Below are 49866 nucleotides of genomic sequence, written 5' to 3'. Positions count from 1 at the left end.
ACACGTCGGCCCCGGCGGGCGCGGCGGCGGACGCCTGGGCCTGGGGCCGGGGGGCGGGCTGCCGCGGCGGGGCCGCCGGGGCGCCGCCGCCCCCGAAGCCTCCACCGCCGACGCCGCCCGAGCCCCCGAAGCCACCGGCACCGCCGGAACCCCCGGCCGAACCGCCGAAGCCACCACCGCCGGGGCCGCCGGGACCGCCCTGTTGGCCGGCGCCGCCCGTCGGGTCGACGATCGCCTCGATACGCCACTGCACGCCGATCGCGTCACTGAGCGCTTGACGCAGTACGTCCTCACTGCCGCCGCTGACGAAGCTGTCGCGCGCGCCGGCGTTGGAGAAACCGAGCTGGAGGGTGGTGCCGTCGAAGCCGGTGACCGTCGCGTTCTGACTGAGGAGGATCCAGGTGAAGCGGCGGCGGTTCTTGACCGCTTCCAGGATGTCCGGCCACATCTGGCGCACCTGCATGGCGCCCTGCGCCATGCCCGGCGCGGAGGGCGCGCCGCCGGGGGCACCGGGGGCGGGCGCGGAGGGGCCGGAGGGGCTGGAAGGGCCGGAAGGGCCCGGTGAAGAGGCTGGGGGGCCCGCGGGTGCCGCGGGACCGCCGGAGGCCCCGCCGCCCTGCCCCGGCGCGGCGGCCGAGGGCCAGCTGCCGGGCTGCCGTCCCGCGCCCGGGACGGAACCGGGAACCGTGGCGGTCGGCCATGCCCCGGGCCGCGGCGCGGACGCGGCGGGAGCCCCGCCTCCCGTATCGCCACTCTCCGTACGCCCACTGGCGGCAGCCGGACCACCGGCGGCAGCCGGACCACCGGCCGCGGCCGGACCACCTGCGGCGGCGGGCCAGGCGCCAGGGCGCTGACCTCCGCCATGGGCCGCCGCGGGCTGACCGCCCCCGAGCTGCTGTCCCCCGCCCCCAGCTTCGGCCCCAGCCGGTCCACCAGCAGGCACACCATCAGCAGCAGCGCCACCGGCAGCCGAATTACCCATCCCGGCCGCACCGACACCCGCGCCGGGCGCCGCCTCGGCAGGTGCCGCGCCCTGGCCGACCCCGCCACGGCCCGTCATGGCCGCCCGCGCGGCCGCCGGGCCGGATGGACCGACGGCCGGGGCGTGGGCGTCGGGCCCCGGTACGTATCCCATGGCAGGCCCCTGGCCCTCGGGTCCGCCGATACCGCCGGCCAGACCACCGCCGGCCCCGGCCCCGCCGCCGGGGAACCCGCCACCGCCGCCGAGGCCGCCCGCCAGGGCGCCCCGCTCCAGCCTTTCCAGCCGCGACTGCATCGAGCGCTCGTCCCCGAACGCCGCGGGCAGCAGTACCCGCGCGCAGATCAGCTCGAGCTGCAGCCGCGGTGAGGTGGCGCCGCGCATCTCGGTCAGGCCCTCGTTGACCAGATCGGCGGCGCGGCTCAGCTCGGCGGCGCCGAAGACGGACGCCTGGGCCTGCATCCGCTCGATGACATCGGCGGGGGCGTCGATCAGCCCCTTCTCCGCCGCGTCCGGCACGGCGGCGAGAATCACCAGGTCACGCAGGCGCTCCAGCAGATCGGCGACAAAGCGCCGCGGGTCGTTGCCCCCCTCGATCACGCGGTTGACGACCTCGAACGCGGCCGCGCCGTCACTCGCGGCGAAGGCGTCCACGATCGCGTCGAGCAGCGAGCCGTCCGTATAGCCGAGGAGCGATGTCGCCATGGCGTACGTCACACCGTCCTCGCCGGCGCCCGCGAGCAGCTGGTCCATGACCGACATCGAGTCACGCACCGACCCCGCCCCGGCCCGCACCACCAGCGGCAGCACCCCGTCCTCCACCGGGATGGCCTCGCGCTCGCAGACCTCCGCCAGATAGTCGCGCAGCGTCCCGGGAGGCACCAGCCGGAAGGGGTAGTGGTGCGTACGCGACCGGATGGTGCCGATGACCTTCTCCGGCTCCGTGGTCGCGAAGATGAACTTCAGATGCTCCGGAGGCTCCTCGACCACCTTCAGCAGGGCATTGAACCCCGCCGAGGTGACCATGTGCGCCTCGTCGATGATGTAGATCTTGTACCGGCTCGACGCGGGCCCGAAGAACGCCTTCTCCCGCAGCTCACGCGCGTCGTCCACACCACCGTGGGAGGCGGCGTCGATCTCGATCACATCGATCGAACCCGGACCGTTCCGCGCGAGGTCGCGGCAGGACTGGCACTCCCCGCACGGCGCCGGGGTCGGCCCCTTCTCGCAGTTCAGACAGCGGGCCAGGATGCGCGCGCTCGTCGTCTTGCCACAGCCGCGCGGACCGCTGAAGAGGTACGCGTGATTGACCCGGTTGTTGCGCAGCGCCTGCTGCAGCGGGCCTGTGACATGCTCCTGCCCGATGACCTCGGCGAAGGTCTCGGGGCGGTAGCGGCGGTACAGCGCGAGGGACGACACGCTTACGACGATATCGGGGCCCACCGACATCCGAGCCCGCCCCGCACCCCCGCGCCCCTCTCCCAACGCAAGGGCCCCCCACGTACCCGCCAGAGCTCACTTACCCTTGCTGCCTTCCGGCCCTGGGGGAGTTCGGTGAGATAGCGCCACGTGAGGGGCTGGCCCCCACCCTAGCGGATGGACCGCCCCGGGTACGAGTTCGCGTGCACGGCTCCTGGTCTTGTATTGTTTCCGGCGGAGGATTCGCCTAGAGGCCTAGGGCGCACGCTTGGAAAGCGTGTTGGGGGCAACCCCTCACGAGTTCGAATCTCGTATCCTCCGCACCCGCCTGAACAGGCGAAACGAAGAGCCGAGCCGCATCGTGGCCCGGCTCTTCGTGGTTACGGGACCTGGCGATAGACGTCGCGGCGATTGCCGACGGCCAGGACCCACACCATCAGCTGACCGTCCTCAACGGTGTAGACGACGCGATAGTCGCCGATCCTGAGGCGCCAGCGGGCACTGTGCCCCTGGAGGGCCTTGATGTCGAACAATGCCGTGTCCCCCGCGCCCATCGCCTTCTGCAGTTCGGTGAGGCGGTGCAGGATGCGCAGGGCGTCCGGGCGCGGGATCTTGAGCATGTCCCGCTGAGCGTGCGGCGTGAAGCGCGTGACATACCCCATGAGGTCAGTCCTGATGAGCGCGCAGCAAGGCAGCCATCTCTTCGAGTGAGACCGCCCCCTCCGTGCCCTCGGACTCGGCTTCGTCGGCCAGTCGGTTGAGCCACGCCTCTTCGACGCTCTCCGCGATCTCACGCAGGCGCTGGTACTCCTGGATATCGATCACGACGGCTTCCCGCTTGCCGCGCCGAGTGATGATCGTCGGGGTCTCCTCCCGACGAGCGCGATCGATGACGTCGGCGAGGTGGCTGCGCACCTCGGCCATGGATTCAACCACCGGATCACTCATGTCACGAATGTAGCAGATGTACATGAAGCTGCTGCCACCGCCCCCACGAGGGACGAGCTGCTCCAGCGGTCCCCCCTCCGCACTCTCCGGCGCACCCTGCCGGGCGTCACCAGACCCGCTCGCCGTCCAGGCGTTGAAATGGACAGACGGCCGCTACTCGTCCGAGCGGCTGCCCCGGGGCGCAGCCGGTGATCCAGTGGCGGATTCTCTGCCCGTGGCGGCCCGGCTCCGTTCCCCGGCGCTGGGTGCCGCGAGGGCCAGAGCGCGGTGGGTGCGCCGGAGCATGGTGCGGGCCATGAAGGGGTGCACGCGCTTGACCACGGCCCAGTAGAGGCGCGCGCGCAGGCTGCCGGCCTTCACGACCGTGCTCAGGGTGACGTCATGCTCATCGACGAGGATCGAGGCGCGGGCGGTCAGACCTGCCGTGTTCACGTCGAGGAGCAGCTCGCCGCCGGCGCGGGCGAGGACCGGGAAGGCGTCGCGCAGGACGGGCGTCCATGCGTCCGGGTCACGCGGCATGCCGGGCAGGAGTTCCATCCGGTACGCGTCCTCGTAGTCGGGGCGGTCGAGGGAGGTGCGGACCAGCTGGGCCGCCGCCGGTATGGCGATGGCTCGGGGGCGGGCCCAGTCGAGCCGGTGGAGCAGTCGCACCCACGGGGACCAGCGCACGGGGCGGGCGACGCCGCCGGCCGCCGCGCGCTCGATGTTGTCGAAGATCTCCTCGACCATCGTGTCGTGTATGTGCCGTATGGCGCAGGCCCACTGGAGCCGGAGGAGGCCTCGCACTTCGCACTCGAGGACATGGCGTACGCGACAGCGTTCGGCGCCGAGCGGTGCGACCGTCAGCTCGTGGTAGCCGTCGAGGCCGCCGCCCGGCGGGGTGTCGAAGCGGACGCGACGCCCGGGTTCGTACGCCGTGACGCGATAGCGGATCGGGCCGTGCCCGCCGTCCGCGCCCACGGCGAGCGGGCCGTCGAGGCGCATCCGCGGCCAGGCCGGGGTCGGGAAGATCGGGTCGTCCGCGGCGGAGAGCCGGTCGAGCAGAGCGCCGACAGCCGCCGCGGGGGCCTCGATCACGCGCTCATGGACATTGCGTACCGCAGTCATCGGGCACCCCTCCATACGCTACCGTACGGTTTACCATACGGTAGCGTATGGTCATGGCGCAACGGCAGCAACGTCAGGACAAGAAAGCCCGGTTGACCGCCCAGGACTGGGCGGACGCCGCCCTCACCGCGATCGGCGAGGGCGGTCTCGCGGCCGTCGCCGTGGAACCCCTCGCGGCCCGGCTCGGCACCACCAAGGGCAGCTTCTACTGGCACTTCGCCAACCGCGACGCGCTCATCGAGGCCGCTCTCGACCGCTGGGCGCAGATCAACACCGAGGGCGCCATCAGCGACGTCGAGGCGGAGCCGGACCCCAGGAAGCGGATCCAGCTGCTCTTCACCAAAGCCATCACGTCGGCCACGGCCGACCCGCTCGAGGTCACGCTGCTCGCCACCGCGAACCACCCCCAAGTGGCGGCGGCCCTGCGCCGGGTGACCGAACGCAGGCTGGCCTACCTCACCCAGCTCTTCGCCGACCTCGGCTTCCCCGAACCGGAGGCCCGCCGCCGCGGGCTGCTCGCGTACACCGTCTATCTGGGCCACGCCCAGCTCGGCCATGCGATGTCCTCGGTGCTGCCTCCGGAGGAGGGCGGAGAGTTCGGCGCATATCTCGGCGAGGCGCTTGATGTGCTGCTGACCCGTGGCGGAGCGTCCCGTGGCGGGGCGTGAGGGACACAGCGCCTCCGCAAGCTCGGCCGTCGCGGGATCGTGGCCAGGTGCGGCCGCGCTCAGTCGGAGGGCGGGATGGGGGACCGCAGGCCGAGCCACTGCTCGGCGTCCCATGCCTGGAACCGCTCGATCTCGGTGAAGCCCAGCTTTGCCGCGAGGCGCATCGAGCGGACGTTGGCGGTCTGGGTGGTGAGCACCACCGGCTCGCCGGGGAGGACGCCGTCGAACCAGGCGAGTGCCGCCGCGCACGCCTCGGCGGCGTACCCGTATCCCCACGCTCGCGGCAGGAACAGGTAGCCGAGATCGACCTTCCCCGCGGCGGCCGGGCGACGGTGCTCCGTCGCTCTCCTGAGCAGGACCTGGCCGATCATCGCCCCGTCGAGATCGACGACGAAACTCCCGGGCCACCGCGCGGGCACCCCGGGCATCTCGCGCTCGAGCTCGTCACGGGGGCGGGGGCCGCCGAGGTAGGTGTGCACCTCGGGCGACGCCAGCAGCTGGATGAACGTCGCACGGTCCCGGGCCTCGGGCTCACGGAGCACGAGCCTCTCGATCCTGATCGGGGCGGGCGGCCAGGCGATGGGTCCGAGCTCGGTCATATCGGCCAGCCAATCAACAGGCTCACAAGCGATCAAGTCCCGCGAGAGGACCACTCCCCCGCTTCTGTCCTCCGGGCGGATCGGTTCCGGTGACCAGACCGCGACCACGGACGGGACCGCCGTGCCACCGGAGCCGGGGCGCCGTACGCTGGGCCGGGTGACACGGGTGATCGTGGCAGCCGGAGGAGGGGGCGACGCGGTCGCCGCCGCGATGGTCGATTCCGCCCTGTACGGCGGGCAGGAACCGGTGGTGATCTTCACCTACGCGTGGGACCGTCTTCTGATCGACCCGGTGCCGGGCCCGCGAGGCCCCGGCAACTTCACCGGGCTCCGGCAGCTCACGCCCGCCGTATGGGCCGTCCCCGCCGAGGCGGAACCGATCGCGCCCGCGGGATCCTCGCTTCCGCGCCTCGCCGCGGAGCTGCCCCACACCTTCGCCCTCATCGATCCCCACCACGGCGCCGAGGGGATCACCCGCCAGCTCGAAGAGCTGATCAGCCACCTGGCGCCCTCCTCGGTCGATCTCCTGGACGTCGGAGGCGACATCCTCGCCCGAGGCGACGAGCCGACCCTGAAAAGCCCGCTGGCCGACGCGCTCACCCTCGCCGCGAGCTGCCAGGTCGGCCACCCCGTCCGCCTCCTGCTCGCGGGCCCCGGCCTGGACGGCGAACTCCCGGCCGCCGATCTCCGCCCCCACCTGGGCGCCCTGATCCACACCCTCACCCCCCGGGACGTCGAGGCGATCAGCCCGGTCCTGGACTGGCACCCCTCCGAGGCGACCGCCATGCTCGCGGCCACCGCCCGGGGGGAACGCGGCACCTGCGAAATCCGGGACGCGGGGCTCTCCGTGCCGCTCAGCGACGAGAGCCCGACCATCCACCAGGTCGATCTCCACGAGGCCTTGGACCGCAGCCGGCTGGCCCGCGCGATCCTGGCCACCACCAGCCTGGACGAGGCGGAGCGGCACACCCGCGAGATCTGCGGCTCCTCGGAAATCGACTACGAGCGCGACAAGGCCACACGGCTCACCGACCAGCCGTCGGCCGAGCTGGACCCCGAGGCCGTCCTGTCGCGACTCGACCGGTTCGAGGCCGACGCCCGCGACCGCGGAGTCACCCACACCACCTTCCGCCGCATCACCGAAGCCCTCGGAGTCCCCGGCACCCGACGCCGCGAGCTGCGCGCCCTGTTGATCAGCAGCCGCCCCCAGCAGTTCGCGGCGCCCCTGTGGCGTATCGCCCAGGGACCCGACGCGGGGGCCTGATACTGCGCTGGGGATCGGAACTGTGAGGAGGACGCGGTGGACAGGCGGACGGCTGGGGCCGAGGCAGACCGGCGGGGTGCGGACAGCGGCGGCGTCCGGTTCCGGGCGGATGATGTGCTGAGGCTGGAGTGTCCGTTCACCGAGACCACGGTTACCGGTGTCTCCCGCTCCCACGTCTCCGTGCGGTGGCCGTGGTCGGAGGTGGACCCGCAGGCGGAGCACATCAGGTGGAACGGCGAGAGGGCGCTTCCGACGCCTGAGGCCGGCGAGTGGGAGATCTTCCGGACCGAGCCGGCCGAGGCCGTATTGAAGTCGGGCGACATGTGCCGGGTGGGAATCCCCCCGACCGTGGTGCACGTCCTGGCAGTCCATCACTTCGATCCGCCCCTGGTGACCGGGATGCTGCCGCGTCCCGCGTCCTCCCTGGAGATTTTGCCGCAGGGCGAAACCTATGATCCCGAACTCGAGGACCAGGGCTACGCGCTCGACCCGGTAGGCGATGAACCGATCCGTATGGAACTGCTCTTCCGCCCCTACGCCTTTCTCGAACCAGGCGATGAGGTCGCCGACCGGGACGGGCACGTCTGGCGGTTCGACGCGGCCTGGGACTGGCACCCGTCGGACGAGGCGCGGGCCGGCGCCCCGGCCTGGCCGCTGGCTCTGCTCTCCCGCGAGGGCGAGCCCACACCGGAGGAGGTCGCCGCGGTCGCCCGGGCGACCGCGGCCGGCAGCCACGCCGGGGAACTGGAGCGGTGGACCGAACTCACTCTGGCGAGGCCGGCCACCCATGAGTTCGGTGAGTCACGGCTTTCTCTACGAGCGGCTGCGTGGGGAGCCCGCCCGAGCTGCGGGAGCGGATCGCGGCGACCACGGTGACGCCGGTGGCCTCTACGGCTGAAGGCGGCGGTCGGCATACGGTTCGGTGTCCTCCCCTCAGGGGGCGCTGCTGGGGATCACGCAGTTCTTCGGCTGTGGCCGGCCGGTGGGCCAGCCGAGGCCGACGAACTTGAGCTTGCCGTCGCCCTCCCGGCCCGGGTCAAGCTCGACGATCGCGGTCGGTTTGTCGTACGCGTTTCCGCCGCTGGTCAGGCATATCAGGCCGCTGGTGCCCGGTACGCGGTGGCGGGACTGGAGCAGGGACCACTGCTGGCCGACCTCCTTGCGGTCGGGCACCTCCTCGGCGTCGTCCTTCGGTACCTGGTGGAGTGCCTTGCCGATGGTGACGAGGCCGTCGTAGACGAGCATGGTCCGGGAGTCCTCCAGGTCGGGCGCGGAGCCGAGCCGTATCCCCTCGTCGTGTGTGGTCCGGATGCGCTTCTTGAGGGTGTCCAGGGCCGCCTCGGGCTCGGTGAGGTACTGGGGGAGCTCCGCCTTGGCGGGTTCGCGGTCGTGGGTCCTTTCCCACTCCCTGGTCCAGGCCGCCAGCTCGGTGCTCCAGGCGTCCGGGTGGGCGGGGGCGGCGTACTGCACCGTCACCTTCGCCTTGCCGTCCTCGCCGCGCAGCTGGTCCCAGTCCTTCCGCGTCATGGACTGGCGCAGCGAGGCGGCGTCGGAGCCGCTGACGATGGTGTAGTGCCGGTCCTTGCAGCCCACCTGGGCGAGCTTGAGGGCGAAGATCCGCAGGTGCAGCGTGCGTCCGGCGAAGTAGACGGTGTCGGCCTCGGAGTCGCAGATGTTGTTGGCCGTCAGGGTGAACTCATTACCGGTCGAGCCCGGCTCGTCGATCGCCGGGGACTCGAAGGACATGGCGGCGGGACCGGGCGGGCCCGTCTCCTCGATGCCGTTGAAGGCCCTCGCCAGCGACTGGTTGTAGCTGTCCGGGCGCCTGTCGTAGACCAGCACCGTCTTGAGGTCCTCCCGGCCCTGTTCGCGCCTGAAGTCGGCCAGTGCCTTGGCCGCGTCGCCGTTGGAGGGGATGATCCGGGCCAGGCCGGGGAAGCGCAGCTTCGCCATTCCGTCCGCCCGGTCCTCGTTGGCGATGTCGTCCCCGCTGGCCCGGGAGGCGAGCACCGGGATCCCGTGTTCCGTCAGACGCCGGACGGCTTTCTCCGTGGTGTCGAGGGTGAGGTTGAAGCCGGTGACGGCGCGCAGCTGGTGCTCGGAGGAGTCGGCCATCCGCAGCAGGGTGTCCACGACCTTGTCCTGGTGTTCGTAGTCCCGCCCGGGGTTGGCCAGCACCAGCCGGATCTTGGGCGGTTCCCCCTCGCCCTCATTGGCCTGCCGCTGGCCCAGGTACGCGCCCTGGAGGTCGCTGCGCATCTGCCGTCGCAGGGCCGGCCTGGCGGACTGGAGCGGCAGCATCATCGCGACCGTCACGTGCGGCTGGTCGTCGATTCTCTTGTTCTCGCTCGCGATGGCCTTGGCGACGTCCTGGATCTCGTGTGTGCCGAAGTCGTAGCCGGCGCCGTCGACGCCGACGCACTCGCCGTCGATCCGCTCGATCGCCTCGATTCCCTCGGTGCAGGTGTCCGTCTTCTGGATCACGGCGCAGGCGTACATGCCGCCCGCCACGGCCGCCGCCACGGCCAGTAACGCGTAGAGGATCTTCTTCCATCTGGGCATCCCCGTTACCTCCTCCGCCCGAGCTGTCCGGTACAGGCGCACCGCAGCAACGGCTGCTCGTTCTCCGCCAGGGCGCTCCACTCCGTGGCCGTCTTGCCGAGCTGTACCGCGCCGTCGAACTCCATGATCGAGAGCAGGCCGAGCAGCCTGGCCAGCGTGCGGGCCGTCTCCGTGCCGGTGGGCCTGGTCCGCTCCTCGCACAGCCACACCGCGTGCAGCAGCTGGTCGACGGTGCGGCGCAGCGCCGGTCCGTCCGCCGCTACCAGGCCCTGGGCGCGCTCCCGCCGGGCGTCCGCTCCGCCCGGATACGGCGCCTGGGCGATCTCCAGCAGCTCGGCGCACCACTCGCGGGGGCGGCCGGGGAGCGTGGCGGCCAGGTGGCTGACCACGTCGTCGGCGCCGCCGGACACCAGGTGGTGGTTCATCCGGTGTGCCGTGACCGAACGGAACGCCCCGCCGCTCGGCGCGCCCCTCGGGTCCGCCTCGGCGCGTTCCGCGTAGTGGTCCCGCAGCAGGTGGTGGTCGGCGTGCCAGGCGGCGCCGCCGGGGCGCAGCCCGTACAGCCGGTGGACCAGGAGCTGGCGCAGCCCGAAGTCCCCGATGAAGTGCCGCTCGCAGCCGGGCCATCCGGTGTCGGTGAGCAGCTGCGAGACCTGATGCGCGGTCAGGGCGTGGACGCGTCCCGACTGGTGGTGGCGGAGCAGGACGTCCGCGCACTCCTCGTCGTGGGCCACCGACAGGTGGGTGAGCAGATCGAGCCACTGGTCGCGGTGCTCGGTGGGCAGGCGCACCGGGAGCTGGTCCAGCACCAGTTCACGCAGCAGCACGTCCGCCACCGGGTGCTCCGAGGCGCCGTCGCCGGGGAGGCGTAAGGGGGCGTCCAGTAAGTCCCGGTCGTTGGCGTCCGCCGGCATCCGGAAGGCGGCGGCAGCGGCGGCCAGCCGGATCACGGTGTGCGGCCGTCCACCGCTCAGCCGTGCCACGGCGGCGTCGATGCGGCGGCGGTTCGCGGCGCCCTCCGGCTCCGCGCGCTGCTGCCTGCGCTCGGTCTCCCGGCGGAGCTGGTCGCCGGTGAGCAGGGGCATGCGCAGCAGGAGCACGCCGTCGGCCAGCGGTGCGCGGTCCGCTCCCGTGTCGGTGGGCCGGGTCCACGCGGGTGGGCCGCCGTCGGCGGGCCGGAACTCCGCGGGGGGTACCACCTCGTGGGGCGGCAGGCCGCCGTGCAGGAAGGCGCCGCCGTCGGCCCGGCGTGCCGTGCCCACGATCACCACGCGGTCGCGCTGCCCGCCCCGGCGGTCGCTGAGCACGGCGCGCAGCAGCCGCTCCCCCAGCGGTGACTCGGCCCGGTCCAGCAGCAGCCCCGGGCGGCCGACGCGGCGCAGCCAGCCGACCGCCGACGCGTACGCCGCCTCGAGGTCCTCGCGCAGCGCCCGGAAGAGGAAGCTCTCCGCCAGCTCCCGCGACTCGCCGCCGGCCTGGAAGTCGGCGGCGAGGTTGCGCAGTCCGTCGCCGGGCTGGCCGGCCGCGCCGGGATACACGCCGTAGATCCGCTCCAGCTCTTCCCTGCCCCGGGGTGCCAGCCGCTCGAAGAGCGCGTCCAGCAGAGCGTTGTGCAGCGCCGCCGAGTACGGGTCGATCGCCTGGCCGGACAGGGTCGTGAGCAGGTTCCGTACGGTTCCGCTGAGCACGCCCCGCCAGAAGTCGCCCGCGCCCAGTCCGCGCAGCCGCTGCTTCTGGGGCAGCTCCTCGTACCGTTCGACCTCCGTCGCGACCGCCGCCGGGGTGCCGTCCGCGACGCCGGTCGCGATCACCGCGAGGCCGGTGAAGAGGCGCGGAAAGGCGAACGAGCCGCCCGTCCCCTGCCAGCCGCACAGCCGCCGGGCGGCCTCGGCCAGGGCCTCGGTCGCGGCCGAGCGGGCGCCCGGCTCCGGCTCCGCCCGGTCCGCGTACACCGGCGAGCCGCAGTCCAGATAGACCACCGGCACCTTGGTGGCGAAACGGTCCCGCACCGCGCGCAGCAGCCGCCCCTTGCCCATGCCCGGGCCGCCGGTGAGCAGCACGACGGGCAGGTCGGGCCCGTACAGCGGCTCCTGGCCGCCGCCCGACGGCGACCGCCCCAGCAGGCGCGCGAAGAAGCCCTCGTCACTGAGCAGTTTCTCGAACCCCAGGTCCTCACACACGGACCCCCCCATGGAGTGCTCGCCCGCCCCGGGAGCGGGAGACCTTGACCGATGTGCTGTAAAGGAACTAGTGGAACACGGAATCTTCGGTTCGGACAGCGATGACCAAAGTGGATCATTCAGGCATGGTGCGACGCTCGTTTCCCGCGCGTTTCACCTGTGCCTGTGCCGGAACGTGACCACCACTGTCACGAACAGGATCGCGAGCACGATGGCGTACCAGGTGATCACTTCCGAAAAGCGGTCGACGGCCAGGCCCGCCGCTGCGGCCGCCACGCCGAGGACCTCCCCATGTGCGGTGTTCATCGAGATCGCCTTCTTCTGGAAAGCGGACTGATCGGTCTGAGTGCTCTCAGCACCGGGAACGGCGTGATCCGTCGCTCTCCCTGATTTCATTGAACACCCGGACGCCGGGCCTCGTCAGGGACGACCGCGCGGCTCCGCATACCCCCGCGTGCGTCATGGGCCGCCGCCACCCGGCGGGGCTCTCACAGGCCGATAGGCTGGGGCGATTCCTGAACGGAGGGCGGCCGAGGGTCATGGGCAGAGGCGAGGAGGGGCGCGCGGACGGGCCCGGGCGGCCGACGTCGCGGGATGTCGCCCGGCTCGCCGGGGTGTCGCACACCGCGGTGTCCTTCGTGTTCAACGACCGCGCCGAAGGAAACCTCTCCCCCGCCACCCAGGAGCGCATCCGCCAGGCCGCCGCCCGGCTCGGCTACCGCCCCGACCCCGTCGCGCGCGGTCTGCGGCGCCGCCGGACCGCGGTGATCGGGCTGGTCACGGACGAGATCGCCTCCTCGCCGTTCGCGGGGCGGCTGCTGCGCGGGGCCATGGAGACCGCCTGGGAGAGCGGCCATCTCGTGCTCACCATCGACTCCGGCGGCGACCGGGCCAAGGAGGACGCCGCGGTCGCCGAACTCCTGGACCGGCGGGTGGACGGGATCATCTACGCGGCCATGTCGCTGCGCCGGGTCCGGGTGCCCGAGGGGCTGCACCGCACCCGCTCCGTCCTCGCCAACTGCCTGCCGGAGGACGACTCCCTGCCGGCCGTCATCCCCGCCGAGCGCGCGGGGGGCCGTACGGCGGCGCGGCTGCTGCTGGACGAGGGCCACACCAGGGTGGCCATGGTCGGCGGCCAGGACGACATCGCGTCGGTCGAGCGGCTGCGCGGCTTCCGGGACGCCCTGCGGGTCAAGGGGGTCCTCGTGCCCAAGGAGTGGGTCCCGCGGACCGGAGGCGAGATCTCCGGCGGGTACGAGGGCGCGCTGCGGCTGTTCGACGGGGTCCCCGCGGACCGGCGCCCCACCGGTGTCTTCTGCTACAACGACCGGGTCGCGGCGGGCGTGCTGCACGCCGCGGCCCGGCTGGGGATCGCCGTCCCCGGTGAGCTGTCGGTGGTCGGCTACGACGACCAGGAGCACATGGCCGCGTACCTCGATCCGCCGCTCACCACGGTCGCGCTGCCGCACCGGGCGATGGGCGAGGCCGCCGCCCGGCTGCTGCTGGACGCCATCGACACCGGGCGGACGCCGCCCGCCACCGTGCGGCGGCTCGCCGGCCCGGTGATCAGCCGTGCGTCGGTGGGACCTGCTCCCACCCGGTGACGGCGGCGGGGGACCCCGTCACGACGAGTTCGGGTACGTCGTCCGGGCGTCGGTAGACGCGCTCGGTGACGGTGGCCCGGTCGTCGACGAACAGCTCGACCAGCGATCCGTCCACGAGCACGCGCACCTCCCGCCCCGGGGCCCGCACCACGATCGGCTCCGCCTCCTCGGCCCCGGTCGGCCCCCAGCCCCCGGTCCGCGGCCAGCCGCCGCGGTCGAGGGTCACGGTGCCCGCGTCCGGGTCCAGCCGCACCGTCAGCTCCGCGCCCGACGCGGAGCGCAGCAGACTCACGGTCGTCAGGCCCCGGGCGGTGACGGTCAGGTCGTACGCCTCCGGGAGCGGGCACCGGAGCGGGACCGGGCCCGGGAGCGGGACCGGGCCCGGTCCCGTGTCCCGGTCCGGTGTCGTGACGAACGGCTCGGCCGCGCGCAGCAGGTCGAGCTCCGGGGCCGGTACGACGCGCAGCGCGCCGTCCGCGTGGACGTCCACGACCCTCGGCGCGGTGAGGACTCCGGCCCACCCCGCGCGCTCGATCTCGCGCTGTGCGCGGGCCTCCCAGGACCAGCCCCACATCAGGGCCCGGTCGGCCTCCTGGCGCACGGCGGGGGCGTAGAAGTCCCGCCCGTGGTCGAGCCGGCCGCCGGTGCGGGGCTCGAAGCGGGGATCGCCCCCGTCGCCCGGCCGCAGCCGTCCGGTCAGATACGCGGTGGCGCGCGGGTCGCCGTCCCACAGCGACACCACCAGCACCCAGTCCCCGCCCGCCGTCGCGTACAGCTGCGGGCACTCCCAGCCGGTCGCCTTGTCGCCGAGCGCCGCCGTCGCCACGGGGTCCGCGCCGTCCACGAGCACACCGGCGAACCGCCAGTCGGTCAGGTCCTCGCAGTCGTAGAGCAGCACCGACGGGGTCCCGTCGGCGTGGCCCGCGCCGACCAGCGCCCACCGCCGCCCGGCGCACCGGAACACGAACGGGTCGCGGAACATGACCACGTCCAGGCCGGGGGGCGGGCCGGTCACCACGGGGGTGGGCAGCGGTTTCCAGTCGGTGAGGGCGTCGTCGTCCGGGTCGGCCGCGCGCGCCAGGCAGATCGTGCCGAGCCCGGTGTGGTGGCGGTCGACGCCGGTGTACACGGCCGTGGGCACGCCGCCGTCGTCGACCACGCACCCGGACCAGCAGCCCGCCTCGTCGGGGCCGCCGGGCGTGGGGGTGAGCGCGATGGGGTGGTGCTCCCAGTGGACCAGGTCGGGGCTGGAGGCGTGGCCCCAGTGGACGTTCGCGTGGCGGGGGGCTTCGGGGTTGTGCTGGTAGAAGAGGTGGTGGCGGCCCCGCCAGCGGAAGGGCCCGTTGGGGTCGTTGATCCAGTTGGCGGGCGGGCGGACCCGGAAGCGCGGGGCGGCCGGGTCCGGAGACGAAGCGGCCGGGTCCGGGGGCGAAGCGGCGGGGTCCGGGGGCGAAGCGGCGGGGCTCAACGGTTGACTCCTGCGGAGGTGATGCCCTCGCGCAGAGGGCGCTGGCCGACGACGAACACGGCGACGGCGGGGATCATGGAGAGCACGACACCGGCGAGCACCACCGAGATGGAGCCGGTGCCGAGGTTGCCCTGGAGCGAGACCAGGCCCAGCGGCAGGGTGTAGTTCTGGCCGGAGGTCTCGAGGATGAGCGGCCGGAAGAACTCGTTCCAGTGGTAGTTGAAGGCCAGCACGCCGACGATCGCGAGGCCGGGCGCGGCCAGCGGGGCGTACACCGACCGGAAGATCCGCCAGGGGCCGCAGCCGTCGAGCATCGCGGCCTCGCCCAGGTCCTTGGGCATGCCCAGGAAGTACTGCCGCATCAGGAAGGTGCCGAAGGCGGTCGGGAAGGCCGGAATGATCAGGCCGAGCAGCGTGTCCGTCAGGCCCATGGACTTCAGCACCAGGAACACCGGCACGATGGTGACCTGGAGCGGCACCATCATGGTGGCGAGCACCAGGCCGAACAGCGGCTTCTTGAAGCGGAATTCGAGGCGCGCGAAGGCGTACCCCGCGAGCCCCGCGGTGATCATCTGGCCGACCGCGATCAGGGCGGTCACCAGCGTCGAGTTGAGGGCGACCAGCCACACGTCGATCTGGTCGAAGACGCCGCGGTACGACTCCGTCGTCGGGTGGGTGGGGATGATCTTCGGCGGCAGGTCGAAGGACTCGGCCGGGGTGCGCAGCGAGGTGGACACGGTCCAGATGACCGGGCCCAGGGTGAGCAGCGCGCACACCGCCAGCCCGGCGATCCGCGCCCAGGGCGCGAGCGAGTGCCGCGCACGGCTCAGCTTGGGGGCCGCTCGGTTCCCCGCGGGTCCCGTGGTGGCCCGGTCGGTCGTTCGGCTGGTGGCGGCCCGGCTCGTGGCCCGGCTCGTGGTGGCTTGGCTCATGGGACTCACCCGGCTCACTGGTAGTGGACGAAGCGCCGGCTGAGCCGGAACTGGAGGGCGGTGACCGCCATGATCAGGACGAACAGCAGCACGCCCACCGCGGACGCCGGGCCGAAGCGCAGCTGCTCGAACGCGGTCTCGTAGATGACCATCACGACGGTGCGGGTGGAGTCGCCGGGCCCGCCGTTGGTGAGGACGTACGGCTGCTCGAAGACCTGCAGCGCGTTGATGATGCCGACCACGGACGCGACGAGCAGGGTGGGCGACAGCAGCGGCAGGGTGACGCTGAGGTGCTTGCGCAGGCCGGTGGCGCCGTCGAGCGAGGCGGCCTCGTGGATCTCCTTGGGGATGTTGTTCAGGCCGCCGACGAACAGCAGGAACGAGAACCCGAACTGCTGCCAGACGTAGACCAGGATCACCGCGGCCATCGCCCCGTTCTCCGAGGTCAGCCACGGCACCGGGGCGACCCCGACCAGGCCGAGAAGCCAGTTCACGACCCCGAAGTCCTGGTTGAAGAGGTACTTCATCACCACAGAGATCGACGCGGCGGACAGCACCAGCGGGAAGAAGAACGCCGACCGGAACACCGAGCGCAGCCACAGGGGCATCCGCCCGTTCACCGCCAGGGCCAGGGCCAGCGCGATGAGCAGTTGCAGCGCGACCGCGAGCACCATGAACAGGAGGGTGTTGCGGAAGGAGACCAGCACGGTGGAGTCGCTGAACACCTCGCGGTAGTTGGCGGTCCCGGCGAAGCTCGGGTCGTCGATCACGTTCCAGTGGAAGAGGCTGAGGACCACCGAGCCGATGATCGGGACGACCGTGAAGACGACGATGCCGACGATCGTGGGCGCCAGGAAGAGCGTGGCCAGCAGCCGGGTCCCGCGGTCGCGGGCGGCGGGGCGCGGGGCGGCGGCGGGCGGTGCGGCCCGCCGCGGCCGCCGGGCCGGGGCCTGCTGAGTGTTCGTCGTCATACGTCACGCTCCATGGCCTTCTCCAGGTCGCCCTGCATCCGGCGCAGCGCGGGGGCCACCGCGCGCCGGGAGGCAAGGGCGGTGCCGGTGTGCTTGAGCAGCACCTGCTCGACCTCGGCGACCTGCGGTGGCGCGGGGATCGGGCCGGTGTCGGGGAACTTGTCGAGGGTGTCGTAGAAGACCTGCCAGTGGCGCGGGCCGGTCTCCCGGTAGCGGGCGGCGTCGAGCATCGAGCGGCGGGCCGGGGTGGTCTGGTTGGTCGTGAACAGCCGGGTCAGGGTGTCCCGGCGGGCGGCGTACTTGATGAACTCCCAGGCCTCCTCCTGCCGCTTCGAGGTGCGCAGCAGCGCGTAGCCGGCGGCGCCGAACTGCATGCGCTGGGTGCGCCAACGCGGGAAGTACTGCACGTCGTAGTCGGGCGCCTTCATGCCCGCCAGGTGCAGGCCGCCCGCCCAGAAGCCGCCCGCGGGGGTGACGCCGACCCGGCCGGTGGAGAACACGCCGACCAGGTTCTGGCCGTTGCCGCCCTCGGGGCGGGTGCACAGGCCCTCCTGGATGAGGGAGGCGAGGTAGTCGTACGCCTCCTCCACGCGGGCGCCGGTGGCCTGCGGGGTGGTCCACCGGTAGCCGCCGCCGCGCCCGCGCCGGGCGGCGGGCGGGTAGAAGGAGTCCCACAGCCAGGCTCCGCCCGGCGCCTTGGACTCGGCGAGCAGATTGGTGTCGTTGGCGAACAGCCAGGGCACCACGCCGCCCCACAGCCGGTTGGTCCAGAAGTACGGCGTGAAGCGGGAGCCGCTGGACTTCTTCATGTCCCGCAGCAGCGCGGTGAAGTCGTCGCGGGTCCAGTCGGGCGCCGGGAACGCCGCGCCCGACCGCTTCAGCACCTGCTTGTTGAGGTACATGTCGGCCGCGTTGAACTCGACCGGAAGCTGGTAGAGGCTCCCCTCGTACATCATCGACTCGACCAGCGAGGGATGGACGTCGGCGAAGTATTCGCGCAGCTCTTCGGCGTCCCGCTTGACCCAGTGGTCCAGCGCGACCCCGAGGCGCCGCGCGAACAGCTGGACGCCCTCGGTGGCGACGTAGACGAGGTCGGGGGCGGTGCCCGCCGCGATCTGGGTGAGGATCTTCGCGAAGAAGTCGGACCAGTCGACGGCCTGGACGGCGTTGATCCGGAGCTTGATGTCGGGGTGCAGCTTCCGGAAGCCCTCGGTGAGCGTGCGCACGGCGGCCGGCCCGTAGGCGGGCCCGAGGGTGGCGACGACGAGGGAGCCGTCGTCGCGGCCGGGGATGTCGGCGCCGGTGAGGCGGTCCCAGTTGGCGGCGACACCGCCGAGGGCGGCGGCCGCAGCGCCGTACGCGCCGTAGCGCATGAGGCTGCGGCGTGAGGTGAGCGGGTCGGTCATCGAGGGGCCTAACTCGTGTTAGTCGCGGGTGACCCCCCGATGATGAGAACCCCGTCACGGACTGTCAAGAGATGCGGCAGGGGTTGACCTTTAACGAGTTAGGTCTACAGTTCCGGTCCACCGAGCCGCAGTCCTGACGACGACGTTGGGGAAGGAGCCGCACCATGCGTCACATATCGGGCAGGTCGGGCAGCAGTGGGATGTCCAGGAGGTCGCTCGTCGCCGCCACGGCGGCGGGCGCGGCCGGCGCGTTGCTGCCGGGGGTGGTGAGACCGGCGGCGGCCACGCCGAGGGCCGCAACCGGGCAGTCCACAGGGTCCTCAGGGGCCTCAGGGGCCTCAGCGTCCTCAGGGGCGAGTTATCGCGCCGAGTACCACTTCACGGTCCCCGACCAGTGGAAGAACGACCCGCAGCGGCCGATCTGGATCGACGGCGAGTACCACTACTACTACCTGTACAACCCGGACTACACGACGGGCGGCACCACCGCGGGCACCGCCTGGCGCCTGGCCACCAGCACCGACCTGGTGTCCTTCACGGACCGCGGGATCGCCGTGCCCAAGGACACCACCCCCAACGGGGACGTGTGGTCCGGTTCGGCGGTGGTGGACACGGAGAACACGGCGGGCTTTGGCGCGGGCGCGGTGATCGTCCTGGTCACCATGTCACCCGACGACAACGCCAACACCCAGGCCCAGTACCTGTACTACTCCACCGACGGCGGCCGCACCTTCACCCCGCACGGCACCGACCCGGTGCTGCCCAACCCCGGAGTGCGCGACTTCCGCGACCCCAAGGTGATCCGCGACGAGGAGCGGGGCCGCTGGGTGATGGCGCTCGCCGAGAACAACAAGGTGGGCTTCTACCACTCCCCCGACCTGAAGTCCTGGACCTACGCCGGCGGGTTCATCAAGGACGGCATCGGCGTCCTGGAGTGCCCCGACCTGTTCCGGATCACGGGCGAGGACGGGGTCCGGAGGTGGGTGCTGGGCGTGAGCGCCAACGGCAAGGCATCCGGACTGCCCAACACCTACGCGTACTGGACCGGCGCCTTCGACGGCGCCACCTTCACCCCCGACGCGCCCGACCCGCAGTGGCTCGACCACGGCTGGGACTGGTACGCGGCCGTCACCTTCGACAAGCGCGACAGGCACGGCACGCTCGACCCGCGCACGCGCTACGCGATCGGCTGGCTGAACAACTGGGACTACGCCAACACCACGCCCACCCTCGACCACGACGGCTTCAACGGCACCGACTCCGTCGTCCGCGAGATCACCCTCAAGCGCGCCCCCGACGGCACCCGCTACCTCGCCTCCCGGCCCGTCCGCGCCCTGGACGCCCATGTCTCCCGTACGGTGCGCCTGGGCGACCTGCGGGTCGACGGCCACCGGGTGCTGGGCTACACCGGCACCGCGTACGAGCTGACCACCGAGATCACCTGGGACCGGCTCACCGGCGCGGGGCTTCAGCTGCGCCGCTCGTCCGACGGGGCGCACCACGTCGACGCCGGGATCTACGGCGACTACGCCTTCGTCAACCGGCGCGGCGTCGCGAATCCCGACACCTCCGGCCGCTGGCAGGAGAGCAGGAGCCCCTTCGACCCGGCCGCGCGGACGGTCCGGCTGCGGATCCTCGTCGACCGGACCTCCGTGGAGATGTTCGTCGACGACGGCCGGTACACCCACTCCACCGAGGTCTTCCCGGACCCCGCCGACACCGGGATCGCCCTGTTCACGCTCGACGGGAGCGCGGTGTTCAGGAACACCGTGATCCGCGAGTTCGCCCTCTGAGAGCCTGCCCGGCCCGCCCTCCTTCCGGGCCCGCCGCCCGGCCGACTCGGCTATCGGGCGGTGCGGCGGCCACGCTTTCGAGTGGCGGGCTCGTGGGCGGTCTGCGCCTGACCGGCCGTGGCGGTGAACGATCGGACGACCAGGCGACTCTCCAGTCGCAACCGAGTCTCCGACCGTTTCACGAAGGCAGGCCACGGTGATCAACAGGCGGGACGTACTGCGGACAGGCACCCTGAGCGCCCTCGGCGCCGGGGCGGTGGCGATGAAAGCGTCGCCCGACGCCGCCGCGGCGACCGGGACGGCGGAGCCGGTCAGCCCCCGGGACTGGAAGCGGCTGGCGGAGCCGGTCAGCCCCCAGGACTGGAAGCGGCTGGCGGCGTCGCTCTCCCCCGGCGCCACCCTCTACCGGCCCGGGAACTCCGGCTACCCTCCGCTGGCGCTCCCGTTCAACCACCGGTACGCCGGGATCCGGCCCGCCGGCATCGTCGCCTGCGCCACCACGAGGGACGTACGCGAAGCGATCCGCTGGGCCCGCGCGGTCGGGCTGCCCGTCGTGCCCCGCTCCAGTCTTGGCCACAACTACGCCGGCTACTCCACCACCACCGGCCTACTACTCAACATGAGCCGGATGAAGAAGATCACCACCGTGCCGCTGCGGAGCGCCGCCCGCTCCCGGACATACGGACCGATCAAGGTCGTCCACGGCGCGGGCACCGTCACCGTCGGGGCCGGGGTCACCAACGGCGACCTGCACCCGCTGCTCGAGGACCAGGGCATCTTCGTGCCGACCGGCCGCTGCCCCTCGGTCGGGGTGGCCGGGCTGGTGCTGGGTGGCGGTATCGGCTTCAGCGACAAGATGTTCGGCCTGACCTGCGACCGGCTGGTCGCCACGACCGTCGTGCTCGCCGACGGGCGCGTGGTCGAGGCCGGCGAGGACTCGGAGCCCGATCTGTTCTGGGCCTGCCGGGGCGGCGCGGGCAACAACTTCGGCGTGCACACCTCGTTCACGTTCCAGTACGAGCGGTTCCAGGGCGATGTGGGGTTCTACCGGCTCAGCTGGAACCTGGACTCCGTCCTGCCGGTGATGGCGACCGCACAGCGGATCGCCCAGGAGACCGAGGACGACAAGCGGTTCCACCTCCGCGTCGGCATCGGCACCCATGGGCGAACCCGGGACCAGATCCGCGCGAACGCGGGCGTCAACGCGATCGGCCAGTACTACGGCCCCCTCGACGAACTGCGGGCCGTCCTCGCCCCCCTGCTCGCCATCGGCACCCCGGAGGAACGGGCCCGCAACTGCTCAGCCGTCCGCGAGGTCACCCCGGCCGAGGCGAGCACCCTGCTGAGCGCCACCACTCCGGTGGAGAAATTCGCCGCCAAGTCGGCGGTCCTGAACTCCCGGACACTCCTCACCGAGCGGCAGGTGGGCGCCGCGGCCGAGCGGCTGCTCGACTGGCCGGGCAGCGGCAACCCGGAGGGCGCCGGGCTGGCGATGTTCGCGCTCGGCGGGGAGATCAACCGCGTACCGCGGCGGGCGACCGCGTTCGTGCACCGCGACGACCTGTTCATCCTCGCCGCCGAGACCTCCTGGGCGGACTACGACTCCCCCGAGGTCGCCGCCGCGAACCTGCACTGGCTCCACGACTTCTACGACGCCCTCTTCCCCGCGGCGCCTCCCGAGCACTCCTACCAGAATTTCCCCGACCCCAAGCTGAAGGACTGGCGCGAGGCCTACTACGGCGTCAACTACCCCCGGCTGGTCCGGGTGAAGCGGACGTACGACCCGACCGACTTCTTCCGCTACCCCCAGGGGATCGGCTCCTGACCGCACCGCGACAGCTGACGCTCCCGCAGGATGAGCGGCAAGGAACCCCGCCCGTGTGCCCCGGGTATCGCACACGGACGGGGACGGTTCACTCAGCCGGGGGTGCCAGGGGCTTGCTTGCCGCCCTGGTCGCCGCCCTGCGGTGCGGGGTCGCGGGGCGCCTCCGGGGGCATGGGCCCGCCGTCGTGCTTCCCGCCGTCGTCGTCCTGGGCGACGGCTGTCAGGTCCCGGGGGTGCCGGAACGGGACTCCGCGCCAGCCTTCGGCGTCGGGCGTGCGTGTCTCGTACGTCTCGACCGCTGCGGCGCTCATCTACCGACCTCCTCTTTCCTCTGCGATTGAGCACCCGTCCCGGCATTCACCGGTCCAGGGTTTCCGTCGCCGGGCGGGAGTCCCACACTCCGTGTGGTGCTGATGACGCTAGAAACCCGATGATCAGGGAGGCATGCGATGCCGTCGAGCGTGCCCAGCTTCGCTGAGCTGCTTGGCCGGACCGAGCGGTCGGCCGTCCATTTGGAGCTGCGAGACTCCTACGCTCCTACGGAACGGTTCGAGGCATGGCGGCGCGGTGAACGGATCAACTGGGATGATCGCGAGTCCTGGTGGCATCCCTACGATCAGTTGATCGCGGATACCGTTGCCCGGGGTGTGACCATCCGCAGGGCCCGAATCGTCTCCGAGCCCGTCTCGGAGTACATCCGGTGGGAGCACTACGTCACCCACGCCAACGTCACGGCAGGTGAGGAGGTACGGTGGCTGCCTCGACGATTGACCACGAACATCCCTCTGCCGGGGAACGACTTCTGGTTGTTCGATGACGCGCTGCTCAGGGTGCATCACTTCTCGGGTGACGGTGTGGTGGTGGAGGACGAAATCACGACAGACGCGGAGACCGTGAAGCTGTGCCGCACCGCCTTCGAGGCAGTTTGGAGACAAGCGATTCCGCACCACCTCTATGAGATCTGACGAAAGCCGGCTCCATGCCCCCACACCCGTCTTCGAGCGTTCAGAAGGCTCGCGAAGATCTCGCCGGCCGCCTGCGCGAAATCCGAAGGGACGCGGGGATCACCGGGTTCCTCCAAACCCCCGGGTACGCCACCGCACTGCTGTCGTCCATCGCGGACTTCCGAGGGACCCGGACGATGTGAGTGATGCCGTGGCGGCACGCATGCGGCGGAACGCGGTGCTGAGAAATGGCGCGCGCCGGTTCTCCTTCGTATTGGAGGAGTCAGTACTGCGTTACCGGATATGCGGCGCCGACACCATGGCGGCCCAACTCGGCCACCTCCTCGGGATGATGGATCTCCAGAACGTCGCTGTGGGCGTCATCCCGTTCTCGGCAGAACGAACCGCCTGGCCCATGCCGAACACGAGGCATTGCTCAAGAGGGCGAGAACTCGTACTGCAACTCATAAAGGTGCCCGGCCTTGGCCATCACCGTGGCCTCAATGGGCCGTTCACCATCGCTGTACACGACCCGCAACGTCCGCAGGACGGGCAGATTCCCCGGCAGGCCGAGCACGGTGTACTGCTCCTGCGTCGGAACGCGAGCAGATACCTTGTCCACGCTGAGCCGTGGCGGATAGCCCAGCTCCGCCAGCAACGCCGGGGTACCGCCCTTGATCTTGCGGCGGTCCATCATTGCCGTCCCGCGAGCGAGTTCCAGCGGATAGTAGGACTTCACCAATTCCACCGGCTCGTCATCCAGCGACAACACCTGAGCCCGCAGCAGCACCGTCCCGCCCTCCGGAAGCCGCAGCGCCTCCGCCACATCGGCGGGCGGTCTCACCTCGGCGACCTCCAGAAGGCGGCTGCTCCCCCGCGCCTGATGTCCGGTGGCCGCCTCGCTGATCCACCGATACGGCTCACCCGGCGCGGCCGGCGCCATGTAGGCGGCGGGCCGCATGGTGCGCTGCCGGTGCTCCCGTACGGTGACGGCCGCCCCGGCGCGGCCGAGCGCGAGACCTTCGTCCTTCAGCAGTTGCAGTGCCTTCTGCACGGTCGCGTTCGACGCGCTGAACCGCTCCTTGAGCTGCGCGGTCGAGGGAAGCCTGGCGCCCGGCCGAAGCTCGCCCGACATGATCTCGTCCCGTAGATCCGCGGCGATTCGCTCATGCAGCGACCGCCGGTCGATCGCGTCCTCATCGGCCTTGGGCACGGTCATCCCATCCTGAGTTCGTATCGAAGTCGCTGGCGGTGGGCGGGCATGGTGATGAGATCGGCCTGAATCGGCCGATCGTCCCCGTCGAAGACGACCCGCTCAAGGCACATCACCGGCTCCAGCTCGCCGGTCCGCAGCAGCTCACGCTCCCGCCCATCGGGCATCCGCGCCGTCACATCCTCCCGCACCCGCTGCCCCACGTACCCGAGTTCCGCGAGCAGAGCGACTGCTCCCCCGCGGATCTTCGCCGTGTCCGCGAGCCCCGTACCAGCCGCGATGCGGGCCGGATAGTAGGAGTCGGTCAGCTCACAAGGCTGCTCGTCCAGATACATGATCCGCCGCCGCACGACTACTGAGGTCCCCGCCTCAACTCCCAACAGCCCCGCCACGACCGCAGGAGCGGACACCTCTCCGGCCTGGACGACGCGCTGAGTACCCCGCCGCCCGTGCGCCGCGGCTTCCTCACGCCACGTATCGCCGCGGCCTCCCTCGGTCGGCCGCAGGTAAGGCATCGACGTACTGATCCACGCTTCGCCGGCCAACGAACCTCTCCTCATGTCTTGATCGACCTTCGCCAACCTTGCCGCTTTACACAGTAAGCGACCCCTTGGCCGACACTCGGGCTCCTTGCTGCTTTTCGCGAATAGCAATAAGCTCAGCTTTAAGCCTACAGCGAGCCCAGAGGTGGTGTCTCACCGTGCCCCTGACACATCCGCAGTTCTTCACACGCCACAAGCCAGCTGCCCCCGGGAGCCGGAAGTTGATGAGCATGGTCCATGCCATCGCGTGGATCTGCGAAGCGCTGCTACGACTGGTGTTACCGCCGTCCGGCCGTCACCGCGCGACCCATTCGGCCGTCGGCCGCCCCGCCATGCGGCGCCAGCCGCATGGCGCCCAGGGGGCCGCCATGGTCCGGTCGTGCGTCGTGGCCCATGAACAGCAGCGGGAGCAGCGCGCGGAGCGCCGGTTGCGGCGTCGGCGTCGGCGGACGTTGTGGCTGGCCGTGCACGGCATCGACATCGGCCCGCGCGTCATCCACGGCGTGAGGGTGGTGGCGTAGATGAGCAACCCGACGACGCCCCCGCCGCAGCAAGGACTGGACGGCGGACAGCACGGACCGGGCGGGCAGCAGCACGGGCAGCAGGGCGACGAGGACCGCCCGACCCTTGAGGAACTACGGCAGCAATCGGTAGCCCTGAGCGAACAGATCGCCCAGCACCTGGGGCGGAGGCCGAAGTGAACCACGCACCAGCCACCAGTTTCGAGACGCCCAGCCCTCGGGCGGCGGACACGCGATGCCGCGCCAGGCGGAAGCGGTGAACGGGGCGGACTGGACCCGCATCCTGCCCAGCCTCGCGGTCGGCATGGTGGTCTACGACCGGCGCTACGAGATGCCCGGAACCATCGCCGACTTCGACGGGCCGATGGTCTGCCTCACCCGCCCCACCGGGCTTGCATGGCGGTCGCACTGCGCCTCCGTACGCCCCGCCACCGCGTACGAGCGGCGACAGCTACGCGCCATCGCCCGGCTGCACGCCCAGCGCCGGCGAGGCATGGCCTCTGCCGGGTTGGTCACCAGCCCTGACCGCCGTTTGCGGTGAGTATGGGACAACGACACGCCGCGGCGTCGGCGTGTCGTTGTCCCATAGTCACCGCAAAGTCACGACACAGAGCACTTCGCCGGAGTGATTCCCCATGGCAGACGGCCCCTGGCACGCCGAATGGACGTTCATGAGCGCATCCGGCGTCACCACAGGAAGAGCCGACCGCACACGGTATTTCGACATCCGCACCGCCGTCTTCAAGGCTGCCGGCACGTCGCTACGTGACCCGGCGCGCAGGGAAACCGCCAAGAGAGGCGAGCCCTGGAAACTCCTCGTGGGAGCCCTGTACTCCGAGGCCATGCTCTCAGCCGACGAAACCGGTACCTGGCACTACACAAGCCCGGACGGCTGGGCGGACGTCATTGTCCGTTTCATGCCATAGCTTCCGCCGTCGCGACATGCAGCCGGCGGTTCGAGGTCGCGTCAGCCCGGGGGCTGTGGTCGGTTCCTCCGGCGCGCCCGGGGTGGGCCGGGCGGGTCGGCGCGGGGGGTTACGCCGAGGCCCTTGAGGCGTTCGAAGTCGGCGGTGTCGATCTTCTCCAGGACCTCGAGCTGGCGCTCCAGCGCCTCGGACTGGCGGCCGATGTCGTCGTGGCGGCGCAGGGCGTTGGCGGTGGTGACGTGGTAGCGGGCGAGGGCGACCTTCAGGCTGCGGCTCTCCAGGACCATCCGGTAGATGGTCTCCTCCGCCAGGGCGTCCTGTACGGATCTGACCGGGCGGGTGAAGAAGAGGGTGACGATCTGGCCCGCGCCGAGGGCGCCGAGGACGGCGGGGCTCTGCCAGCCGACGCGGCCGGGGGCGAGGACGTCGAGGAGGGAGAGCAGGAGGGCGGTCAGCAGCAGGCAGGTGCCGAGGCCCAGCAGGAACTTGGCGGCGAAGCCGACGGTGCGCTGGGCCTGTCTGAGCCGTTCGGAGGACTGGATGCGGTAGTCGCGCAGCCGGGCGTCCTCGTAGGAGAGGATGCCCTGCTTGTCCTGGATGTACGAGGAGTAGCCGGCGAACTCCGCGTCGCCGCCCCGGGACAGCGGCCGGTCGTCGTCCGGGCGGGAGCCGAGGAAGCGGGCCAGCTCCGCGAGGCCGGTCATCACCTCGACGCGCAGCACGCGCTGGCAGAAGTCCAGGGCCGTCAGGTGGCGTTCGAGGGTGCGGCTGGCGGTGAGGGCGTCGGAGACGACGAGTTGCCGGACGTCGTAGCGGGAGCGGATGCCGGTCAGCATGAGTTGGATCTTGATGTCGGTGAGGACGCCGATCACGACCACGTGGGTCGTCTCGTGCCTGCCGTCGGCCAGGAGGCCGTCCAGCAGCGCGGTGAGCCCGGACGGCACGCGGTCGCCGGGGCGGGGGCCGGGGGTGTCCTGGAAGTCGTAGAGGGTGTTGGACCGCACATGGTGGACGCGCAGCCGGCCGCCCCAGTCGGCCTCGCCGCCCCCGGGGGGCGGCGGGGCCGGGGCCAGCAGGTCGGTGAGGCCGTCGAGGTACGCCGCTCCCCAGGTGTCGGCCTCGCAGTGCGCGCCGTACTGCCGGCGTTCGAGGTCGTACGCCTCCCCGGGGACGTGCCAGTCGCGGACGTTGATCAGGTGGAGCACGCCGTCCCCGTGCCCGCGTGTGCGGGAGCCGACGGTGGCGTCGAGGAAGCGGGCGAGCGGTGAGCGGCGCAGCTCCGCCTCGGGCAGCACCCTGCGGTGGCCGTCCGTGCGGAGGGCCTCTCCTCCCTCGCAGTCCAGCAGCAGCTTGGAGACGGCGCTCTCCGGCAGCGACAACTGGCAGTCCAGGTTGAGGAAGAAGTCGTTCTGAAGGCACTGCGTGATCAGGATGTACTGCTCCTCGCCCGCCGGCTCCATCGCCACCCCCGTCGTCGGTCCTGTGTGTGCTCACGGCCTGCCGGACGCCGTCAGTGCGGCAGCAGCGGCCACTTCTGGGACAGCCGCATGGCGGCCTCGGTCACCGCGGGGTCCGAGGACTGCGCCATCAGGCCGTCCAGGTAGTTGTGAGCGGCGGCCTCGTACAGCTCGTCGACGGCGTAGAGGCGGGCCTCGTGAGCCGCGCGGCGGGCGGCGGCGCGGGTCTCCAGGGTGGCCTGGGCCTGCCTGGCGCGCTCGGCGCCCGCCACGTCCTCCTCGATCTCCCGCTCCAGCTCGCGCAGCCGCTCGGCGGTGGTCCGGTACGCCGCGAGGTACGGATGCTCCTCGCCCAGGCCGAGCAGGAAGGCGATGCCGCCGGAGAGCAGCAGCAGCGCGACGAACATCAACGACACGCTGTGCGGGTCCAGGTTGAGCGACTCGAGGAGGCTCGGCTGGTGGCTGAGGTCGTCCCGCGCCTCCTGGGGCACGTCGGCCGGCAGCTCCAGCGGAGGCTCGTCCTGGAACGCCACCTTGGCCCGCAGATCGCCCAGCGCCCAGGCGCCGTACCCCCAGACGGTGATCAGCGCGAGGGCGGGCACGGCGGCGAGCCGGACCGCGCCGGTGCCGGAGCAGTGCCGCAGGATCCGGCCGCCGATGTGCGGGGCGAGGATCATCGCCACGGCGACGGCCACGGTGAGGCTGACGGAGAGCAGATTGGCGAAGGCGCCGACGCCGTGCAGATTCTCGAACACGGTGTAGTAGACGGGCAGTTCCACGACCATCAGCAGCACCAGCACGCCGGTCTTGAGACGGCGCGACACGCCGGGCCGCGCCGCCGCGCCCTCCCAGGCCGCCCTGGTGGACAGGGCCCGGTCGGCCGCCTGGGCGTCGGGCGCCGACAGGTCGTGCTCGGCCACGGACTGCCAGTCGGCGTGGTGCCTCGCGGACTCCGGCTCGCCGTCGCGGTACGCCTGCGCCGGGCCGCGACGGCGGGCGGCCGCGCCGTTCACTCCTTGCGCGCTGGTCAAGCCCTGCGCGCCGGTCGGGTCGGCGGTGCCGTCGGTGCCATGGGTGCCGTCGGTCCAGTCCGGGGGCATCCGGTCGCGCAGCCACCGCCGCTCGAAGCCGCCCCGGATGGTGTCGCGGAAGTTCTGCCACCGGTCGGCCCGCCGCGCCAGCCGGTCCAGCTGCGCGACGGTGGCCCGCTGCTGCTGCTCCAGGTCGGCGCGGCGCCGGTCCGCCCGCCTCAGCCGCTCCTCGGCGGCCGTGACGGCCGCCCGCGCGCGGCCGGCCTCCAGGGCGCCGGCCTCCTCCGCCCGCGCCGCCTCCTCGGTGAGCCGATGCCTGACGCGGTTGCGCAGGCTGGCCAGTTCGGCGAAGTACGGGATCCGGTCGGGGCTGCCCAGCACCCAGGGGTCGAAGACCCGCCGGGTGCCGGCCGCCGCGCCGCGCTTGCGGGCCCGGTCGGTGAGCCAGTCGCTGTCGCCGCCGCGGATGACGCCCGGCTCGACGGGATCCGGCTGCGGCAGGGCCCCGTCGGGGAACCGCCGCGCGGCCCGCCCCCGGCGCCCCCGGTCGGCGTCGGGCCCGCGGCGGCGCAGCCTCAGCCGCCGCGGGGCCTCGCCGTCGCTACCGGTAATCGGTGTGGACATGGGCCTTCATCCTCCGTTCCAGGACCTCCGTCCAGAAGGCGTTGAACTGCTCGTACCGGGAGGTGTCGGTGTGGTACTTCATGCCGTAGCCCACCGGGTAGATGTCGGCGCCGGACAGCTCAGGCTTGCCGTGGGACTTCAGGAAGCCGTCGGCGGTCTTCTGGCGGCTCGCGTCGGTGGACAGGTCCTGCCGCCCCAGCCGGAAGTCGGGATCGCCCTGGTCGAAGTCGCTCACCACGAGCACGTCGAACGAGGCGTCGTCGCCGGACGGCTTGGTCAGCGCGATCCGCGACAGGCCGCCGAGCACATCGGAGCCGGGCTCCTGCTTCTTGGCACAATCCAGCAGCTTGTGCGCGCTGGAGCGGGCGACCTCGCGCAGGGCCTTGCGGGTGCGGTCGCGGTCGGAGGTCTTCGAGCCGTCCGGGTCCAGGTCGAGCGGGCTGACCTGGCACTTGGAGGCCATGGAGACCTTGGTGATCGGGGCGAAGGACGTCTTGCGGCACTTGCGGTCCTTCAGGAACGTGTCCAGCCTCGCGTCGAGCTTCGCCGCCGCGTCGAAGCCGGTTTTCGCGTCGACGGCCGAGCCGGAACCGTCGACCACGACGCCGCACGCCTGGGAGTAGCGCTCCGGTTCGTTGGACATCGCGTCGCAGGCCGTGCCGGCCGCGGCCAGGGCGAGCACCAGCGCGGCGGGCAGCACGCGGCGGACGGTGACGCGGCGGGGGGCCGGGCGACGGGCGGTTTCGCGACGGGGGGCCGGGCGCGGCCGGGCGGCGGGGCCTTGAGGGTCGGGGCCCTGGGGGGCGGGGTTGTCGGCGGTCATCGCGCACTCCTCCCGTCGGCGCGGTAGGTGTTCTGCCGCTCGAGTATCTGGAGCGCCCGGGACGTGGCCGTCCGGGCGTGTTCGTCGTCGGCCAGCAGCCATATGTCGGGCCGGTGCCAGGACGGGTCCAGCTCCACCCGGCCGGGCAGCCAGTCGCCGGGCGGGCGCCGGGCGAGACGGCCGAAGTGGGGGTGGGCCGCGCGCACCCCGTCCCAGTAGCAGGCGAGCCGCTGATTGGCCTGGTCGACGACGGCCTGCGCGTGCGACCGGCAGCGGTCCACACTGGTGCGCCACTGGCCCACCCAGAGGCCATACCGCGCCAGGGCGGCGGGCCTGGGGTCCTCGCGGACGTCGTACTGGGTGACCACGCGCACCGACTCGGCGCGCAGCCTGCTGATGAGGGCGTGCTCCCGGCCGATCAGCGAGGAGCGCAGCTGCTCGGTGGCCCGGCGGGCCGCGGTGCGCACCTCCATGACGTACGGGGTGATGAGCAGCTCCGGGGCAGGCGGCTCGATGGACGGCGGCATGCCGTCCGGCCCGCCCCCGGGCGGCGCGGCGGCCACCGTGAAGGCGATGCGGGGCACGCCCCGGGCGGCGTCACGCCTGCCCCGATGGCGGGCCCTGAGGCGCGCGGTGGGGCCGAGCCCGCCCCGGCGCGCCACGCCGTTGACGCTATCGGATGTGATCATGGATTTCCGTCCCCCGATTTCCTCGGCATGGAATTCGACTCCGGACCGCCCCTTTTACGGAAAGCGGCATTCCGCTTTGCTCCGCGCGGGGGTGCGGCGGCCGAGCCGAATACCTGTTCAGACCGTAGCGGTAACGTCATACCCGGGAATGCTCCCCGCACGGCCCACCCCCGAAAACGCCCGGAACTCAACCGGAGTTCGCCCGCGCCGGCGTCTGACCGCACGTCATACTGGGCATGATTTCCGGGTCCCCTCTCATTGATCACGGAATTCGTCAGCCGGCCGCGGCGGAAAGGAGACGGGCCGATGGAAAACGCCCCCCTGCGCCGGGACCCGGTGCTCCGGATCAGCGGGACGCACTTCCCGGTGGAGACCCTCGGGCCCGGCCGGCGGCTGGGCGTCTGGCTCCAGGGGTGCGGGCTGGCCTGCGCCGGGTGCATGTCGCGGCACACCTGGGACCCGGGGGGTGGCGCCCCTCGTACGGTCTCGTCCCTGCTCGGACTGTGGCGCGCCGCACTGGCGCGGGGGGCCGACGGGCTGACGGTCAGCGGCGGCGAGCCACTCGACCAGCCGGCCGGCCTGGCGGCCCTGCTGGCCGGGGCGGACCTCGCCCGCGCGCGGGCACGGGCGCCGGGCGGCCCGGCGGCCGGGCGCGACATCGACTTCCTCCTGTACACGGGCTACGAGGAGGACGAAGTGGAGCGCGACGCGGCGCGCTCCGCCGCGGTCCACCACGCCGATGTCCTGGTGACCGGCCGCTTCCGGGCGGCCGAGCCCACGCGTCTGGTGTGGCGCGGCTCGGCCAACCAGCGCATGCGGCCGCGTACGGCCCTGGGGCGGGCGCGCTACGAGGCGCATCTGACCCGGACGGCGAGTGGACCCCGTCTGCAAGTGGTCGAGGGAGAGGACGATGTGCGGCTCTACGGAGTGCCGTTGCGCGGCGAACTGTCGGCGCTGGAGCGCCGCCTGCGGCGAGCGGGGGTGCGCCTCACGAGCCCGAGCTGGCGCCCGTGAGGGTGGCCGCGGGCGCGGGGGTCTGCCGGGGCGCGGGGGTCTGCGCGGGCGCGGGCTGGGCTGCGGGCGCGGGCTGGGGCGGATATCGGGGCGGGGGGAGCGGGCGCGTGGTCCGCGGCCGGCGCGGTGGTCCCGGCTGCCGCAGGGGTCCGGGCCGGCGCGGTGGTCCCAAATGCGGCGGGCGTCCGGGCCGGCGCAGGGGGCGCGGTCGCCGCACAGGTCACCGTCGGCCCAGCGGGCGGAGTCGGCGCGATGGGTGCGGGGACGCCGGTCGCCCCAGCGCGCGCCATTGCCGCAAGGGCCGCCGTCGGCGTGGCCGCCGCAGGGGTCCCGGCCTTCGCAGGGGGCGCAGGAGTCACCGTCGCAGGGAGCGCGCGGGTCACAGTGCGCCTACGGCCTCGGCTATGTCGCGGGTGCGGACCACCAGGTGCACTCGCCAGCGGGCGTCCCGGGCGAGTTCGTCGCGGATCGCCCAGCGCAGCCAGGTCGCGCTGACCGCCGGGGACAGCCCGCCCCGGCCCGCGCCGAGCAGAGGGAAGCAGATGGACGACAGCTCGGGCCGGTACCGGTCGCGCTCCGTGCGGGCGAGCGCGAAGCACGCGCTGACCGCACGCGCGATGCTCTCCGGGCGCACCTCGTACGTGTCGTCCTGCGGGGTGGCCACCGCGGCGTGGTAGATCCGCCGGACTCCGCGCGCGGCGAGCGCCCCGGACGACGTGGGCACCACCGTGCCAGGCCGCACCGGCAGCCCCGGGCGCCCATGGGCGCGCAGCCACGCGGCGAGTTCCCGCGTGAGCACATCGTCGACGATCTCCCCGGCGGGGTCGCGCACGGCGGCGGCGAGGCGCAGCGCGCCGGAGACGGTCGGCCGGAAGGTCTTGGACATCTCCAGGTAGACGTTCTCCGAGGAGACCAACACCTCGATGTCGCGGAGCAGTTCTATGGGCGAGACGTGCACGGTGACCGTGCTACGCGCGTCCACCGGAACGCTGTCGACCCGCAGCGGGGGCTCCTGTCCGACCTGGCCGGCCGCGCCCCCTGCTCCGCCGACGCCGCCCGCGCCCTCCGCGCCGCCTTGGCGGCCTCGCCCGCCCGCGCCGCCCTGCGTGTCCTGGCCGCCTGCCCCGACTGCGCCGCCTGTGCCGCCTGCCCCGGCTGCACCGACTGCGCCGACTGCGCCGACTGCGCCGCCCGAGGGTGGAGGACCCCCCGGGGCCGTCTGCCGGGCGGGCGCGGGGGGCGGTTCCCGCAGGACGGTCAGGACGGCCTCGGCGAGCTGCTGGATCACCTGCGGTTCCTGATGTCTGCGGAACCGCTCGGGGGTCACCCCGTACACGCCGGCGGCCATCTTGCGGCGGTCGGCGGCGGGGGCGCCCCGGCGGTCGGGGAGCAGTCCGAAGGTGTGGGCCGCGGCCCGGCCGAGCAGGTCCTTCTCGCCGAGCCGCCGCACGGCCTCCTTGAGCAGGGCCTCGATGCCGGCCGGGGCGTCGTCGGGGCCCTCGCAGAAGCCACCCGCCACGGCCGCCGCGCGCAGCGCCGGCCGATCGGTACCGCGCAGGCCGGCCAGCCCCGGCCTGCGGATGTTTTTCAGTTCGTCCAGGAGTTGATCGTATGCGGGCGGAGTTGACGGCAATGGCTCCTGAATCATGGTCACCAGGCTAGCGGCGGGCGACGGAAGAGGAAATCGCGCCCACGCCCGCCCCGCCGCTTTGCCGTGCCTCGCCACGCACGGGAATTCCGGGCCGTACGGGAACGCATTTCCGATTCCCGGGGCCTTTTTCTTGATCCACGGCCCGTTGATCTCCACCCCTCCCGTCATGACGCACGAGGTGACTGATGTGACCCAGCCGCAAGAACCGCCCGCCACGGAATACGAGGAATACGAGCCCGGCGCAGAGCATGGGCCTGACGCATCACACCGGCCCGACCCAGAGCATGAGCCCGGCTCAGGGCATGAGCCCGGCCCAGAGCACGGCACGCCCGAGGAGAACCAGCCGTACGCCGCCGGACCGCCGCCCACCGAACACGAGGAGCCACCACCGCCGCTCCCGCCACCCGCCGCGGCGGCCACGGCCGCCGCGCCCACCGAGGCAGAGTTCCCGAGCGGGGTCGCGGACACGCCCGCGCAGGTCGCGCACGGGGGACGCGACCTGCGCGGGGACACCTCGCTGCTGCCGCTCTCGCTGCGCGACCGGTTCCGGCTGCGGGCCGTGCTGCGCCGCCCCGAGCGCCCGTACCAGGCGGCGGTCTACCGCGTCGAGGACGACCACGGCACCCACATCCTCAAGTGGTACCACCGCGGCCACGCCCCCGAGCCCCGGGTGTGGGAGCTGCTGGGCGAGCGGCCGCGCCGCCACCTCACCCACTTCACCGAGACCGACGACACCGGGGCGGACGGCCACCCGTACGACCTGGCCCCCTCCTACGGCGAGACCGACCTCGCGCGCTACCTGAAGGACAACCCGGGCCCCGTCGACCCCGCGCTCGTCCTCCACGTCGTACGGCAGCTCCACGAGGCCCTCACCACCCTGCACGAGCTGAACATCGTGCACCGGGACCTCAGCCCGGCCAACATCGTGCTCGGCAGCCTGGACCCGGCCGCCCCGGACCTCGTCCTCGTCGACTTCGCCGTCTCCGCCTACGAGCCCGACGAGCGCTACACCCGCGACGAGCGCTGGGTCGGCACCGCCCTCTACATGTCCCCGCAGGCCTCGCTGCGCAACCAGCTCATCCACCCGCCCGCCGACTGGTGGTCGCTCGGGATGATCGTCGCCGAGATGGCCGGCGGCCGACACCCCGTCCCGTTCACCGACAACGACTTCGTCCGGGAGGAGATCAGCTCCCGCGCCCCGGACCTGTCGCTGGTCACCGACCACCGGCTGCGGCTGCTCTGCATGGGGCTGCTCACCCGGGACCCCGAACGCCGCTGGGGCACCGACGAGGTGGCGCAGTGGCTGGTGGGCGGCTCGCCGCCGATCGCCCCGTGGGAGGCGGGCGCCGCCCCCGGCGCCTCGGACCCGGCCGAGGACCCGGACATCGAGCCGTTCGCCTTCGTCGGCGAGCAGTTCACCAAGCCGAGGCAGCTGGCGAGGGCCTTCAATGACAACTGGGTGCAGACCCGGCGCACCCTGGGCCGCCGCCGCGACCGGGGCGAGTTCGTCCGCTGGCTGCGCCAGTTCGAGGGTCGGCCGGGCCGCGACCCCGACGAGCTGGCGGCGCTGCTCGACCTCCTGGAGCCGCACACGTACGCGGTCCCGCTCCGGGAACCGGAGCCCACCACCCTGGTGCGGCTGATCTCCTGGCTCGGCCCCACCCTCGACGCCTCCTACCGCGGGGTGCCGCTCGACCCCCAGGGGCTGGGCGACCTGCTGAGAGGGGCCGAGGCGCGCGACGCGCGCGCCCTCTCCATCGTCGAGGACCTGCGGGACCACGCGATCCTGCCGCTGCTGGAGTCGCGGCCCGGCGGCGAGGGGCTGGCCGAGGTGCAGCAGCGGTGGCTGACGGCCCGCTCACGCTGGCGGGGCCTCGTCGACGAGGTGATCCAGGAGTCACCCCGGCTGCGCGGCATGCGCGCCGGGGTCCGCGACGCCACCCGGCTCGACCGCTCCCGGCTCATCGCCCTGCTGTCGCTCGCCGCGGCCCCCGAGGTGTACCGGCAGCGGCTCGTGGAGAGCGCCGCCACCGCCCTGGCCCGGCTGCCGCAGCCGGTGGCCTGGTACGAGCGGCTGGTGCGCGACCCCGGCGACCTGGTCCGGCTGCAGCTGGCCGTCTGGCTGGCCGGGCTCGCCGACCAGGAGGCCGCTGAGGCGCAGGCCCGGCTCGACGGCGAGCGCGCGGTCCTGCGCCAAGCGCGCGACCTGGACGTCGCCGCCCGGTGGGTGAGCAGACAGGACCGACTGCCCACGCTCGGCTGGGCCCTCGGCGGGGCGTTCGCGGCCGTCTTCCCGTGGATCTTCCTCATCGGGCTGAGCGACGTCGGCGGGAGCCCGGCCCAGCAGACGGTGCTGACGGCCTGGATGCTGTCCGTCCCGGGGGCCGCCGCGGTCGTGGCCATGGAGCTGTGGACGGCGTACCGCATCGGAAGCCCCGGCTACCACCCTGACCGTTCGCTCGCCGGGCTGCTGACCGACCGCACGCTGCCCGTCGCCCGCTTCATACGGCGCCCCGGCGCGCGCTTCCCCGTCCGCGGCCTGCTCATCCTGCTGCCGATCGGCCTGCTCTGGCTCACCCTCCGCTACGCCGCCTGGGTGTGGCCGATGGCCACCGTGGCCGCCCTGGCCTTCTGGACCTGGCACCGGCTGCGCGGCTGGCGCCGCCATGTGGCGGAGCTGCGCGCCCGGGACGACCAGGCGCGCCGCGACCGCCACCCGAGAACCACGAGAACACGGCCGACGACGACACCGCCGACAACGACGGCGGCCGCCCCTTCGCGATCAGGAAGCGCCACATGAGTTCAGGACAGGCCGACTTCACCCTCGACGCCGTGCTGCCGGACGTGTCCTTCCCGCAGCCCCCGGCCGTCGCCGACCCCTTCCAGACCACGGTGCCCAGCGGCGTGCAGGACGGCGTGCGGGGCACCGGCGTCTCGGACCACGCCCGCGACACCGTCAGCGACAACATCGGCGGGCACATCCCCGGGCACATCCCCGGAAACGTCGGCCGGCACCTCGGGGAGGCCGTCCACAACGCCACCGGCCACGCGCTGGACGCGGCCATGGACCAGCTCCACGACATGGTGGTGCCCGCCCTGATCGGCCTCGGCTCGCTGAGCGGGGCCGTGCTCGCCGGCCGCGCCGCCATGGCCGGCGCGCAGGTGCTCGCGGCCGCCGCCATCCGGGCCGCCGAGGCCCAGGCCGAGCTGCGGCAGCGGCAGTTGGAGGCGAGCCAGGCGGCAGCCTGCTGGCGGGACGTCGCATTCGCCGCCGTCCGGGCCAACGCCCGCATCGACGCGCTGGGCGCGCGGATCCGGCGGGCGGCCGCGGCCGCCGGGCCCGACGGGCCGCCCGACCCGCCCGACCTGCCGCCGCCGCTGACCCTCGTCGGCCTGAACCTGGAGGAGGCGTGGCGGCGGCTGGCCGACACCGACCGCCGGCTGCGCGGCGCCGAGGCCGCGTACGCGCGGGCCACGATGGCGGCGGTCGGCAGCTCGGCGCCCGGGACGTACCCGGAGGCCTCCGCCTGGCACATCAAGCTGCGCGCCCGGCGCCGCCGCGCGCTGGAGGAGTACGAGGCGGCCGCCACCGAGGCCGAGACGCGGGCCTCGGCTCCCCCGCCGCCGCGGGCCGCCCCCTCGGCCGCGGGGGCGGCCGCGCCCACCGAGGACGAGGTGCTGCGGCAGGGCGCCGACCTGCTGGCCATGCTGCCGCGGAACGTGTCGGTGGCGGACTACCGGCTGGTCGAGGAGAAGGTCACCGTCGCCGCGGAGGTCGCCACCCGGCGGCCCGCCGCCGCCAAACGGCACCTGCGCGAGGCCGCCCGCTTCGCCGAGCGGCTGACGCGCGAGGCCGAGCGGCGGCAGGAGACCGAGGAGTGGGCGGCCCAGCGGCTGGCCTTCCTCCGCGACGTCCCGCCCGGCGCCCCCGCCCCGCTGCCCGACGCCACCGCGGAGATCGCGATCCTGCGGCGCTGCCTGGACGACGGCCGGCCGCCGGAGGCCCCCGAGCGGGACCGGGTCGAGGCCCGGGTCGGCGAGCGCGTCGACGCCTACCAGCGGGCCTACGCCGCGGAGGTGATCCGCGCGGCCGTCCGGCGCTCGGATCCCGGGACGGCCACCCTGGCGGCCCGCTGCTCCGCCTCCGCGACGGACCAGGTGATCGAGTGGACCCCGCCGGGCTGGGGCGACGACCACTGGCTCCGCGTCACCGTGGACGCCCACGGCACCGCCCGGGTCGCCACCATGCACCGCGACCGCGACCCGGCCGAGGAGACCGAGGCCGACCGCGAACTCGACTGGCGGCGGTGCGTCGAGGCCCCCGACCACCTGCGGGAGCTGCGGCGGCTGGCCGAACGGGCCGGCCTCGCCCTGCCGTTCACCTTCGACGAGCCGCCCGCGCGCCCGGCCCCGCGCACGGCGGCCCGGCCCGCCCACGACCACCGCCCCGCGCGCAAGGCCCGCCACCGCGACCGCGACCAGGAGCAGCATCGATGACCGAGGCAGGAACGGCGCCCGTACCCCCGGCGGGCCGCGGAGACCGCAGGCTCCCGGCCTTCGTCGAGGAACTGGTCGGCACCCTCAGCGTCCACTCCCAGTACGTGCTGCACGGCAGCATCCGCGACCTCCACCTCGTACACCACGACAGGGCCCCCGACGAGGACGGCCCGGACCGGCAGTACGACGCCCACCACACCCTCACCGAGGTGTTGTGGAACGCCCTCTGGCAGGAGGGCTACGAGGCCCTGATCCGCTTCGACATCGCGGACGGCTTCACCGTTGTCACCGGCCCCGCCGAGAACCAGGTGCGCGAGCTGCTGCACGGCCGCCACTCCCCCGCGCCGGACCGCGCCCGGCGCGCCGACACCGCCGTACAACTGGCCGACGCGGAACGGACGCTGCGCTCGATCGTCACCGGCTGGAAGGAGCAAGGTCAGCGGCGGCCCAACCCGCCCGACGGCCGGCCGCGCCCCGGCACGACACAGCGCCTGGACCCGTATCGCGTGGTCGTCCTCGTCGACTACGCCGCCCGGATCCCCACCGATGTCACCCGGCTCAGCGACCCGGAGCGGGACTTCTTCCTCAACTGCCTCAAGCTGGCCGAGGACGCCAGGCCGATTCCGTACCGGAGGACGGGGCGGGCGCTGTTCAACCCCGTGATCTGGCTCGCCGAAGGCGAACGCGACCTGCCCACCTGGCTGGTGGCCGGCAGCGAAAGGGTCCGCACCATCGGCATCCCGCTGCCCGACCTGGGCAGCAGGCGACGCATGGCGCAGCTGCTCGCGAAGGAGCACATCGCCAAGGAGGAGCGCGGGGGCGGGCGGATACGGCTCGACAAGGACCGGCTCGGCAAGGACCGGCTCGACAAAGACCGGCCCGGTGACGGCCTGTCCGGTGAAGGACCGCTCGGGGAGGACCGGCCCGGTGAAGGGCGGACGCCGGACGAACACGACATCGACACCTTCACCAGGGCCACCGCCGGGCTGACCCTGCGCGCCATGCGGGAAAGCGCCCACATGGCGCTCGACCGGGGGCTGTCGTTCGCCGAGATGCGGGACGCCGTGCGGATCTACCAGCTCGGCGTCAAGGACAACCCCTGGCAGGCGGACTACGTCCGCAAGCAGATCAGGAACGGCGAGGCGTACATCCGCTCCCGCGTGAAGGGCCAGGAGAAGGCGGTCGGCAAGACGCTGGACATCCTCAAGCGCGCGGCCCTCGGCCTGTCCGGCGCCCAGGCCTCCCATCCCGGCAGCCGGCCGCGCGGTGTGCTCTTCTTCGCGGGTCCGACCGGCACCGGCAAGACCGAGCTGGCCAAGTCGGTGGCCCATGTGCTGTTCGGCACCGAGGACGCCTGTCTGCGCTTCGACATGAGCGAGTTCTCCGCCCCGCACTCGGTGGACCGGCTGCTCGGCGCGCCCCCGGGGTACGTCGGCTACGAGGCCGGGGGCGAGCTGACGACGGCGGTGCGCAACGACCCGTTCCGGGTGGTGCTGTTCGACGAGATCGACAAGGCGGACAAGGGCGTGCTGGACAAGTTCCTCCAGGTGCTGGAGGACGGCCGGCTCACCGACGGGCAGGGGGTCACCACGTACTTCAGCGAGTGCGTGCTGATCTTCACATCCAACCTCGGCGTCAGGAAGCGGACCGGCGAGGGCGGGCGCACCGGGCGGGTGGCCGAGCCCGGCATGCCGTACCACCAGCTGGAGGAGATCATCCTGAGCAACGTCAAGGAGCACTTCGTCGAGGAGATCGGCCGCCCGGAGCTGATGAACCGGCTCGGCGGCAACGTGGTGGTCTTCGACTACATCGACGCCAAGGTGGCCGCCGAGATCTTCGACTCCCAGGTGGGCAACATCCAGCGGGTGCTGCGGGAGGAGCAGGGGGTGCACCTGCGGCTCTCCGAGGAGGCCCACCGGGCGCTGTCCGACTACTGCACGTCCGATGTCCACAACGGCGGCCGGGGGATCGGCATGCTGCTGGAGACGCATCTGATCAACCCGCTGGCCCGGGCGCTGTTCGACCAGGAGGCGCTGGCGGGCACGGCGGTCACCGTCACCGGCGTACGGCCGGCCGGGGACGGGACGGTGGCCCTGGACCTGCGGGTCGCACGGTGAGCGGCGGGGCCGCGCCGGCGGGCTGGTGGCGCGAGGACGACGACGACGAGGAAGGGCCGGAGGAAGGACCCCTTCCGGAGGAAGCACCGGCGGAACGGGAGCCCGGGCGCGAGCCGGAGTCCGGGCCGCCGCGCGGGCCGCGGTGGCAGTCGCTCGAGGAGCCGGGACCGACGGTAGACCCTGGGCCGGCGGTAGACCCTGAGCCGACGGTACGACCCGACCGGGCGATACACCCAGAACCGGCCATACCACCCGATCGGGCGGTGCGGCCCGAGCCACCCGCCCGGCCGGGTCCCGGCGGCGGCACAGGGCCGGGCCGGGCCGGGTCCTCGGTGTCCGAGCCCTGCTGGAGCTGCGGCGCGGCGATGGCCCCCCGCGACGCCCGCTGCCCGTCCTGCGACAGCACGCGCACCCATGTGCTGCTGATCTGCGGCGACCCCTGTCTGGAGCTGAGACACGGCCCCGGCCCGCCGCTCACCCTGGGCCGCCACCCGGACTGGGCACCGCGCACCGCCGCCTTGTTCGCCGACCGGCCGAAGATCTCCCGGCGCCACGCCTCGATCACGGTGGAGCCGGACGGGACCGCGTGGGTCGAGGAGCCCCCCGCGGGCAGCCACAACGGCACGTTCCTCAACAACGCCCGGCTCGCACCCGGCATCCGCACCCCGTTGCGCGACGGCGACCAGCTCCGGCTCGGCCTGCGGGTCAGCATCGCCGTACGGCTGTACGGGCCGGGCCCCGCCGCCGGCCCCGCGACCGCTACCGCCACCGGCCCCGACGTCGGCTGAGCCGGGGCCGGGGCCGGGGCCGGTCGGGCCGGGGGGCGGAGCCGGGGCCGGTCCGGCCGGGCCGCGGGGCGGCAACCCCCGTGCCGCCCCGCGCGCCTCACATCCGCATGCCCGGCGGCACGATGACCGCCCGCAGCGGAGCCAACAGCCGGTTGGCCTCGCCCGCCCCCTCGAACGTGCCGAGGTTGTGCGCTTGCCCCGGCACCGTCTTCAGCGGCTCCGCCCCGCAGCGGTCGCCGAACAGCACCACGGCGTGGTGCGGCCGGTGGCGCCGCGACTGCCACCGCAGCCCTTGGGCGCGCGGCATCTGCCGCCGTATCTCCCGGGCCCAGGCGCGGGTCTGCGCGTAGCCCGGCCCGTCGGTCTCCAGCAGCCACGCGTCCTGGAACACCGCGGCCAGGTCCTCCTCCGTGACCAGATCCACCAGGAGCAGGTCCTCGGTGAGCCGCAGCTTGGACAGCGAGCGGATCGCCGCCTTCGCCCACGGCACCTGACGCGTCCCGGCCGGCCAGGTGAACGCCATGTCCCGCAGCAGCACCTCGGCCAGCGCGGTGGTCGGTTCCAGGGCCGCGTACAGATAGGAATACGGGTCGTCGGCCGTGCCGTCGAAGCGACTGCCGCCGAAGTGGGAGTGCGCGGTGACCGGGTTGAACGCGGTGCAGGAGAACGCCGTCTCATGACACCGCCACAGCTCGGTGCCCGCCTCCAGGACCGACAGGTTCGGACTCATGCGCGCGTCCTCGCACGGGGCCTGCTCTACCATGCGCCGTCTCCGATCAGCGCGGCGGCGGCCTCGGTCAGCAGCGCGTCCGGCACCTGGCCGACCAGCGCGGCGGGCGTGTCGCGCAGCCAGGCGTTGCCGGCGAGCCACCAGTCGGCCGCCCCCCAAGGGTCCTGGTCGGACAGCAGCAGTCTGTTGATCCGCTGCACCACCGGCCGTGGCTCCCCGGTATCCGGATCGAACTGGAAGTCCGGGTAGCGGTCCCCCAGTTCCGGATCCGTCAGACGGATGAGCCCGGCCCGGTCCGGATCCTGCGCGGCGGCGCCCGTCAGCCGCTCCGGGCCGCGCGCGGGCACGGTCAGCAGCCGCTGCCTGACTCCCCGGGCGATCTCGGCGCTCGCCGGGTCGAGCGCCGGCCAGTCCACCGACTCCAGCAGCCGTATCACTTCGTCGAGTTCCCCGGCGTCCGGCAGGACCGCCGACGGCGCCGCGCCCCCGGACCGGAACTGATCCATCCGCCTGCGCAGTTCGTTCTCGCGCGGCAGGGCAAGCAGACATCGCCGCACCTCGAGCACCGCGAGGCGTATGGCCCTCGTGTCGTCCCCCACCTCCCCGAGCCGTCGCACGCTGTCCTGGAAGCGGGCGTACTGCGCGGCGGTGAGCGACGCGCGGATCTCCGGCAGATGCCGGCGCAGCAGTCCCAGCAGATCGTTCGTGGTCATGGCCGTCCTCCCGCCACAGTGGCCTGGGCAGCCGGGTTGCCCTGGTGGATGAATCCACCCCAGGACACGACCCGGGCCAGCCCCCGCACATTGCCCTCGGTCTCCGCCAGCAACTCATCTGTCAGCCCGGGCACGGGTCCGCGCTCGGGATCCAGCATCCACAGCTGCGCGGCCCGCAACGCGTCCGGCGGGGCCAGCCCGGACACGGTCAGGTGGTGGTGGAAGACCACCATCAACGCGGCGGACGCACTGTCCGACACCTTCCACCGCGAACCCACGACATCCGTGGCCCCCCGCGCCAGCAACGCCGTCGTCGGCGTCAGCGCCTCGTCGTGATCCCGGCTGCTGAGGTCCGTCTCACAGGCGCTGAGCACGATCAACGGCCCCGCGATCCCCTCCCCGACCGGCCCGGCCGGTACGTCGAGAATGCGGGTCACCGTCAACCGGCCGGTCCCGTCGTCGCCTTCGGCGAGGTGGAGCGCCGAGTCGGTGGGCCGCAGCCCCGCCAGCCCATGCACCACGAGATGCAGCAACGAGGCGGCAGGCGCGGCCGGGCCGTCGGGAAGGTGGGCCAGCACATCCTCAGGCGTGCCCAGAGCACCTTCCGGCGCCTCCTCATGCCACCCGTAGACCCGCGCCCCCGGGTAGTACGCCTCACGCAAGGCCGCCACCTCATCCCGCGCCCACAGCAAGTCACCACTCGGATCCGCCACCAACACCGCCCGCTCCCCCACCGCCATCCGGCCACGCCGCGCAGCCCGCAGAAACTCCCCACCCGACGCCGCGTACGACACCACCGCCACCTCACACACATACGTGTACGGGCGACCCACGTCCGCCTCCGCCGCAGGCAGCCGAGCGGCATGCCAGGGCACCGCACCGAGATTGCCGCACGGCACGAGAACGAGCCGGACAGGGCGGTCCCGTTCGTCCGGCCAGTCCGCGGTACGCGACCTCAGGCCCTCCAGCACCGGCCCGACCACGGCCGGACCCGCCCAGTCGCACAACGCCTCCAACGCGGCTTCCCACTGCCGGTGAGCCTCGTCGTACGCGTCCAGGTCACTCTCGGGCACGGCCGAACGCCGCGCGCCCGCGTCCAGATAGCGCTCCAGCGGCTCCCGGCCCAGCGCGCCCAGTCCCGGCAGCTCCAGCGTGGAGGGCTCACCGCCGCGCGGCACCAGGACCGCCGCGCCGTCGGCGGTGGTCTGGCCGGGCACCAGGTACACCAGGGCGTCGGCGCCGACGGTCCGCAGGCCCTCCCGCAGGGCCGCGACTCCGGGGGCGGCGAGCAGGCCGCGCAGCGCCGCCGAGCCGCCGCCGTCGGGGCGCCGCAGCGCGTCCAGCGCGCGGCGTCGGAGGGTGCTGGGGATGGCGAGGCCGGGGGTGGGCTGGGCCGTCATGACCTGGGAGAGCGCGGTGCGGATCTCCTCCGGGGTGCCCGCGCCGAGGCCGATGTCACCGCTGCCCGAGCCACCACTGCCCAAGCCACCACTGCGCGAGCCACCGCTGCCCGAACCACCACTGCGCGAGCCACCGCTGCCGGAGCCACCGGTCGCGCCGTCACCGCCGAGGCTCGTCGCGCCGGCCGTCGGCGCGGTCTGGACCGGGAGGTCCCGTACGGCGCTGCGCCACTGCTCGGCCAGCTCCGCCTCGCCGCGGGCGGCCAGCTGCTCCGCGACCCCCGCCGCCGCGGCCGCCGCGCGCAGCACCAGCCCCCGCCCCGCCTCCAGCGACTCCACGGCCTCGGCGACCCGCCCGTCCGCGGCGGCCCACTGGGCGGCGAGCAGGCCCCTGCTCGCCCCCGCCCTGGCCACCTCGAGGCCGTGTTCGGCGCCGAGTTGCAACAGCACGTCCTCGGCCAGCACCCGCAGCGACTCCTGCGCGGCGCCCACCGCCGCGCCCCGGTCGTCGTGCTCCCGGTCGTCGCGCAGGCGGTACGCCTCGGCCAGCTCCCACAGCACCTTCTGCCTGACCTCGGGGCTGGACCGCTCGGTGAGGTCGCGCCGGGCCCGCTCCAGCTCGCCGACCGCCTCCTCCAGGGCGGAACGCTCGCCGTTGATCCTGTGGATGGCCAGCAGGGCGTACACGATGGCCTGCCGGATGCGGACGTGCTGGTCGGGGGTCGAGGCGGGGCCGTCGAGGGCCCGGCGGGCCCGGGCCACGGCGTCGGAGACGCGGGCGGGGTCGCGTTCGACCAGGGAGGAGACGGCCAGGACGGGCGCCCAGCAGGCGTCCATCAGAGGCCGCGCGAAGGTGGGGGTCCTGGGGTGTCCGGCCGCTTCTTCGAGATAGGCGACGGCGGTGCGCAGGGCCGTGGCCCCACCGTCCAGGGCGGCCAGGCTCAGCTGGGCCACCCCGAGCAGGAAGAGCACCAGGAACTGCCACTCGCTGTGTTCGCCGGTCTCCTCCAGCAGGTCGAGCAGCTCGTCGAGCAGGTCCTCCAGCTTTTCGGTGTCCCGCTCGTCCGCGGCCTCGGTGATGCGCAGATGGAGGTGCATGCACTGGTTGCAGGTCCGCAGCCCTGCGGCGGCGCGCCCGGTGGCGTGCGCCGAGTCGAACACCGAGGAGGCGGGGCCGAAGAGGGCGTCGAGCCGGGCGCGCGCCTGGTCGCGGTCCTTCAGGTTGCCGCCCAGTGTGTTGGCCGCGGCCAGCAGGCCGGGCGAGATCAGCCCGGCCATCCAGCCCACCCGCCCGGACCCCCCGTCACCCACCGCGCCGTTGATCAGCTCCGCCGCCTCGGCCAGCCGGTCGGCGTCGCCGGTGCGTACGCCGTGGGCCATGCGGCTCATGGCGGCCCGGAGGGCGGTCTCCGCCTCCTCGCCCGCCGGGCCCCGGCTCACCGCCTCGACCAGGGTCTCGAGGTCCTCCGGGCGGACGGTGCCGGGGACTTCGAGCTCCAGCAGGAGAGCGATCTGGGCGGAGATCTTGGCGACCTCCTCGTCGGAGATCTCCTCCGACCGCCCGGCCGCATCGCCGCCCCCGGCGCTGTCCCCGGTGTCGGCCCCGGTGTCGGCCCCGGCGCCGCCGCTGGTGCCGTCCCCGGGGCCGCCCTCGGTGAATTCGGCGGCCATCCCCGCCAGGGCCGACAGCGCTTCGGAGCCTGGCCCCGGCAGGTACTTCGCCATCCGCTCCGCCAGGTCCACGAGTTCCCCGCGGTCTCCCGAGCGCGCGATCTCGGGAGCCCGTTGGAGGGTCTCCGCCATCCACGTCAGAGGAACGCCCGCCATCCCGGGCACCGACGACGACAGTTCGGTCAGCAGCCCGCCCAGCTCCGCGAGGTCGCCGGTGAGCTCCGGGTCGCCCTCCGATATCCGGCGGCCCACCTCGAAGCTCTCCATGAGCTGGGGCAGCGTGCCGTTCCACCCGATCACCATGGCGGGCGTCAGCAGCAGCTGGATCTGGTTGAGGGTGGCGAAGAGCTTGTCCCGGCGGTCGAGCGCCCCGGCGGCGCGGGCCGCGCGCAGCAGCCCCAGCCCCCGGGCCCGGTCGGCGTCCGTGGGGTTTCGCCGGTAACGGTCGGCGTACAGGCCGCCGAGCCGGGCCCGTACGGTGCACAGCAGTGGATCACCGTCCGGTGCGACGGTGGCCAGCTCGGCCTCGATCGCTTCGAGCCGCGACAGCGCCTGGTCGACGAGCGCGGGATCGGGTGGCGTAGGCGGCGGGGCGGAGTCCGGAGGCGGCCCCTCGGCGAGTGGGCTGGGCTCGGCCAGTGTCCGGGCCTCGGCCGCGGCCTGTGCGGCTCGGTCGCGTAACGCCGCGATGTCCTTCGCGTGCACGAGCCCGCCCCCCCTTCGCCGCGTGGCGCTCCCTCCATCATCCGCCCGCAGGCCCGGGCGCAGGAGGGGTTTGATCGGCTCTGCCGGAAACCGACCGGAAGGCGTCCGCGAATCACCCGGAGTGCTTGTCGCGCAGCACGTACAGGCCCGCGGCAGACGCGAGCACCACGACGCCCGTGGCGATGCTGATCAGGAGCTGCTGGATGCCGTCGAAGACGAAGCTGGTGGAGGCGTTGACGACGAGGCCGATCGTCAGGACGGCCCAGAGCAGGGACTTCATGGGGGTTCCTTCCAGGATCCTTCGGGAGAGGTGGCGACTGCCTGTGCGATCAACGATGCCGCCCGGGCGCGCGGCGTTCGAGGGAGCGCCCTCCCGAAGTCATGGTGGAGTGCGCTACACCATCGGCCGGGGTGAGTGCCCGCCCGCGCCTCCGCTGCAGGTCACCTAGCCTGAGGCCATGCGGGAGACAATGGAGCAGGCGGGGCGGGCCACGGCCCAGCTGATGCGGGGGGCCGCGCTGGCCCTGGTCTCGTATCTCTTCATCGGACTGCTGCTGTTCACAGCCTTCGCGACGGTCCTCGTGGTCGGCGCGGGCGTGCTGCCCGAGACGGTGCTGCTGCTGCGCAGGATGGCCGGGTTGAAGCGCCGGCAGACGGCGGCCTGGACGGGACGGCCGGTCCCGGAGGCGTACGCGCCGCTCACCGGCGAGCTGTTCGAGCGGGTGCGCACGGCGACCCGGGACCCGGGCACGTACCGGGATCTGCGCTGGCTCTTCGCACACTTCGGCTACGGCCTGCTGCTGGCCTACGCCTCGCTGATCGTGTGGTCCTTCGGCTGGTTCGTGGACGGGGTGTGGTGCGGGCTGCTGAGGCGCCCGGCGGTGGTGCTGCCGCTGGTCTCGCGCCTCGCCGACCTCGACGCCGCCTGGTCGGGCGCGCTGCTGACGCCGTCCCCCGAGGCGCAGCGCAGCGCCGCCCTCGCCGAGCGGGTCGAGGAGCTGACCGTCACCCGGGCGGGCGCGGTGGCCGCGCACGGTGCCGAGCTGCGGCGCATCGAGCGGGATCTGCACGACGGGGCCCAGGCCCGGCTGGTGGCCCTGTCGATGCGGGTGGGGCTGGCCAGGCGGGCGTTCGACAAGGACCCCGACGCGGCGCGCAGGCTCCTCGACGACGCGCAGAACCAGGCCGAGGAGGCGCTGACCGAGCTGCGCCACGTCGTCCGCGGCATCCATCCGCCGATCCTCACCGACCGCGGCCTGCTCGGCGCGGTGCGCGCGCTCGCGGCGAGCAGCGGGCTCGATGTGGCCGTGGACGCGGACGGGCTCGAGGGCGAGGACGTGCCGCGCGCGCCCGCGGCGGTGGAGGCGGCCGCGTACTTCGTGGTCGCGGAGGCGCTGACCAACGCCGCCAAGCACAGCGGCTCCGAGCGCGCCTGGGTGGAGTTGGCCCGTACGGCGGGGCGGCTGCGGGTCGTGGTGCGCGACGAGGGGCGGGGCGGCGCCGAGACCCCCGCCCCAACGGCTTCCGCTCCAACGGCCTCCGGGACGGGCGGCGGGGGGACGGGCGGCAGTGGGCTGCTGGGCATGCGTCGCCGGGTCGCGGCGCTGGACGGGATCATGGAGGTGACCAGCCCTGCCGGGGGGCCGACCGTGATCGAAGTGGAGTTGCCGTGCGCGTGGTGATCGCCGAGGACAACGCGTTGCTGAGGGAGGGGCTGGTCCTGCTGCTGACCTCCGCCGGCCACGAGGTGGCGGCGGTCGCCGGCAGCGGCCCCGAGGTGCTGCCCGCGCTCCTCGAACACCGCCCGGACGTGGCCGTCCTCGATGTGCGCATGCCGCCGGGCTTCCGCGACGAGGGCCTGCGCGCGGCGCTCGCGGCCCGCCGGGAGATCCCCGACCTTCCGGTGCTGGTGCTGTCGCAGTACGTGGAGGAGACGTACGCCGCGGAGCTGCTGGGCGGCGGGGCGAGCGGGGTCGGCTATCTGCTGAAGGACCGGGTGGGCCGGGTGGACGAGTTCCTGGACGCCCTGGAGCGGGTCGCGGCGGGCGGCACGGCGCTGGACCCGGAGGTGGTGACGGAGCTCATGACCCGCCGCCGCGACGATCCGCTGGACTCCCTCACGCCGCGCGAGCGAGAGGTGCTGCACCTGATGGCGGAGGGCCGCGACAACACCACCATCGCGAAGACGCTGGTGGTGTCGGACCGCGCGGTCAGCAAGCACATCGGCAATATCTTCGCGAAGCTGGGCCTGCCGCCGAGCGACAGCGGGCACCGCCGGGTGCTGGCGGTGCTGGCGTATCTGAACAAGGGGTGAGGCGGCACCGCCGACGACGCGGCGGCTTTGCGGTGAGCAGCGGCTCTGCGGTGAGTACGGGACAGCGACACGCCGTGGCGTCGGCGTGTCGCTGTCCCGTACTCACCGCGGATGTCACCCGCCGGCCGGGCCCGACCCCGGGTACCGGCCCCGCAGCGCGGCCCGGGCCGGGGGCAGCGTCCCCGCGGCCGTGGTCACCGCGACCACGGCGACGATCACCAGGCCCTGGACCGGCGGCAGATACGGCACCGTACGGGCCATCGCCACGCTGAACGCGAGCAGCGGCACCGAGGCCACGGCGGCGCCCACGGCCAGCCCGGTCACCGCCGTGGCCCCCGCCTCGAGGCGCAGCATCCGCCGCAGTTGGCGCCGCCCGGCCCCGGCGAGGCGGAGCAGCCGCAGCTCGGGGCGGCGGCCGATGGTGATGAGCGAGAGGGTGCTGAGGACGGCGATCACGGTGAAGGCCCCGATCGCGGAGACCGCGGCCACCGTGACCACCTCGACGAGCGCCTGGTCCTCCGGCTCGACGTGGAGGGGCGCGGGGTCCGGTGTCACCCGGGCCCCGGGGACCGCCGCCGCCAGCGCCTCGGCGACCGCGGCGCGGTCGGCGCCGGGCCCGGCGGCGACCAGGATCCGGCCTGCCCCGGGGGTAGAGGTGTGCCGCAGCAGCTCGTCACGGGACAGGAGGAAGTCGCCGAGGGCGAGGGCGCGGTCGTACGTCGCCACGACCCGCAGCTTCGCCTCCGCCCCGTCCCCGAAGCGCAGCGTCACCGTGGAGCCGGGCCGGGCGCCGAGCGAGCGCGCCCGGTCGGCGCCGATCGCGACGGTGCCGGGCCGCAGCCCGCTGAGGCCGCCGTCCCGCACCCCCGGGTCGAGGGTGCGCGGAAGGCCCTGGGGGGTCAGGCCGAGGACCGGGAGCCGGTCGACGCGTGGCTCGCCGGTCTCCCGGCGGGCCAGCACCACCGTGCCGCGTACGACGTCCGTGGCCGCCCGCACCCCGGGCACGCGCCGGATCCGCTCCACGGCGCCGTCCGGCAGCCCGCCGTCCGCGCGCACCGCGAGGTCGGCCCGCATGGCGTCGCGGGCCTGGGCCCCGCCGGCGTGGGTGAGCGTCGCGCCGCCCGACAGCTGGACCGCGGCGAAGGCGGTGACCAGGATGATCGGGGTGAGGGCCGCGCCCAGGCGGGGCGCGGCGGCCGCGCAGTTGGCGGCGGCGAGGCGGCCGCCGGGCCCGCCGAAGCGCCGCATCGGCGCGCCGAGCACCCGCATCGCGCCCATGGCGATCCACGGCCCGAGCACGGCGCACCCGACGACCATGGTCATCGCGGCCGCCCCGGCCGCCATGGCCGCGGTCTGGCCGGACTGGAGGACGGCCGTCCCCGCCGACCCGGCCCCGAGGGCGAGCAGCACCAGCCCGGTGACGCGGCGCGCGGTGCCGGGGGGCGCCTCGCGCAGCGCCTCCGCGGGGCGGAGCTTCGCGGCCCGGGCGCAGGCAAGCCACGCCGCCGCGCGGGCGATCAGGACCGTGAGCCCCCCGGTGACCAGCGGGGCGGGCCACAGCCAGGGCGGGAAGGGCAGGACGAGACCGGGGGGCAGCGCGCCGCACGCGGCGAGCAGCGCGCGCAGCCCGGCGTACGCGGGGAGCGCCGCCACCGCGCCGACCAGCGCGGCGCGGGCCGCGACCCGCCCCACCTCCCGGCCGATCGCGCCGCGCAGCTGCCGCGGTGTGGCGCCGACCGCGCGCAACAGCCCGATCTCGGGGGCGCGTTGC

At 73.3% G+C, this 49866-nt stretch carries 43 protein-coding genes, 1 tRNA gene, 1 other RNA gene and 1 pseudogene (1 of these 46 only partly in view); 20 read left to right on the top strand and 26 right to left on the bottom strand.

Annotation, left to right across the window (positions count from 1 at the left end; all coding sequences use genetic code 11):
* Both ABFY07_RS30485 and ffs read right to left on the bottom strand, forming a co-directional pair.
* A partial coding sequence (locus ABFY07_RS30485; RefSeq protein ID WP_346177582.1) for a DNA polymerase III subunit gamma and tau occupies positions 1–2398 on the bottom strand: 2398 nt, incomplete at its 3' end.
* Positions 2399–2465: 67 nt separating this feature from the next.
* An RNA gene (gene ffs, locus ABFY07_RS30480) (signal recognition particle sRNA small type) lies at positions 2466–2560 on the bottom strand.
* Positions 2561–2634: 74 nt separating this feature from the next.
* Here ffs and ABFY07_RS30475 point away from each other — a divergent pair.
* Positions 2635–2719 (top strand) — tRNA-Ser (locus ABFY07_RS30475).
* 59 nt (positions 2720–2778) lie between these two features.
* Here ABFY07_RS30475 and ABFY07_RS30470 read toward each other — a convergent pair.
* The 3 genes from ABFY07_RS30470 to ABFY07_RS30460 form a co-directional block, all read right to left on the bottom strand.
* A complete protein-coding gene (locus ABFY07_RS30470) occupies positions 2779–3060 on the bottom strand; it encodes a type II toxin-antitoxin system RelE family toxin (protein WP_346177581.1) in 282 nt (93 codons plus the stop codon).
* A 4-nt stretch (positions 3061–3064) separates the two neighbouring features.
* The gene (locus ABFY07_RS30465; protein WP_245738024.1) at positions 3065–3346 is read right to left on the bottom strand and encodes a type II toxin-antitoxin system Phd/YefM family antitoxin; all 282 of its coding nucleotides are present in this window, start codon (positions 3344–3346) and stop codon (positions 3065–3067) included.
* Positions 3347–3499: 153 nt separating this feature from the next.
* Positions 3500–4453 (bottom strand): SRPBCC family protein, encoded by a 954-nt coding sequence (locus tag ABFY07_RS30460; protein ID WP_346177580.1) that lies wholly within the window; start codon positions 4451–4453, stop codon positions 3500–3502.
* A gap of 47 nt (positions 4454–4500) precedes the next feature.
* On the opposite strand from ABFY07_RS30460, the gene ABFY07_RS30455 reads away from it, so the two are divergent.
* Positions 4501–5121 (top strand): TetR/AcrR family transcriptional regulator, encoded by a 621-nt coding sequence (locus tag ABFY07_RS30455; RefSeq protein WP_428837037.1) that lies wholly within the window; start codon positions 4501–4503, stop codon positions 5119–5121.
* A 59-nt stretch (positions 5122–5180) separates the two neighbouring features.
* On the opposite strand, the gene ABFY07_RS30450 is transcribed toward ABFY07_RS30455, so the two are convergent.
* Entirely contained in the window at positions 5181–5720 is a 540-nt protein-coding gene (locus tag ABFY07_RS30450) for a GNAT family N-acetyltransferase (RefSeq protein WP_346177578.1), read from the bottom strand.
* A 157-nt stretch (positions 5721–5877) separates the two neighbouring features.
* Here ABFY07_RS30450 and ABFY07_RS30445 point away from each other — a divergent pair, with 157 nt between their 5' ends.
* Together ABFY07_RS30445 and ABFY07_RS30440 are read left to right on the top strand one after the other, a co-directional pair.
* Complete coding sequence (locus tag ABFY07_RS30445; protein ID WP_346177577.1) at positions 5878–6984, top strand: DUF1152 domain-containing protein; 1107 nt, start codon at positions 5878–5880, stop codon at positions 6982–6984.
* A 36-nt stretch (positions 6985–7020) separates the two neighbouring features.
* Entirely contained in the window at positions 7021–7860 is an 840-nt protein-coding gene (locus tag ABFY07_RS30440; RefSeq protein WP_346177576.1) for a hypothetical protein, read from the top strand.
* A 57-nt stretch (positions 7861–7917) separates the two neighbouring features.
* On the opposite strand, the gene ABFY07_RS30435 is transcribed toward ABFY07_RS30440, so the two are convergent.
* From ABFY07_RS30435 to ABFY07_RS30425, 3 genes are all read right to left on the bottom strand, one after another.
* On the bottom strand, positions 7918–9546 hold the full coding sequence (locus tag ABFY07_RS30435) for a type 1 periplasmic-binding domain-containing protein (RefSeq protein WP_346177575.1): 1629 nt from the start codon (positions 9544–9546) through the stop codon (positions 7918–7920).
* A 5-nt stretch (positions 9547–9551) separates the two neighbouring features.
* A complete protein-coding gene (locus tag ABFY07_RS30430) occupies positions 9552–11726 on the bottom strand; it encodes a hypothetical protein (RefSeq protein WP_346177574.1) in 2175 nt (724 codons plus the stop codon).
* 153 nt (positions 11727–11879) lie between these two features.
* Entirely contained in the window at positions 11880–12032 is a 153-nt protein-coding gene (locus tag ABFY07_RS30425; RefSeq protein ID WP_158080312.1) for a hypothetical protein, read from the bottom strand.
* A gap of 233 nt (positions 12033–12265) precedes the next feature.
* On the opposite strand from ABFY07_RS30425, the gene ABFY07_RS30420 reads away from it, so the two are divergent.
* Entirely contained in the window at positions 12266–13330 is a 1065-nt protein-coding gene (locus tag ABFY07_RS30420) for a LacI family DNA-binding transcriptional regulator (protein ID WP_346177573.1), read from the top strand.
* Here the strand turns inward: ABFY07_RS30420 and ABFY07_RS30415 are convergent.
* From ABFY07_RS30415 to ABFY07_RS30400, 4 genes are all read right to left on the bottom strand, one after another.
* A complete protein-coding gene (locus ABFY07_RS30415; RefSeq protein ID WP_346177572.1) occupies positions 13293–14798 on the bottom strand; it encodes a GH32 C-terminal domain-containing protein in 1506 nt (501 codons plus the stop codon). The genes ABFY07_RS30420 and ABFY07_RS30415 overlap by 38 nt on opposite strands.
* The gene (locus ABFY07_RS30410; protein ID WP_245738029.1) at positions 14795–15574 is read right to left on the bottom strand and encodes a carbohydrate ABC transporter permease; all 780 of its coding nucleotides are present in this window, start codon (positions 15572–15574) and stop codon (positions 14795–14797) included. Before ABFY07_RS30410 ends, ABFY07_RS30415 begins: the two co-directional genes overlap by 4 nt.
* Before the next feature lie 170 nt (positions 15575–15744).
* Positions 15745–16701, bottom strand: coding sequence for a carbohydrate ABC transporter permease (locus ABFY07_RS30405; RefSeq protein ID WP_346177571.1), 957 nt, complete (start codon positions 16699–16701; stop codon positions 15745–15747).
* The gene (locus tag ABFY07_RS30400) at positions 16698–18107 is read right to left on the bottom strand and encodes an extracellular solute-binding protein (RefSeq protein ID WP_346177570.1); all 1410 of its coding nucleotides are present in this window, start codon (positions 18105–18107) and stop codon (positions 16698–16700) included. The genes ABFY07_RS30405 and ABFY07_RS30400 overlap by 4 nt, the downstream gene beginning before the upstream one ends.
* Positions 18108–18271: 164 nt before the next feature.
* Here ABFY07_RS30400 and ABFY07_RS30395 point away from each other — a divergent pair, with 164 nt between their 5' ends.
* Both ABFY07_RS30395 and ABFY07_RS30390 read left to right on the top strand, forming a co-directional pair.
* Positions 18272–19900: a glycoside hydrolase family 32 protein gene (locus tag ABFY07_RS30395; RefSeq protein ID WP_346177569.1), complete on the top strand. Its 1629-nt coding sequence runs from the start codon at positions 18272–18274 to the stop codon at positions 19898–19900.
* A 196-nt stretch (positions 19901–20096) separates the two neighbouring features.
* Positions 20097–21725 (top strand): FAD-binding oxidoreductase, encoded by a 1629-nt coding sequence (locus ABFY07_RS30390; protein ID WP_346177568.1) that lies wholly within the window; start codon positions 20097–20099, stop codon positions 21723–21725.
* 92 nt (positions 21726–21817) lie between these two features.
* Here ABFY07_RS30390 and ABFY07_RS30385 read toward each other — a convergent pair whose 3' ends face one another.
* Entirely contained in the window at positions 21818–22036 is a 219-nt protein-coding gene (locus ABFY07_RS30385) for a hypothetical protein (RefSeq protein ID WP_346177567.1), read from the bottom strand.
* Positions 22037–22174: 138 nt separating this feature from the next.
* Here ABFY07_RS30385 and ABFY07_RS30380 point away from each other — a divergent pair, with 138 nt between their 5' ends.
* Together ABFY07_RS30380 and ABFY07_RS30375 are read left to right on the top strand one after the other, a co-directional pair.
* The gene (locus tag ABFY07_RS30380) at positions 22175–22690 is read left to right on the top strand and encodes a DUF6879 family protein (protein ID WP_346177566.1); all 516 of its coding nucleotides are present in this window, start codon (positions 22175–22177) and stop codon (positions 22688–22690) included.
* Between the two features lie 14 nt (positions 22691–22704).
* Positions 22705–23090, top strand: a pseudogene (locus tag ABFY07_RS30375) (DUF5753 domain-containing protein); the annotation flags it as partial.
* A gap of 15 nt (positions 23091–23105) precedes the next feature.
* Here ABFY07_RS30375 and ABFY07_RS30370 read toward each other — a convergent pair.
* Both ABFY07_RS30370 and ABFY07_RS30365 read right to left on the bottom strand, forming a co-directional pair.
* Positions 23106–23888, bottom strand: a complete 783-nt coding sequence (locus tag ABFY07_RS30370) for a GntR family transcriptional regulator (RefSeq protein ID WP_346177565.1) — start codon at positions 23886–23888, stop codon at positions 23106–23108.
* Complete coding sequence (locus ABFY07_RS30365) at positions 23885–24427, bottom strand: GntR family transcriptional regulator (RefSeq protein ID WP_346177564.1); 543 nt, start codon at positions 24425–24427, stop codon at positions 23885–23887. The genes ABFY07_RS30370 and ABFY07_RS30365 overlap by 4 nt, the downstream gene beginning before the upstream one ends.
* 221 nt (positions 24428–24648) lie before the next feature.
* Here ABFY07_RS30365 and ABFY07_RS30360 point away from each other — a divergent pair, with 221 nt between their 5' ends.
* The 4 genes from ABFY07_RS30360 (at position 24649) to ABFY07_RS30345 (ending at position 25871) form a co-directional block, all read left to right on the top strand.
* The gene (locus ABFY07_RS30360) at positions 24649–24945 is read left to right on the top strand and encodes a hypothetical protein (protein WP_346177563.1); all 297 of its coding nucleotides are present in this window, start codon (positions 24649–24651) and stop codon (positions 24943–24945) included.
* Positions 24946–25125 carry a hypothetical protein gene (locus ABFY07_RS30355; RefSeq protein ID WP_346177562.1) on the top strand — a complete coding sequence of 60 codons (180 nt, stop codon included), beginning with the start codon at positions 24946–24948 and terminating at the stop codon, positions 25123–25125.
* Positions 25126–25180: 55 nt separating this feature from the next.
* Entirely contained in the window at positions 25181–25486 is a 306-nt protein-coding gene (locus tag ABFY07_RS30350) for a hypothetical protein (RefSeq protein WP_346177561.1), read from the top strand.
* A 94-nt stretch (positions 25487–25580) separates the two neighbouring features.
* Positions 25581–25871 carry a hypothetical protein gene (locus tag ABFY07_RS30345; RefSeq protein ID WP_346177560.1) on the top strand — a complete coding sequence of 97 codons (291 nt, stop codon included), beginning with the start codon at positions 25581–25583 and terminating at the stop codon, positions 25869–25871.
* A gap of 41 nt (positions 25872–25912) precedes the next feature.
* Here the strand turns inward: ABFY07_RS30345 and ABFY07_RS30340 are convergent, their stop codons facing one another.
* Genes ABFY07_RS30340 through ABFY07_RS30325 form a run of 4 tightly spaced genes read right to left on the bottom strand, consistent with a single transcriptional unit; the run spans position 25913 to position 30495 of the window.
* Positions 25913–27337 (bottom strand): hypothetical protein, encoded by a 1425-nt coding sequence (locus ABFY07_RS30340; protein WP_346177559.1) that lies wholly within the window; start codon positions 27335–27337, stop codon positions 25913–25915.
* Positions 27338–27381: 44 nt separating this feature from the next.
* Positions 27382–28983 carry a hypothetical protein gene (locus ABFY07_RS30335; RefSeq protein ID WP_346177558.1) on the bottom strand — a complete coding sequence of 534 codons (1602 nt, stop codon included), beginning with the start codon at positions 28981–28983 and terminating at the stop codon, positions 27382–27384.
* Positions 28961–29806, bottom strand: a complete 846-nt coding sequence (locus ABFY07_RS30330) for a hypothetical protein (protein WP_346177557.1) — start codon at positions 29804–29806, stop codon at positions 28961–28963. Before ABFY07_RS30330 ends, ABFY07_RS30335 begins: the two co-directional genes overlap by 23 nt.
* Entirely contained in the window at positions 29803–30495 is a 693-nt protein-coding gene (locus ABFY07_RS30325; protein WP_346177556.1) for a hypothetical protein, read from the bottom strand. The genes ABFY07_RS30330 and ABFY07_RS30325 overlap by 4 nt, the downstream gene beginning before the upstream one ends.
* Before the next feature lie 306 nt (positions 30496–30801).
* On the opposite strand from ABFY07_RS30325, the gene ABFY07_RS30320 reads away from it, so the two are divergent.
* Positions 30802–31509, top strand: coding sequence for a 4Fe-4S single cluster domain-containing protein (locus ABFY07_RS30320; protein ID WP_346177555.1), 708 nt, complete (start codon positions 30802–30804; stop codon positions 31507–31509).
* A gap of 379 nt (positions 31510–31888) precedes the next feature.
* On the opposite strand, the gene ABFY07_RS30315 is transcribed toward ABFY07_RS30320, so the two are convergent.
* Positions 31889–33157, bottom strand: a complete 1269-nt coding sequence (locus ABFY07_RS30315) for a macro domain-containing protein (protein ID WP_346177554.1) — start codon at positions 33155–33157, stop codon at positions 31889–31891.
* 190 nt (positions 33158–33347) lie between these two features.
* On the opposite strand from ABFY07_RS30315, the gene ABFY07_RS30310 reads away from it, so the two are divergent.
* The 4 genes from ABFY07_RS30310 to ABFY07_RS30295 all read left to right on the top strand — a co-directional run bounded on the left by ABFY07_RS30310 (position 33348) and on the right by ABFY07_RS30295 (position 40562).
* The gene (locus tag ABFY07_RS30310) at positions 33348–35960 is read left to right on the top strand and encodes a serine/threonine-protein kinase (protein ID WP_346177553.1); all 2613 of its coding nucleotides are present in this window, start codon (positions 33348–33350) and stop codon (positions 35958–35960) included.
* Entirely contained in the window at positions 35957–37657 is a 1701-nt protein-coding gene (locus tag ABFY07_RS30305; RefSeq protein ID WP_346177552.1) for a hypothetical protein, read from the top strand. Before ABFY07_RS30310 ends, ABFY07_RS30305 begins: the two co-directional genes overlap by 4 nt.
* Positions 37654–39774 (top strand): AAA family ATPase, encoded by a 2121-nt coding sequence (locus ABFY07_RS30300; protein ID WP_346177551.1) that lies wholly within the window; start codon positions 37654–37656, stop codon positions 39772–39774. Before ABFY07_RS30305 ends, ABFY07_RS30300 begins: the two co-directional genes overlap by 4 nt.
* Before the next feature lie 365 nt (positions 39775–40139).
* On the top strand, positions 40140–40562 hold the full coding sequence (locus ABFY07_RS30295) for an FHA domain-containing protein (RefSeq protein ID WP_346177550.1): 423 nt from the start codon (positions 40140–40142) through the stop codon (positions 40560–40562).
* Between the two features lie 97 nt (positions 40563–40659).
* On the opposite strand, the gene ABFY07_RS30290 is transcribed toward ABFY07_RS30295, so the two are convergent.
* The 4 genes from ABFY07_RS30290 to ABFY07_RS30275 form a co-directional block, all read right to left on the bottom strand.
* The gene (locus ABFY07_RS30290; protein ID WP_346177549.1) at positions 40660–41292 is read right to left on the bottom strand and encodes an RES family NAD+ phosphorylase; all 633 of its coding nucleotides are present in this window, start codon (positions 41290–41292) and stop codon (positions 40660–40662) included.
* A 26-nt stretch (positions 41293–41318) separates the two neighbouring features.
* Positions 41319–42005 (bottom strand): hypothetical protein, encoded by a 687-nt coding sequence (locus ABFY07_RS30285; protein ID WP_346177548.1) that lies wholly within the window; start codon positions 42003–42005, stop codon positions 41319–41321.
* Positions 42002–45781 carry a CHAT domain-containing protein gene (locus ABFY07_RS30280; RefSeq protein WP_346177547.1) on the bottom strand — a complete coding sequence of 1260 codons (3780 nt, stop codon included), beginning with the start codon at positions 45779–45781 and terminating at the stop codon, positions 42002–42004. Before ABFY07_RS30280 ends, ABFY07_RS30285 begins: the two co-directional genes overlap by 4 nt.
* 112 nt (positions 45782–45893) lie before the next feature.
* Positions 45894–46061 carry a hypothetical protein gene (locus ABFY07_RS30275; protein WP_346177546.1) on the bottom strand — a complete coding sequence of 56 codons (168 nt, stop codon included), beginning with the start codon at positions 46059–46061 and terminating at the stop codon, positions 45894–45896.
* A gap of 178 nt (positions 46062–46239) precedes the next feature.
* Here ABFY07_RS30275 and ABFY07_RS30270 point away from each other — a divergent pair, with 178 nt between their 5' ends.
* Complete coding sequence (locus tag ABFY07_RS30270) at positions 46240–47463, top strand: sensor histidine kinase (RefSeq protein ID WP_346177545.1); 1224 nt, start codon at positions 46240–46242, stop codon at positions 47461–47463.
* Positions 47451–48095, top strand: a complete 645-nt coding sequence (locus ABFY07_RS30265; protein ID WP_346177544.1) for a LuxR C-terminal-related transcriptional regulator — start codon at positions 47451–47453, stop codon at positions 48093–48095. The genes ABFY07_RS30270 and ABFY07_RS30265 overlap by 13 nt, the downstream gene beginning before the upstream one ends.
* A gap of 114 nt (positions 48096–48209) precedes the next feature.
* On the opposite strand, the gene ABFY07_RS30260 is transcribed toward ABFY07_RS30265, so the two are convergent.
* Positions 48210–49866: the 3' portion of an FtsX-like permease family protein gene (locus ABFY07_RS30260; protein WP_346177543.1), read on the bottom strand. 917 nt of this gene lie beyond the right edge of the window; only the last 1657 of its 2574 coding nucleotides appear in the window; its start codon lies off the right edge, out of view; the stop codon is at positions 48210–48212.

This window comes from Streptomyces sparsogenes subsp. cuspidosporus (assembly GCF_039532705.1).
Lineage (GTDB): Bacteria > Actinomycetota > Actinomycetes > Streptomycetales > Streptomycetaceae > Streptomyces > Streptomyces sparsogenes.
Note: the sequence above shows the minus strand (reverse complement) of the source record. Positions and strands in the feature narration are given on the sequence as shown.

Excerpts from the sequence above, each read along its gene's own strand:
- ABFY07_RS30470 (WP_346177581.1), bottom strand. The coding sequence starts at position 3,060 with ATGGGGTATGTCACGCGCTTCACGCCGCACGCTCAGCGGGACATGCTC.
- ABFY07_RS30270 (WP_346177545.1), top strand. The coding sequence starts at position 46,240 with ATGCGGGAGACAATGGAGCAGGCGGGGCGGGCCACGGCCCAGCTGATG.
- ABFY07_RS30305 (WP_346177552.1), top strand. The coding sequence starts at position 35,957 with ATGAGTTCAGGACAGGCCGACTTCACCCTCGACGCCGTGCTGCCGGAC.
- ABFY07_RS30315 (WP_346177554.1), bottom strand. The coding sequence starts at position 33,157 with ATGATTCAGGAGCCATTGCCGTCAACTCCGCCCGCATACGATCAACTC.
- ABFY07_RS30335 (WP_346177558.1), bottom strand. The coding sequence starts at position 28,983 with ATGTCCACACCGATTACCGGTAGCGACGGCGAGGCCCCGCGGCGGCTG.
- ABFY07_RS30395 (WP_346177569.1), top strand. The coding sequence starts at position 18,272 with ATGCGTCACATATCGGGCAGGTCGGGCAGCAGTGGGATGTCCAGGAGG.
- ABFY07_RS30290 (WP_346177549.1), bottom strand. The coding sequence starts at position 41,292 with ATGAGTCCGAACCTGTCGGTCCTGGAGGCGGGCACCGAGCTGTGGCGG.
- ABFY07_RS30425 (WP_158080312.1), bottom strand. The coding sequence starts at position 12,032 with ATGAACACCGCACATGGGGAGGTCCTCGGCGTGGCGGCCGCAGCGGCG.
- ABFY07_RS30465 (WP_245738024.1), bottom strand. The coding sequence starts at position 3,346 with ATGAGTGATCCGGTGGTTGAATCCATGGCCGAGGTGCGCAGCCACCTC.
- ABFY07_RS30380 (WP_346177566.1), top strand. The coding sequence starts at position 22,175 with ATGCCGTCGAGCGTGCCCAGCTTCGCTGAGCTGCTTGGCCGGACCGAG.
- ABFY07_RS30345 (WP_346177560.1), top strand. The coding sequence starts at position 25,581 with ATGGCAGACGGCCCCTGGCACGCCGAATGGACGTTCATGAGCGCATCC.
- ABFY07_RS30450 (WP_346177578.1), bottom strand. The coding sequence starts at position 5,720 with ATGACCGAGCTCGGACCCATCGCCTGGCCGCCCGCCCCGATCAGGATC.
- ABFY07_RS30385 (WP_346177567.1), bottom strand. The coding sequence starts at position 22,036 with ATGAGCGCCGCAGCGGTCGAGACGTACGAGACACGCACGCCCGACGCC.
- ABFY07_RS30405 (WP_346177571.1), bottom strand. The coding sequence starts at position 16,701 with ATGACGACGAACACTCAGCAGGCCCCGGCCCGGCGGCCGCGGCGGGCC.
- ABFY07_RS30420 (WP_346177573.1), top strand. The coding sequence starts at position 12,266 with ATGGGCAGAGGCGAGGAGGGGCGCGCGGACGGGCCCGGGCGGCCGACG.
- ABFY07_RS30360 (WP_346177563.1), top strand. The coding sequence starts at position 24,649 with ATGAGCATGGTCCATGCCATCGCGTGGATCTGCGAAGCGCTGCTACGA.
- ABFY07_RS30325 (WP_346177556.1), bottom strand. The coding sequence starts at position 30,495 with ATGATCACATCCGATAGCGTCAACGGCGTGGCGCGCCGGGGCGGGCTC.
- ABFY07_RS30275 (WP_346177546.1), bottom strand. The coding sequence starts at position 46,061 with ATGAAGTCCCTGCTCTGGGCCGTCCTGACGATCGGCCTCGTCGTCAAC.
- ABFY07_RS30300 (WP_346177551.1), top strand. The coding sequence starts at position 37,654 with ATGACCGAGGCAGGAACGGCGCCCGTACCCCCGGCGGGCCGCGGAGAC.
- ABFY07_RS30350 (WP_346177561.1), top strand. The coding sequence starts at position 25,181 with ATGCCGCGCCAGGCGGAAGCGGTGAACGGGGCGGACTGGACCCGCATC.
- ABFY07_RS30285 (WP_346177548.1), bottom strand. The coding sequence starts at position 42,005 with ATGACCACGAACGATCTGCTGGGACTGCTGCGCCGGCATCTGCCGGAG.
- ABFY07_RS30320 (WP_346177555.1), top strand. The coding sequence starts at position 30,802 with ATGGAAAACGCCCCCCTGCGCCGGGACCCGGTGCTCCGGATCAGCGGG.
- ABFY07_RS30370 (WP_346177565.1), bottom strand. The coding sequence starts at position 23,888 with ATGACCGTGCCCAAGGCCGATGAGGACGCGATCGACCGGCGGTCGCTG.
- ABFY07_RS30295 (WP_346177550.1), top strand. The coding sequence starts at position 40,140 with ATGGCCCCCCGCGACGCCCGCTGCCCGTCCTGCGACAGCACGCGCACC.
- ABFY07_RS30460 (WP_346177580.1), bottom strand. The coding sequence starts at position 4,453 with ATGACTGCGGTACGCAATGTCCATGAGCGCGTGATCGAGGCCCCCGCG.
- ABFY07_RS30400 (WP_346177570.1), bottom strand. The coding sequence starts at position 18,107 with ATGACCGACCCGCTCACCTCACGCCGCAGCCTCATGCGCTACGGCGCG.
- ABFY07_RS30330 (WP_346177557.1), bottom strand. The coding sequence starts at position 29,806 with ATGACCGCCGACAACCCCGCCCCCCAGGGCCCCGACCCTCAAGGCCCC.
- ABFY07_RS30435 (WP_346177575.1), bottom strand. The coding sequence starts at position 9,546 with ATGCCCAGATGGAAGAAGATCCTCTACGCGTTACTGGCCGTGGCGGCG.
- ABFY07_RS30455 (WP_428837037.1), top strand. The coding sequence starts at position 4,501 with ATGGTCATGGCGCAACGGCAGCAACGTCAGGACAAGAAAGCCCGGTTG.
- ABFY07_RS30355 (WP_346177562.1), top strand. The coding sequence starts at position 24,946 with ATGAGCAACCCGACGACGCCCCCGCCGCAGCAAGGACTGGACGGCGGA.